At 39.9% G+C, this 57,671-nt stretch carries 58 protein-coding genes and 1 riboswitch (2 of these 59 cut by a window edge); of the genes, 18 read left to right on the forward strand and 40 right to left on the reverse strand.

What is annotated here, in order from left to right; all coding sequences use genetic code 11:
* From recJ to PYV58_RS21350, 10 genes are all read right to left on the reverse strand, one after another.
* On the reverse strand, nt 1-571 hold the 5' portion of the coding sequence (gene recJ, locus PYV58_RS21305; RefSeq protein WP_034611280.1) for a single-stranded-DNA-specific exonuclease RecJ. 1,133 nt of this gene lie to the left of the window's left edge; the window shows 571 of its 1,704 coding nt (coding positions 1-571); the start codon lies at nt 569-571; the stop codon falls past the left edge of the window.
* Nucleotides 572-1,228: a pyridoxamine 5'-phosphate oxidase gene (gene pdxH, locus PYV58_RS21310; RefSeq protein WP_034611277.1), complete on the reverse strand. Its 657-nt coding sequence runs from the start codon at nt 1,226-1,228 to the stop codon at nt 572-574.
* Between the two features lie 32 nt (nt 1,229-1,260).
* On the reverse strand, nt 1,261-2,592 hold the full coding sequence (gene glmM / locus PYV58_RS21315; RefSeq protein ID WP_004818404.1) for a phosphoglucosamine mutase: 1,332 nt from the start codon (nt 2,590-2,592) through the stop codon (nt 1,261-1,263).
* 118 nt (nt 2,593-2,710) lie between these two features.
* Entirely contained in the window at nt 2,711-4,177 is a 1,467-nt protein-coding gene (guaB, locus tag PYV58_RS21320; protein ID WP_004718605.1) for an IMP dehydrogenase, read from the reverse strand.
* A 223-nt stretch (nt 4,178-4,400) separates the two neighbouring features.
* A complete protein-coding gene (locus PYV58_RS21325; protein ID WP_081407361.1) occupies nt 4,401-4,766 on the reverse strand; it encodes a YkgJ family cysteine cluster protein in 366 nt (121 codons plus the stop codon).
* A gap of 89 nt (nt 4,767-4,855) precedes the next feature.
* Entirely contained in the window at nt 4,856-5,653 is a 798-nt protein-coding gene (locus tag PYV58_RS21330) for an MBL fold metallo-hydrolase (RefSeq protein WP_004718609.1), read from the reverse strand.
* Between the two features lie 213 nt (nt 5,654-5,866).
* Nucleotides 5,867-6,445 carry a TMEM165/GDT1 family protein gene (locus PYV58_RS21335; protein WP_004818402.1) on the reverse strand — a complete coding sequence of 193 codons (579 nt, stop codon included), beginning with the start codon at nt 6,443-6,445 and terminating at the stop codon, nt 5,867-5,869.
* Nucleotides 6,446-6,534: 89 nt separating this feature from the next.
* Nucleotides 6,535-6,691: riboswitch (yybP-ykoY riboswitch) on the reverse strand.
* 362 nt (nt 6,692-7,053) lie between these two features.
* Nucleotides 7,054-9,039, reverse strand: a complete 1,986-nt coding sequence (locus PYV58_RS21340) for a 2-oxo acid dehydrogenase subunit E2 (RefSeq protein WP_171077749.1) — start codon at nt 9,037-9,039, stop codon at nt 7,054-7,056.
* Nucleotides 9,040-9,041: 2 nt separating this feature from the next.
* Nucleotides 9,042-11,750, reverse strand: coding sequence for a pyruvate dehydrogenase (acetyl-transferring), homodimeric type (aceE, locus tag PYV58_RS21345; RefSeq protein ID WP_004818397.1), 2,709 nt, complete (start codon nt 11,748-11,750; stop codon nt 9,042-9,044).
* 288 nt (nt 11,751-12,038) lie between these two features.
* Nucleotides 12,039-12,716, reverse strand: coding sequence for a M23 family metallopeptidase (locus tag PYV58_RS21350; protein WP_004718614.1), 678 nt, complete (start codon nt 12,714-12,716; stop codon nt 12,039-12,041).
* Nucleotides 12,717-12,821: 105 nt separating this feature from the next.
* Between PYV58_RS21350 and PYV58_RS21355 the strand changes: the two genes are divergently transcribed.
* Nucleotides 12,822-13,271, forward strand: a complete 450-nt coding sequence (locus PYV58_RS21355) for a hypothetical protein (RefSeq protein ID WP_034611264.1) — start codon at nt 12,822-12,824, stop codon at nt 13,269-13,271.
* Between the two features lie 97 nt (nt 13,272-13,368).
* Here PYV58_RS21355 and lpxC read toward each other — a convergent pair whose 3' ends face one another.
* From lpxC to gshB, 8 genes are all read right to left on the reverse strand, one after another.
* Nucleotides 13,369-14,271, reverse strand: a complete 903-nt coding sequence (lpxC, locus tag PYV58_RS21360; RefSeq protein WP_016539103.1) for a UDP-3-O-acyl-N-acetylglucosamine deacetylase — start codon at nt 14,269-14,271, stop codon at nt 13,369-13,371.
* Nucleotides 14,272-14,396: 125 nt separating this feature from the next.
* Complete coding sequence (gene ftsZ, locus PYV58_RS21365; RefSeq protein ID WP_004718620.1) at nt 14,397-15,590, reverse strand: cell division protein FtsZ; 1,194 nt, start codon at nt 15,588-15,590, stop codon at nt 14,397-14,399.
* Nucleotides 15,591-15,753: 163 nt separating this feature from the next.
* Nucleotides 15,754-17,016, reverse strand: coding sequence for a cell division protein FtsA (ftsA, locus tag PYV58_RS21370; RefSeq protein WP_004718623.1), 1,263 nt, complete (start codon nt 17,014-17,016; stop codon nt 15,754-15,756).
* A 63-nt stretch (nt 17,017-17,079) separates the two neighbouring features.
* Nucleotides 17,080-17,934: a cell division protein FtsQ/DivIB gene (locus PYV58_RS21375; RefSeq protein WP_034611259.1), complete on the reverse strand. Its 855-nt coding sequence runs from the start codon at nt 17,932-17,934 to the stop codon at nt 17,080-17,082.
* Between the two features lie 4 nt (nt 17,935-17,938).
* Complete coding sequence (locus PYV58_RS21380; RefSeq protein ID WP_004818390.1) at nt 17,939-18,868, reverse strand: D-alanine--D-alanine ligase; 930 nt, start codon at nt 18,866-18,868, stop codon at nt 17,939-17,941.
* Nucleotides 18,869-18,949: 81 nt separating this feature from the next.
* Nucleotides 18,950-20,398 carry a UDP-N-acetylmuramate--L-alanine ligase gene (gene murC / locus PYV58_RS21385; protein ID WP_004818388.1) on the reverse strand — a complete coding sequence of 483 codons (1,449 nt, stop codon included), beginning with the start codon at nt 20,396-20,398 and terminating at the stop codon, nt 18,950-18,952.
* Nucleotides 20,399-20,411: 13 nt separating this feature from the next.
* Entirely contained in the window at nt 20,412-21,509 is a 1,098-nt protein-coding gene (gene murG / locus PYV58_RS21390) for an undecaprenyldiphospho-muramoylpentapeptide beta-N-acetylglucosaminyltransferase (protein ID WP_034611255.1), read from the reverse strand.
* Nucleotides 21,510-21,813: 304 nt separating this feature from the next.
* A complete protein-coding gene (gene gshB, locus PYV58_RS21395) occupies nt 21,814-22,758 on the reverse strand; it encodes a glutathione synthase (protein WP_034611251.1) in 945 nt (314 codons plus the stop codon).
* A 110-nt stretch (nt 22,759-22,868) separates the two neighbouring features.
* On the opposite strand from gshB, the gene PYV58_RS21400 reads away from it, so the two are divergent.
* The 4 genes from PYV58_RS21400 (at nt 22,869) to PYV58_RS21415 (ending at nt 25,055) form a co-directional block, all read left to right on the forward strand.
* Complete coding sequence (locus PYV58_RS21400; RefSeq protein WP_034611335.1) at nt 22,869-23,063, forward strand: DUF3565 domain-containing protein; 195 nt, start codon at nt 22,869-22,871, stop codon at nt 23,061-23,063.
* Nucleotides 23,064-23,146: 83 nt separating this feature from the next.
* Nucleotides 23,147-23,557, forward strand: a complete 411-nt coding sequence (locus tag PYV58_RS21405) for a hypothetical protein (protein WP_051670976.1) — start codon at nt 23,147-23,149, stop codon at nt 23,555-23,557.
* Between the two features lie 66 nt (nt 23,558-23,623).
* Complete coding sequence (locus PYV58_RS21410; protein ID WP_034611247.1) at nt 23,624-24,328, forward strand: class I SAM-dependent methyltransferase; 705 nt, start codon at nt 23,624-23,626, stop codon at nt 24,326-24,328.
* 16 nt (nt 24,329-24,344) lie between these two features.
* Nucleotides 24,345-25,055 (forward strand): VanW family protein, encoded by a 711-nt coding sequence (locus PYV58_RS21415; RefSeq protein ID WP_034611244.1) that lies wholly within the window; start codon nt 24,345-24,347, stop codon nt 25,053-25,055.
* A 2-nt stretch (nt 25,056-25,057) separates the two neighbouring features.
* On the opposite strand, the gene PYV58_RS21420 is transcribed toward PYV58_RS21415, so the two are convergent.
* Nucleotides 25,058-25,591 carry a hypothetical protein gene (locus tag PYV58_RS21420; RefSeq protein WP_034611241.1) on the reverse strand — a complete coding sequence of 178 codons (534 nt, stop codon included), beginning with the start codon at nt 25,589-25,591 and terminating at the stop codon, nt 25,058-25,060.
* A 75-nt stretch (nt 25,592-25,666) separates the two neighbouring features.
* On the reverse strand, nt 25,667-26,317 hold the full coding sequence (gene pyrE, locus PYV58_RS21425; protein WP_034611239.1) for an orotate phosphoribosyltransferase: 651 nt from the start codon (nt 26,315-26,317) through the stop codon (nt 25,667-25,669).
* 40 nt (nt 26,318-26,357) lie between these two features.
* On the opposite strand from pyrE, the gene PYV58_RS21430 reads away from it, so the two are divergent.
* Nucleotides 26,358-27,176: an exodeoxyribonuclease III gene (locus tag PYV58_RS21430; RefSeq protein ID WP_004818376.1), complete on the forward strand. Its 819-nt coding sequence runs from the start codon at nt 26,358-26,360 to the stop codon at nt 27,174-27,176.
* 517 nt (nt 27,177-27,693) lie between these two features.
* Entirely contained in the window at nt 27,694-28,050 is a 357-nt protein-coding gene (locus PYV58_RS21435) for a Spx/MgsR family RNA polymerase-binding regulatory protein (RefSeq protein ID WP_034611235.1), read from the forward strand.
* 65 nt (nt 28,051-28,115) lie between these two features.
* Here PYV58_RS21435 and PYV58_RS21440 read toward each other — a convergent pair whose 3' ends face one another.
* Complete coding sequence (locus tag PYV58_RS21440; protein WP_034611232.1) at nt 28,116-28,547, reverse strand: DUF2147 domain-containing protein; 432 nt, start codon at nt 28,545-28,547, stop codon at nt 28,116-28,118.
* 153 nt (nt 28,548-28,700) lie between these two features.
* Here PYV58_RS21440 and PYV58_RS21445 point away from each other — a divergent pair, with 153 nt between their 5' ends.
* The 3 genes from PYV58_RS21445 to PYV58_RS21455 all read left to right on the forward strand — a co-directional run bounded on the left by PYV58_RS21445 (nt 28,701) and on the right by PYV58_RS21455 (nt 31,922).
* Entirely contained in the window at nt 28,701-29,615 is a 915-nt protein-coding gene (locus PYV58_RS21445; RefSeq protein ID WP_004818371.1) for an alpha/beta hydrolase, read from the forward strand.
* A gap of 332 nt (nt 29,616-29,947) precedes the next feature.
* Entirely contained in the window at nt 29,948-30,550 is a 603-nt protein-coding gene (locus PYV58_RS21450; protein ID WP_034611229.1) for a GGDEF domain-containing protein, read from the forward strand.
* Nucleotides 30,551-30,734: 184 nt separating this feature from the next.
* On the forward strand, nt 30,735-31,922 hold the full coding sequence (locus PYV58_RS21455) for a GGDEF domain-containing protein (RefSeq protein ID WP_034611226.1): 1,188 nt from the start codon (nt 30,735-30,737) through the stop codon (nt 31,920-31,922).
* A 15-nt stretch (nt 31,923-31,937) separates the two neighbouring features.
* Here the strand turns inward: PYV58_RS21455 and PYV58_RS21460 are convergent, their stop codons facing one another.
* From PYV58_RS21460 to PYV58_RS21475, 4 genes are all read right to left on the reverse strand, one after another.
* Nucleotides 31,938-32,618, reverse strand: coding sequence for a glutathione S-transferase family protein (locus PYV58_RS21460; protein WP_275059679.1), 681 nt, complete (start codon nt 32,616-32,618; stop codon nt 31,938-31,940).
* 145 nt (nt 32,619-32,763) lie between these two features.
* Nucleotides 32,764-33,531, reverse strand: coding sequence for a transporter (locus tag PYV58_RS21465; RefSeq protein WP_004818363.1), 768 nt, complete (start codon nt 33,529-33,531; stop codon nt 32,764-32,766).
* A 15-nt stretch (nt 33,532-33,546) separates the two neighbouring features.
* Nucleotides 33,547-34,089: an ankyrin repeat domain-containing protein gene (locus PYV58_RS21470; RefSeq protein ID WP_034611217.1), complete on the reverse strand. Its 543-nt coding sequence runs from the start codon at nt 34,087-34,089 to the stop codon at nt 33,547-33,549.
* A 195-nt stretch (nt 34,090-34,284) separates the two neighbouring features.
* On the reverse strand, nt 34,285-34,644 hold the full coding sequence (locus PYV58_RS21475; protein ID WP_034611213.1) for an HPF/RaiA family ribosome-associated protein: 360 nt from the start codon (nt 34,642-34,644) through the stop codon (nt 34,285-34,287).
* A gap of 503 nt (nt 34,645-35,147) precedes the next feature.
* On the opposite strand from PYV58_RS21475, the gene PYV58_RS21480 reads away from it, so the two are divergent.
* From PYV58_RS21480 to PYV58_RS21490, 3 genes are all read left to right on the forward strand, one after another.
* Entirely contained in the window at nt 35,148-35,870 is a 723-nt protein-coding gene (locus tag PYV58_RS21480; protein WP_004718652.1) for an outer membrane protein OmpK, read from the forward strand.
* Nucleotides 35,871-35,983: 113 nt separating this feature from the next.
* Nucleotides 35,984-36,487, forward strand: coding sequence for a GNAT family N-acetyltransferase (locus tag PYV58_RS21485; RefSeq protein WP_034611209.1), 504 nt, complete (start codon nt 35,984-35,986; stop codon nt 36,485-36,487).
* A gap of 106 nt (nt 36,488-36,593) precedes the next feature.
* On the forward strand, nt 36,594-37,334 hold the full coding sequence (locus PYV58_RS21490; protein ID WP_034611205.1) for a hypothetical protein: 741 nt from the start codon (nt 36,594-36,596) through the stop codon (nt 37,332-37,334).
* Between the two features lie 62 nt (nt 37,335-37,396).
* Here the strand turns inward: PYV58_RS21490 and urtE are convergent, their stop codons facing one another.
* The 7 genes from urtE to PYV58_RS21525 all read right to left on the reverse strand — a co-directional run bounded on the left by urtE (nt 37,397) and on the right by PYV58_RS21525 (nt 46,106).
* A complete protein-coding gene (urtE, locus tag PYV58_RS21495; protein ID WP_034611201.1) occupies nt 37,397-38,095 on the reverse strand; it encodes an urea ABC transporter ATP-binding subunit UrtE in 699 nt (232 codons plus the stop codon).
* A gap of 10 nt (nt 38,096-38,105) precedes the next feature.
* A complete protein-coding gene (urtD, locus tag PYV58_RS21500) occupies nt 38,106-38,930 on the reverse strand; it encodes an urea ABC transporter ATP-binding protein UrtD (protein WP_171077748.1) in 825 nt (274 codons plus the stop codon).
* Nucleotides 38,931-38,941: 11 nt separating this feature from the next.
* The gene (gene urtC, locus PYV58_RS21505) at nt 38,942-40,012 is read right to left on the reverse strand and encodes an urea ABC transporter permease subunit UrtC (RefSeq protein WP_004718664.1); all 1,071 of its coding nucleotides are present in this window, start codon (nt 40,010-40,012) and stop codon (nt 38,942-38,944) included.
* Nucleotides 40,013-40,016: 4 nt separating this feature from the next.
* A complete protein-coding gene (gene urtB / locus PYV58_RS21510; protein WP_034611193.1) occupies nt 40,017-41,657 on the reverse strand; it encodes an urea ABC transporter permease subunit UrtB in 1,641 nt (546 codons plus the stop codon).
* A 101-nt stretch (nt 41,658-41,758) separates the two neighbouring features.
* Nucleotides 41,759-43,048, reverse strand: a complete 1,290-nt coding sequence (gene urtA / locus PYV58_RS21515) for an urea ABC transporter substrate-binding protein (protein WP_034611328.1) — start codon at nt 43,046-43,048, stop codon at nt 41,759-41,761.
* A gap of 576 nt (nt 43,049-43,624) precedes the next feature.
* A complete protein-coding gene (parE, locus tag PYV58_RS21520) occupies nt 43,625-45,505 on the reverse strand; it encodes a DNA topoisomerase IV subunit B (protein WP_004718669.1) in 1,881 nt (626 codons plus the stop codon).
* Nucleotides 45,506-45,521: 16 nt separating this feature from the next.
* The gene (locus tag PYV58_RS21525; RefSeq protein WP_034611188.1) at nt 45,522-46,106 is read right to left on the reverse strand and encodes a YqiA/YcfP family alpha/beta fold hydrolase; all 585 of its coding nucleotides are present in this window, start codon (nt 46,104-46,106) and stop codon (nt 45,522-45,524) included.
* Nucleotides 46,107-46,349: 243 nt separating this feature from the next.
* Here PYV58_RS21525 and PYV58_RS21530 point away from each other — a divergent pair, with 243 nt between their 5' ends.
* Nucleotides 46,350-47,681, forward strand: a complete 1,332-nt coding sequence (locus tag PYV58_RS21530; protein ID WP_004818342.1) for an alpha/beta hydrolase — start codon at nt 46,350-46,352, stop codon at nt 47,679-47,681.
* Nucleotides 47,682-47,719: 38 nt separating this feature from the next.
* On the opposite strand, the gene PYV58_RS21535 is transcribed toward PYV58_RS21530, so the two are convergent.
* From PYV58_RS21535 to gshA, 3 genes are all read right to left on the reverse strand, one after another.
* Nucleotides 47,720-48,235, reverse strand: coding sequence for a hypothetical protein (locus tag PYV58_RS21535; protein WP_034611183.1), 516 nt, complete (start codon nt 48,233-48,235; stop codon nt 47,720-47,722).
* A 76-nt stretch (nt 48,236-48,311) separates the two neighbouring features.
* Nucleotides 48,312-48,806 carry a disulfide bond formation protein B gene (locus tag PYV58_RS21540; protein ID WP_004818338.1) on the reverse strand — a complete coding sequence of 165 codons (495 nt, stop codon included), beginning with the start codon at nt 48,804-48,806 and terminating at the stop codon, nt 48,312-48,314.
* 28 nt (nt 48,807-48,834) lie between these two features.
* Nucleotides 48,835-50,412, reverse strand: a complete 1,578-nt coding sequence (gene gshA / locus PYV58_RS21545) for a glutamate--cysteine ligase (protein WP_034611179.1) — start codon at nt 50,410-50,412, stop codon at nt 48,835-48,837.
* 210 nt (nt 50,413-50,622) lie between these two features.
* Between gshA and PYV58_RS21550 the strand changes: the two genes are divergently transcribed.
* Nucleotides 50,623-51,162, forward strand: a complete 540-nt coding sequence (locus PYV58_RS21550; RefSeq protein WP_004718682.1) for a DUF924 family protein — start codon at nt 50,623-50,625, stop codon at nt 51,160-51,162.
* 99 nt (nt 51,163-51,261) lie between these two features.
* Here the strand turns inward: PYV58_RS21550 and PYV58_RS21555 are convergent, their stop codons facing one another.
* Nucleotides 51,262-51,789, reverse strand: a complete 528-nt coding sequence (locus PYV58_RS21555) for a dihydrofolate reductase family protein (RefSeq protein ID WP_004718685.1) — start codon at nt 51,787-51,789, stop codon at nt 51,262-51,264.
* A gap of 239 nt (nt 51,790-52,028) precedes the next feature.
* Between PYV58_RS21555 and PYV58_RS21560 the strand changes: the two genes are divergently transcribed.
* Together PYV58_RS21560 and PYV58_RS21565 are read left to right on the forward strand one after the other, a co-directional pair.
* A complete protein-coding gene (locus tag PYV58_RS21560) occupies nt 52,029-52,595 on the forward strand; it encodes a hypothetical protein (RefSeq protein WP_004718687.1) in 567 nt (188 codons plus the stop codon).
* Nucleotides 52,596-52,623: 28 nt separating this feature from the next.
* Entirely contained in the window at nt 52,624-53,943 is a 1,320-nt protein-coding gene (locus tag PYV58_RS21565) for a DUF445 domain-containing protein (protein WP_004718689.1), read from the forward strand.
* A gap of 67 nt (nt 53,944-54,010) precedes the next feature.
* Here PYV58_RS21565 and PYV58_RS21570 read toward each other — a convergent pair whose 3' ends face one another.
* Both PYV58_RS21570 and PYV58_RS21575 read right to left on the reverse strand, forming a co-directional pair.
* Nucleotides 54,011-54,769: an SIMPL domain-containing protein gene (locus tag PYV58_RS21570; RefSeq protein WP_034611176.1), complete on the reverse strand. Its 759-nt coding sequence runs from the start codon at nt 54,767-54,769 to the stop codon at nt 54,011-54,013.
* Between the two features lie 352 nt (nt 54,770-55,121).
* Complete coding sequence (locus PYV58_RS21575; protein ID WP_034611173.1) at nt 55,122-56,063, reverse strand: helix-turn-helix domain-containing protein; 942 nt, start codon at nt 56,061-56,063, stop codon at nt 55,122-55,124.
* A gap of 248 nt (nt 56,064-56,311) precedes the next feature.
* Here PYV58_RS21575 and PYV58_RS21580 point away from each other — a divergent pair, with 248 nt between their 5' ends.
* Nucleotides 56,312-57,331, forward strand: a complete 1,020-nt coding sequence (locus PYV58_RS21580; RefSeq protein WP_034611170.1) for a carbon-nitrogen hydrolase family protein — start codon at nt 56,312-56,314, stop codon at nt 57,329-57,331.
* A 128-nt stretch (nt 57,332-57,459) separates the two neighbouring features.
* Here the strand turns inward: PYV58_RS21580 and PYV58_RS21585 are convergent, their stop codons facing one another.
* Together PYV58_RS21585 and PYV58_RS21590 are read right to left on the reverse strand one after the other, a co-directional pair.
* Nucleotides 57,460-57,636, reverse strand: a complete 177-nt coding sequence (locus tag PYV58_RS21585) for a hypothetical protein (RefSeq protein ID WP_155768672.1) — start codon at nt 57,634-57,636, stop codon at nt 57,460-57,462.
* Nucleotides 57,633-57,671: the 3' portion of a hypothetical protein gene (locus PYV58_RS21590; RefSeq protein WP_004818329.1), read on the reverse strand. Its footprint extends 552 nt past the window's final position; 39 of the gene's 591 nt are visible here — the last part of the coding sequence; its start codon lies off the right edge, out of view; it ends in the stop codon at nt 57,633-57,635. Before PYV58_RS21590 ends, PYV58_RS21585 begins: the two co-directional genes overlap by 4 nt.

Consider the following 57,671-nt stretch of genomic DNA (forward strand, 5'->3'; position numbering starts at 1 on the left):
CGACGCCAGCCAAAGCCTTACTTGGAAATTCGCACCCTAACTGATTTGGGTTAACAACCGCTTCAGCTTGAGGCGTTTCCTTGGTCGTTAAATGGTGATCGGTGATAATCACCTGCATTCCATGTGACTGTGCTTGTGCTACACCTGCATGACTGGAAATTCCATTGTCGACCGTAATTAATAGATCAGGCTGATATTTTTCAAAAGCCAAATCGGCAATTTTAGGGGTTAGGCCATAACCATATTTAAAACGATCTGGAACAAGGTATTCAACATTGGCCCCCATTTCTCGTAAAGCCAGCATCATCAGTGCGGTACTGGTGGCGCCATCTGCATCATAATCACCGACAATCACAATTTTTTTTTCTTGATCTAAAGCTTGATCAATTATTTGAATGGCTTGCTCCAAACCTTTCATTTCTGGTGCAAGTAAATATTTAAGTTTTAAATCTAATTCTTGTTCAGATTGCACACCACGACGGGCTAAAATTTCAGCAATAAAGGGTAACACGCCCTGAAAGTTTTCAGGGCGTGTGATCAAAGGTCGTTGTTTAATTTGTAATTTTTGCATTTATGGCATCAAACGTTGTATTGTCCAAGATTCACCGACTTTTTCATAAGTGAGGCGATCATGTAAGCGATTTGGGCGGCCTTGCCAGAATTCATAATACGTCGGCTCTAAACGATAGCCTCCCCAAAATTCAGGTTTAGCCAATTCATTCTTTTCAGCCACTTGATCATACAACGCTTGAAAACGCTGTTGTAAATGTTCACGACTTTCAATCACGCCACTTTGTGGGGTACTGATATGCGCTGCAATTTGGCTATCACGCGGACGTTTATGATAATAATCAGTAGATTCTTGTTCAGATATTTTCTGAACTTGTCCACCCACACGAACCTGACGTTCTAACTCAGGCCAATAGAATAGCAATTCTGCATAAGGATTTTCAGCTAAATCTAAGCCCTTTTGACTGTCATAATTGGTATAAAAATCATAACCAGCCTCGGTAGCACCACGCAATAACACAGTACGCACATGTGGACGCCCTTGTGCATTTGCGGTTGCCAACGACATTGCATAGGGTTCATGCAGTTTTGCTTCTAAAGCCAAATTAAACCAATTGAGAAACTGCGCATGAGGATGAGCATCCACTTGCTCCTCATGTAGTTCACCTTTTTGATAAGTAAGACGAAGCTCACTTAAGTCTTTAATTACATCACGCATGAAGCAAAACCTTCTACAGACGATACAATATTTTAAGCCGCATTTTGACGAACAGCATCTGCTAAATGATTTGCCAAATCAGTTACTTCTTGCAGATTATCGCCTTCTACCATAACACGGATGATCGGTTCCGTCCCTGACTTACGAATTAAAATTCGCCCACGTCCTTTAAGTGTGGCTTCTACTTTATCAAACTCGGCAACCAATGCTGGCACTGCAAATGGGTCAAACATTTGTTCAAGACGAACATTGACCAAAACATTGGGTAAAGTTTTAAAATCTGCAACCAATTCATCTAAAGATTTATTCTGTTCAACCAATACTGTTAACACTTGCAGGGCTGCAATAATTGCATCACCTGTTGTGCTCTTGTCTAAAGTCAAAATATGACCAGATGGTTCGCCACCAGTCACCCAGTTGTTTTCTTCTAAATTTTGCAATACATAGCGATCACCCACTTTAGCACGCACAAAAGGCACTTTGGCTTTTTCAAGTGCCAATTCTAATGCCATGTTACTCATCACTGTACCGACGATACCCGCCGGTTTTTGAGATGCTTGGGTTGCTAAAATATACAGAATATGGTCGCCATCAATCAATTTACCAAAACGGTCGACCAAAACCACACGATCTGCATCGCCATCAAAAGCAATACCTAAATCTGCTTGATGCTCAATCACGGCTTTTTGTAAATTTTCAGGATGTGTTGAACCACAATCCTTATTGATATTTAAACCATCTGGTTCGTTATAAAGCGCAATAACTTTTGCGCCTAATTCACGAAATACTGCTGGACCTACGCTATACGCTGCACCATTGGCGCAATCCACCACAATTTTTAAATGGCGTAAATTGAAATGATATGGGAATGTCGATTTACAAAACTCGATATAACGACCATTGGCATCTTTAACACGTACACTCTTACCTAAGTTTGCGGTGTCTTCAATAATGATATCGTTCTCAAGCTCTCGATTAATCGCATCTTGAATCGTATCTGGGAGCTTTTTCCCTTCATCTGAAAAGAATTTAATTCCATTATCAAAATAAGGGTTATGCGAAGCAGAAATCACGATCCCTAAGTTGGCATGCAATGCACGGGTTAAATGGGCAATTGCAGGGGTCGGCAGCGGTCCAAGCAAATGTACATAAACACCTGCCGCATTGAGACCCGCCTGTAAAGCTGCTTCAAGAATATAACCCGATAAACGGGTATCTTTACCTAAAACCACAATTGGTTTTGATTTTGGGCTAATTTGCTTTAATACTTTCCCTGCCGCAAATCCGAGTTTAAGTGCAAATTCTGGGGTAATTGGGAGTTCACCAAATTTTCCACGAATCCCGTCTGTTCCAAAATAACTCATCTTTTACCCACTTATTATGTGTTGTATAACAATCAATTTTTAAGGTTTACTACTTTACACCAAAATAAAAAAGCCGTCATAAACTGACGGCTTTTTCCAATCAAAATATTACAAAAGATTAACCTACACGATAGTTCGGTGCTTCTTTGGTAATCGTTACATCATGCACATGTGACTCTTGCATACCTGCAGCGGTGATTTTCACAAATTTTGCATTTTGACGTAAATCTTCAATGGTTGCAGAACCGGTATAGCCCATAGATGAACGTAAACCGCCCATCATTTGATGTACGATATTGCCCATTGGACCTTTGTACGGTACGCGGCCTTCAATCCCTTCTGGAACCAATTTTTCAGCACCTGCTTTCGAGTCTTGGAAATAACGATCGGCAGAACCCGTCGCACCAGCCATTGCACCCAAAGAACCCATACCACGGTATGCTTTGTAATAACGACCTTGGAAGAATTCAACTTCACCAGGCGCTTCTTCAGTACCCGCCATAAGTGAACCCACCATAATCGTGCTTGCACCAGCACCAATCGCTTTTGCCATATCCCCAGAGAAACGGATACCACCATCAGCAATCAATGGAATTTGGTCTTTCAATGCATTGGCAACACTGTCAATTGCAGAGATTTGTGGCATACCAATACCTGCAACGATACGTGTCGTACAGATTGAACCAGGACCAATACCCACTTTCACCGCATCTGCACCCGCATCAAGTAATGCCAAAGCAGCATCACCCGTTGCGATATTACCGCCAATCACTTGAACTTGAGGGAAGTTTGCTTTCACCCAACGGACACGCTCGATCACACCCGCAGAATGACCATGCGCCGTATCCACTACAATCGCATCAACGCCCGCTTCAACCAACGCTTCAACACGACTTGGAGTTTCAGCGCCAGTACCCACTGCAGCACCAACACGTAAACGACCTAATTCATCTTTACAGCTATTTGGATAAGATTCCGCTTTACGGAAATCTGTAACTGTAATTAAGCCTTTTAGTGCATTGCTTTCATCAACCACCAATACTTTTTCAATACGGTGTTTTTGCAATAATGCTTGAATATTTTCTTTCGATTCATTTTCACGAACAGTCACAAGACGATCTTGCCCTGTCATGATATTGCTTACTGGTTGTTCCAAGTTCGTTACAAAACGAGTATCTCGGCCAGTTACAATCCCAACCACTTTGCCATCTTTAACGACAGGTACACCGCTGATGTTGTTGGCTTGTGTAATTGCCATCAAATCACGAATCGTGGTTTCAGGTGTCACGGTAATTGGATCTTTCACCATTCCCGCTTCGAATTTTTTTACACGGCGAACTTCTGCAGCTTGTGCAGAAATATCCATGTTTTTATGTAAAATACCAATACCACCGTTTTGCGCCATTGCAATCGCCATACGTGACTCAGTCACAGTATCCATTGCTGCTGAAACCATAGGGATGTTCAGTTGAATGCCGCGTGTGAGGCGTGTCTTTAGAGAGACATCTTTTGGGAGGATAGTAGAATAGGCAGGGAGTAATAAGACATCATCGAAGGTTAGCGCTTCTTGAACGATGGTCAACATAACAGTCTCGCTGGTAATTTCCGTGAGCTATTATATACAAATTTCCGTTCAATTTTCATTTTTTATTGTGCGGATTTATCTTATTCTCGATCACACTTTATTTTTCAGTATCTTATTGAAATAAAAATGGGCTTTGAATATAAAATTATCGTGGATTTAACACCACAGTAGACTGTCGACTTACAGTCTCTGCCTTAATATCCTAAATTTTCCCAATGAAGCGTTAACACACCTGATCAAAGTCTTCATCATTGCTGGGTGTAGCGACTTCTATTTCGATCAGGGGAATTAAACCATAGCCTTGTCTTGCTTTTGCACATTGTGAATCCCCAGCATGTACCTGTTTGCATGAAGAACTCCGTTGCTCATACATACTACAGCTGACTTGCTGTCCAATCTCACCCTTTAATGCCACACAACGTGGTTGCTTTTGATTGGTGCCCTGCATACAAGAATACACGGCTGTCAAAGGTTCGACATAATCTGGCGGCATGGCTTCTCCTTCTGCCCAATAAAATGAGACTCGGAAAAAGGCGCAACACGCTCCGCAACTTAAGCACGCATCCTGTGCTGAGATTTGTGACAACATTTTTTTAAGATTCTCGTTATCAATTTAAAATTTTGGCAAGAAAATCCTAAAAAAAGTCGCACTCAAACTCAATATCTTTTTTGAATTTTTTATTGCGGACAGGTAAACACGGACTCATCCATCAAATCGACACCACATTGTAAATTTTCGATCCAGTCTAAAAACTGATGAATCATCTCTTTACCAATAAATGGCTTACCATGTTGCGGCACAATCATTTCAATATCCATTTGACGCACCATTTTCACCCATAAACGGATCACCCGATTGGTACACATATAGCGCTGATGAAAACCATGCATGGTTGGAATGTGCATTGCAAAATCTTCAATTGGTTTCGAGGCATCATCAACAATCGATGCACCCATATCACCTGAGAATAAAATTTTTGAAATTGGATCGTAAAACTGGAAATTTCCAACGGAATGTAAGAAATGCGCAGGAACCACGATGATGCGCGTTTCTCCCAATGGAATAGAGCCACCTTGGTCAGGCAATTCGATCAGACGTTCTAACCAGCCCCCTTTCATACGGTCACTCATAAATGCTGAGTTTAAATGAGGTAAAAAGCGTGCCCATAATTTAGATGCGACCACTTTGGCATCGGTATAGACCAACCAACGTGGCATTGAAGTAATGATGTCGGGGTCTTGATGAGATGCCATGACATAGTCTAGATTTTGTAATCGGGTGTATTTATTAAGCTCCATGGTCAGGGGCACATAGGTCAAATCACCACCCGGATCTAATACTGCTGCACGTTCATTATTTAAAATAAGAAACTGATTGGCTTGTACACCTTCACCTTTCACCAAACTAGTAAAACTTATACATTTATGAGTGCCATTATCAAACAAAACTTGCGACGTGGTGCGATCTAAAGCCATACCAGAAACCCCAAAACCTTTTTTAAAATAAATCTTTAGTTATCCCATACAACATATAAGGTTTTCTTCAAAGTTACAATAAATCTACAACCTAAGTTTAAAGATTATTTGTGTCATCATTCTCAGAATAATAAAAAACCCAACATTAAGTTGGGTTTTCAGCTTTAAAAATAGATGACTTTATTGATGTTCAATCAGCTTGGAAAATTGTGCTTAAAAAAAGTAATGCTGAACTAAAGCGGCGACACCAATAATAAAGAAGATTGCAGCTCCAATTTTATGAATCAAAGCAATAGGTAATTTATCTGCCAATTTATTGCCAATAAATACAGCAGGTGCATTGACCAACATAATCCCCAATGTCGTACCTAGAGTTACCCAACCGATGCTGTCAAAGCGTGCAGCAAGTGCCACTGTGGCGATTTGGGTTTTATCCCCAATTTCTGCAAGGAAGAATAATACAAAGGTTGCACCAAAGACCCCATATTTTTGCCATTTATTAATACTTTCAGATTCATCGTCCAATTCATCTGGAATCAACATCCACCCAGCCATACCAATAAAGCCAAGTGACACAATCCAAAGTAATACTGTCGGGCTAAGGACTGTGGTAATCCATTGACCAAGCACAGCCGATACCCCATGATTGACAATAGTTGCTAATAAAATTGCAAATAAAATCGGAATAGGTTTACGAAAACGTGCAGCAAGAAGTAATGCGAGCAGTTGTGTTTTATCGCCCATTTCGGATAAAGCGACAACCACTAAAGAGATGAGGAAGGCATTTAACATTTCAAAGTCTCTGGCTAGCAATATTTACCGATGACTTACCCCTCCTGCTAGCCAATATGAATAGTCGCCTATTCAACGCGGAGTGATAAATCAAAGGTCTTGCCAACAAAAGATAGCTGAGTAAATACCTTCAGCTAAATTGGTTCTTTGCTATGATGACCATACTCTGTTGAGTAATTATGTTGATCATCACCCATTTATCATCTCGCAGATGACAAACAGCGGCTACTCCCCAATGAAGTACAGCTATTCTACAACGCTTTATCAGTCATTTTCAATTTTTAAAAATTAAAAAATTTAAAGCTCAGATAAACTTCAAAAAATATCGTGCCGAAGCATTTTTTATGCCCGCAGAGGATGAATCCAATTTCGTTTCTTCACTAATTTTGAACTCTAGAGGGTTATCCTATCGTGGAGCGACAGGGATGTCGCCGATTGATTTAATTAAAAATATTAATTAAGAGAAATTATATTCTTGTGCCTGAGTTTTTTGACAGATTGACTATATTGAATAATGACTTTAAAGCAGGTTTGAAAATTATTGATAAAACAAAATCAGATCCATATAAAAAACCTCGCCTAAAGCGAGGTCTTCTATAATTTAAAACTTAAAGCAAGATGTTACGAATATCTGATAACAACTTGGTCAATTTATTGGTAAATCGCGCAGCATCCGCACCATTAATCACACGATGGTCATAAGACAATGACAATGGCAACATCAGTTTTGGATCAAAGCCTGAGCCATTCCATACTGGTTGCATCGTTGCAGGTGAGATACCCAAAATCGCAACTTGCGGCCAGTTCACCAATGGCGTAAATGCAGTACCACCAATTGAACCTAGGCTAGTAATAGTAAAGTTTGCACCTTGTAAGTCTTTCGGAGAAAGTTTCTTATCACGTGCTTTTTTACTTAACTCACCCAATTCAATGGCAATTTGCTTAATCGATTTTTGATCAGGATTACGCAATACTGGAACAGTTAAACCATCTGGTGTCGCCACAGCGATTCCCATATGGATTTCTTTACGCAACAGCACAGACTTTTGATCATCTGCCAAGTGACCTGCAAAATAAGGCTCTTCTTTGAGTAAAAACGCCACCGCTTTTGCAATAAAGGCAAGGATCGTTAAGCTAATACCATCTTGCTTAAATTTCCCTTTTAACTCACCGCGCCAAGCTTCTAGTTCAGTAATATCTGCTAAATCAAATTGTGTCACTTGCGGAATAAAATTGTTTAATGACAATTGCGGTACAGACACTTGCTGTAAACGCGTCATTGGTGCAATTTCACTACCACCAAATGCACTGAAATCTGGTAATGCAGGCAAACCTGAAGCGACTGGCGCAGCAGTTGTTTGAGCTGCTGCTTGCGGTGCAGTCAATTTGGCTTTAACAAAAGCAAAAACATCATCCTTCATCACACGTGCATGAGGGCCAGAGGCCTCGACTTGTGATAAAACCACACCCAGTTCACGCGCAAGCTTACGCACGGCTGGACCAGCATAAACTTTAGCATTTTCAGCTTGTTGTGCTTTAGATAACTTTTCAGTACCCGCTTGAGCAACGGCCACTTCAGCTTTTGGCGTTGAAGCTGTCGTTTTCGCGGCTGGTGCTGATGCAGCTTGTGATGCTGGAGCGGCTGGTTTTTCTTGCGGTGCTGATGCAGTCTGACCTTGTGCTTCAATCGTTACCAAAGCAGTGCCCTGACTTACAGACTGATTCAATTCCACATGGATCGCCGTCACCGTACCAGCAACCGTACTTGGTACTTCTACAGAGGCTTTATCCGACTCAGCAACGCAAAGGCTTTGGTCTTTTTCAACTTGATCGCCTACGCTCACCAAAATTTCAGAAATTGTTGCTTTATCTACACCCAGATCAGGAACAGCAACTTCAACTTTACCCGATTGGGCTGGCGCTGATGCTTCTGGTGCAGCAGCTTGAGTTGGTGTTGCTGACGTTTGTTGAGGCGCTTCAGCAGGTGCTGCCGCCGAAGTCGTTGCAGCCCCTACAGTTTTCACTGTAATCAGTACCACACCTTCTTTAACATTATCGCCTTCTTTGACCACAACACTTTCAACCGTGCCAGCAACTGTACTTGGAACTTCAACCGTTGCTTTATCCGATTCCACTACAACGATGCTGTCATCTACCGCAATTTCGTCGCCCACTTTAACCAGAACTTCGCCGACCAAAGCTTTTTCAACACCAATATCTGGCACTTGAACTTCAACTGTTTGAGATGAAGCTGTCGTAGATGCAGAAGGTGCAACAGACGCCACAGGTTCAGCTTTAGTTTTTACAGCAGGTTCAGTTTTTGCAGCTTCTTGAGCAGGTTGTGCTGGTGATTCTGTCTCTGTTGCATCCGCAGATTCAACTTCGATCAACACAGCACCTTCTGAAACTTCATCGCCTTCCGTAACAGCAATACTTTTAACCACACCTGCTGAAGTGCTTGGCACTTCAACAGAGGCTTTGTCTGACTCAAGTAGAATGATACTGTCATCAACAGCGATGGTATCCCCGACTTTCACCAAGATTTCTGCAACAGTGGCCTTATCAACGCCAATATCAGGAGTTTTAACTTGCATCATTATTTCTCCTCTGTCACTTCAGTATAAGCAGCAACTTCTTGTACAGATGGGTGCGCTTGCGGTAACCATGCAACTGGACGATCAACATCAAGTTCAAATGAAGAGATTGCATCTTTCACCAAACGCGGATCAACTTCACCTTCATCAGCAAGTTTTTTCAATGTTGCAACCACAATATGTGCCGCATCTACACCAAAGTAACTACGCAAATTACTGCGTGTATCTGAACGACCATAACCATCTGTACCCAATGTTACATATGGACGGCTATCTGGAAGATAAGCACGGATCTGTTCGCTATAGGCACGCATATGATCTGTTGCTGAAACAACAATACCATCCGTGTCACGTAATTGCTGAGAAACCCAAGACTCTTTACCGTCTTCAAGTGGATGTAGGCGATTGTATTCTTCAACAGCCATACCATCACGTGCCAATTCATTGAAGCTTGTTACACTCCATACATTGGAATGGATTTGGTATTCATCACGTAAAATTTGCCCAGCTTTAATCACTTCACGCAGAATCACGCCTGAACCCAATAACTGAACTGTGGCTTTTTCATCTTTATTGAACAAATACATACCACGTTTGATGCCTTCTTCAGCACCTTCAGGCAATGCAGGTTGGTCATAGTTTTCATTCATGAGCGTCAAGTAATAGAACACACGTTCCTGATTCACATACATACGTTGTAAACCATCATGCACAATCACAGCTAACTCATAACCAAAGCAAGGATCATACGCTACACAGTTTGGAATCGTTCCTGCCAAGATATGAGAATGACCATCTTGGTGTTGTAAACCTTCACCATTTAATGTTGTACGACCAGCTGTTGCACCACACAAGAAGCCTTGTGCCTGAGAGTCACCCGCTGCCCATGCAATATCCCCAATACGTTGGAAACCAAACATTGAGTAATACATATACATCGGAATCATTGGTAAGTTATTGGTTGAATAACTGGTACCCAATGCTGACCAAGCGCTCATTGCACCTGCTTCATTGATCCCTTCTTGCAACATGTGACCATCTTTCGCTTCACGATAGTTCATGAGCTGTTCTTGGTCTTCTGGGGTATAGTTTTGTCCATGCGCAGCATAGATCCCCAACTGACGGAACATGCCTTCTAAACCGAAGGTACGCGCTTCATCAGGTACGATAGGCACAACACGGTCTTTAATGGCTTTTTCTTTTAACAATGCTGCAATCAAACGCACCATAACCATCGTGGTTGATTGTTCTTTACCACCACTACCTTTAAGCACGCCATCAAATACTGAAATCTCTGGAATCGCCAATACTTCACTGTCTTTACGACGTGCAGGTAAATAACCACCTAAAGCTTCACGACGTGCTTTCATATATTTCAATTCAGGTGAGTTTTCACCTGGACGATAGAATGGAAGCTCTTCAAGTTGCTCATCAGAGAATGGTAAATTGAAACGGTCACGTACATATTTCAATGAATCGTGTTGCATTTTCTTGATTTGGTGGGTTTTGTTGACAGCTTCAATTTCGTCAGACAAACCATACCCTTTCACTGTTTTTGCCAAGATTACAGTCGGTTGACCATTGCTGGTCATTGCTGCAGCATACGCGGCATACACTTTGTATGGGTCATGACCACCGCGATTCAGATTATCAATATCTTCATCACTTAAGCCTTTTACCAACTCCGCAGCTTCAGGGTATTTACCAAAGAATTTTTCACGGGTATAAGCGCCACCTTTTACTTGGTAGCGTTGGTATTCACCATCTAGCGTTTCATCCATACGGGCTTTTAAAGCACCTGAGGTGTCTTTGTCCAATAAAGGATCCCAATGACGACCCCAGACCACCTTAATCACACGCCAGCCTGCACCACGGAACAGTGACTCTAGCTCTTGAATGATTTTACCGTTACCACGTACAGGACCATCTAGACGCTGTAAGTTACAGTTAACCACCCAGATTAAGTTGTCTAATTTTTCGCGACCCGCAAGCGAGATTGCACCTAAGCTTTCTGGCTCATCCATTTCACCATCGCCAAGATACGCCCAAACCTTACGGTTTTCTTCTTTGATCAAACCACGATTCATCAAGTACTTTTGAATATGCGCTTGATAAATTGACATGATTGGACCAAGGCCCATCGAAACAGTTGGGAACTGCCAGTAATCTGGCATTAAGTAAGGATGAGGATAACTTGAAAGCCCTTGACCACCCACTTCACGACGGAAATTGCTCAATTGATCTTCGGTCAAACGACCTTCTAAAAATGAACGTGCGTAAATACCTGGGGCGCAGTGACCTTGGTAATAGATCATGTCGCCACCAAAGCTATCGCTATTGGCACGGAAGAAATGGTTAAAGCCGACATCATATAGGGTTGCTGAAGACGCGAAACTTGCCAAGTGACCACCTAAGTCATCACCTGTTTTATTGGCACGTAGAACCATTGCCAAAGCATTCCAACGAATTAATGCTCGAATACGACGCTCCATATCTTGGTCGCCTGGCATCGCTGGAGATTCTTCAACTGGAATGGTATTTAAATAAGGGGTATTTAGACGCTGAATAGGTACATGCTTCGAAATTGCTTGTTGATATAATTTTTCTAATAAAAACGCAGCACGATCCGTACCCATATGCTGGAGCACTGAATCAAAGGCATCTTGCCATTCTTGTGTTTCCTGAGCGTCGCTATCACCATAATACGCCATTTCCCACTTACTCCTTGAATAGTTTTCTATATATTATATGTATCATGTTTTAGGCCTGTTAAGTTATCGTTACAGCCAAATGCAGATTGTAAGGATTATTTAGCAACTAAATAGTTGTTGACTAATTAACACTTAAAATAACAAAAAACCGCCAATAAAGGCGGTTTTTTATACAAAATAATTTTTTATTTGATGATAGTCTGAATACAGTATTTAATTCATCGCGACTACGAATTCAACCATGCATACAGAGCATCAATCATAAGCTCAACAATTAAATGTTTAGCGTTATGGCAACATGGCTAAGTAAGAAGATGGATTTTTACGTTGACCATCTTTCACTACTTCGTAATGCAAATGTGGACCTGTGCAACGACCAGTACAACCCACGTTGGCAATATGTTCACCAGCCTTCACCTGATCACCCACACGGGCAATTAGACGTGAAGCATGCGCATAACGTGTGATATAGCCATTGCCATGGTTAATTTCTACATATTGACCATAACCAGTGCCCCAACCAGACTTGGTTACGATACCAGGACCTGTTGCATAAATTGGTGTACCACTTGGTGCTGAAAGATCTAAACCAGAATGATGTTCGGCACGACCACCCATTGTACGACCACCAAAATCAGAGCTTACGCGCTTCATGTCTGGAAGAGGATGAGTGACTAACCAAGAATATGGAGAGTTTGCAGTATAACGAGAAGCAGAGTTTGCGCTAGAACCGTATTTTTTAGCGATACTTGCATTGTTTAACTCGATTGGCGCATCCTGGCTACGTAAAGTAATATTCATCTTTGCTGAAGCAGGAAGATCTAAATCATCTGGATTATAAGAGCCTTGAGATAGAGTCTTGGATAATTGTTCTAAACGATCTGGTGATTGAACCAAGTCTGCAAATGCAGCGGTTGCAGCGGAAGCTGCTAAAGTAAAAGCCAATAAAATACGTCGCGTATGCATAAAAACCTCTTTAACTGTTCTTAGTCAAGTTTCTTGAGTGATCTCATCCTTGATATCTATCGAAATGAGCGCTTAAGATAGGACATAAATATGTAGGAACCATGTATGTCTGAACCAAAAAACGTCTTTCAACCAACAAGACAACACTTAAAAACAGGAAACTTATCGTTTCTTACAAAGCAAGTTGCCGAATGGCAAAAACTTACTAAATTAATTCAACCGCTACTTCCTCAACCTGAGAATTGGCGAGTTGTCTGTTATCAATACGGTATTTTGACCATCACCGGTGAAAATCAAGCCATGATTAGTCAACTCGGTTATCTTCAAAAACAGTATATTTCTCAATTATCACAAATCAACGAACTTCGTGATTTACAAAAACTGCAAGTTCGTTTACGTATTCAAAACAGCAATACTGAAACACCCCCACAACGCCATAAAACTGTAAAAAGCATACAACCTGCAACATCTGAAATGTTACAAAATGCCGCTAGTTTTGTGAGCGACCCTAAGCTTAGCCAAGCTTTACTACGTTTGGCAAGCAATAAAAAGTAAACTGATTAGATTAAATTAAGATTAAAACTGATCAAAATATGACAGATATCACACTTTTTATTGTTACACTATAACACAATGCCTAAAAGACAAAGACTTATGTCACGTTGACAAAATGAATTGGGCACAGCTTCTCGTCATCAAATGTTACAATTTCATAGCTGCTTGGATCACTTTTAACATTGCGTAAAAGTTGATTGTTCAGTGCATGTCCCGATTTATAACCATCGAATTTGGCAATAATTTGATGTCCAAGTAGGTATAAGTCACCAACTGCATCCAAAATTTTATGCCGAACAAACTCATCTGCAAAGCGTAGACCTTCTTCATTGACCACGCCGGTATCATCTAAACCAACAGCATTATCTAAGCTCGCACCCAAGGCTAAATTATTGGCTTTTAAATAATCGAGATCTTTCATAAAACCAAAAGTACGTGCGCCGCTGACTTCATAGACAAACGTTTCTGTTGAAAAATCAATGGTCGCCGATTGGTATTCTTTTGCAAAAGCAGGATGATCAAAGTCGATGGTGAAGTTGATTTGAAAACCATCGTGAGGGGTAAAAATTGCGCGCTTATCTTCTATGAGTGCTTCAACAGGTTTGAGAATCCGAATAAATTTTTTCGGTGCGTCTTGTTCTACTAATTCGCCCTGCATGAGTAAGTATATAAATGGACCTGCACTACCATCCATAATTGGTATTTCAGAAGCAGACACTTCTATAATCAGGTTATCTATACCCAAGCCAGCGATTGCACTGGTGACATGTTCAATGGTGCCAACCTTGGTTTCATGACTGACCAAATTGGAACACATGAATGCTTCTTGAATCAGCATGGCATCTGCTGGCAGATCGACAGGTGGATTTAAATCGATACGGCGAAATACAATACCCCCGTCCGCCACATGTGGCAAAAAGTTAATCATGACTTTTTGTCCGCTATGTAGTCCGATGCCACTCGCTTTAACGACTCGCTTCAGGGTACGTTGTTTCAACATGCTAATTCGGTCTTCATTCTCAAATCCGCTATACGTTAGCACATTTAGCCATTGATAAAAAACAAAAAAGGTAATGAATCTCACTACCTTTTTCGTTGATATTAATTATTTTTAATAATTATCAATCATTTACGCTGTTGATTTTTCAAATAATCTTGAATACTCATTGGCGTAGAACGACCGCTTGAACTTGGTGCTGCAACAGGTGCACCATCTTCTTGACGTTTATTGATCGCTGGAACATCATCTTCATCAACCACAGTGTTGTGGCTGGCTTGCTGGCTATATGATTGCGCAACATTGCTGATATGGGTTCTGCGTTTTGCTTCAGTTGCATCACTGGCATTACGTGTTAAACCTGTAGCAATCACAGTGACACGAATTTCATCACGTGCGTCTGGATCAAATACAGTACCAAAGAATACTTCACCTTCTTCAAGGTCAACAATCTGGTTCACAACATCTGTAATCACTTCAGTTTCACGTAAAGTCACATCAGCACCGCCCGTGATGTTAATCAACACCCCTTTGGCATTCATGATATTTACATTATCCAATAACGGACTACGGATCGCCAAACGTGCAGCTTCTTCAGCACGGTCTGGACCGCTACTCTTTCCTTCACCCATCATTGCATAACCACGTGTACTCATCGCAGTTTTCAAGTCAGCAAAGTCAAGGTTAATATGACCCGGACGAACAACCAGATCAAAAATACTCCGTACCGCATTCAGCAACACGTCATCTGCTTTACGGTAAGCATCTTGCATAGAGATGTCGCCATAAACGCTGAGTAAACGTTGGTTCGGTATAATAATTAAAGAATCAACATGTTGTTCTAATGCTTCAATCCCTTTTTCAGCCGAACGTTGACGACGACGACCTTCAAAGTTAAATGGTGTTGTCACTACACCTACAGTAAGAATACCCATTTCTTGAGCAATCTCAGCAACAACGGGTGCAGCACCTGTACCTGTACCACCGCCCATTCCAGCAGTCACAAATACCATATCCGCACCTTCAAGATGTTGACGGATTTGCTCACGGCTTTCTTCAGCAGCAATTTGACCTACATCTGGATTAGCACCGGCACCCAAACCACGTGTGCTTTGCTCACCAAGTTGCATTTTAAAAGGCGCATTCATACGATCAAGGGCTTGCTTGTCTGTATTTGCACAAACAAATTTCACACCCTTAATGTCAGATTGCACCATGTGTTGTACGGCATTACCACCGCCGCCACCAACACCAAACACAGTAAAACGGGCTTGACCGTTGTTATCGGTTTGTCCATCGTCTAAAAATTCAAATGAGGCCATGACCTTTAGATTTCCTAATATAATTTGGCAGTCACTTAAGCCCGTATACTGCCTTGATCTTCAATAATAAAAATTGTTTTTAGGATGCTGTTCATTGCAGAGCTTGTCAAGTATTGGACAGAACACTTACAACTTCCTAACAATATTCCCCAAAAAACCACACCTAAAAAATACCTTTTAATTTGTTATTTAAGGCATTCCAACCATTCACAATCCGATCAAAGAATGGTCTTCCACCTTGAACTTCAGGTTCTTCAATCGCCTCTTGCATGTCACTTTGACTAAACAAAAGTAACCCTGCTGCTGTAGCATACATTGAACGACGTAAAGATGGTAAATTCTGATCATCGGTCACCACTTGTAACGGTGGATTGCCTAAGTGTGCAGAGATACCCAACATACGACGAGCCAATGTCACCATGCCTTCAATCTGGCAAACATCACCTGTCAGTACTACACCATGATACAAACTTTGTAGTGCACTACGTTGTTCTAATTCGTATCGTACTTTACCTAAGATATCTTCATAACGTGCGATAATAATTTCAGTCAACTCAATACGACTAATGGTTTGTGGGCCATCAATTGCCTCAAACTGAATCATATGATCCGGTTTAACTTGGTGAATGTCGACACAACCATGCAGTAACTTAATCCGTTCAGCTTCTTCGGTTGTGGTTTGCAATACAGTGGCAATATCACGGGTGACATTTTCACCACCACATTGAATGGTATGGGCTAATGCCAAATGCCCTTCAATATAGACTGCAATATTGGTCGTTCCAGCACCGATATCGAGTAAACAAACGCCATATTCTTTTTCATCTTTCAGCAAACTGCCTTCTGCAGTTGCTAAACAAGACACCACCATTTTTTCAACCGAAATATTGGCGCCTTTCATTGCACGATCCAAGTTCTGCATAGTGCTGATTGGCATCATCATCAATTGATAATGGGCTGTCATACTATTGGCAGATAAATTGATTGGGTTCTGTACCCACTCACTTGAATCATCCAGCTCAAAACCTAAAGGCACTGCACTTGCTAAGTAATGATCGGCTGTCATATGACTGGCTTTAGCAAGCTCTAATGCACGCACAACTTCAGTTGTCGTAATGGTATGTTCTGAATTTGAAATCGGTGTACGACCAATCGCATAATGGCTTTGTAATTCGGTGCTTGGAATTGAAACCCAAGCTGAATGAATACGACACTCAGCCATATCTTCAGCTTCTTGAACGGCTTGTTTAATTGCATTTGTGACTTTATCAAGGCTCACAATTTTGCCTTTATTCATTCCTTTATTGCGTGCGCTTGCCATGCCAATAACCTGAATATTATCAGGGGCATGTACTTTACCAATCAGTACTGAAACTTTATGTGTCCCAATGTCAATTGCAACAACTGAGGGAACAGCTTCATTCATCACTTTGCTACCATTATCTTCATTGTTTATGTTTGGCTATATGCCTCTTTTTCAAGCCACGTATTATGGCTGTGCAACCATCCCACCTGCAACGCTTATGTCATTACTGGTTACAACAAACTGACCATTCACAATCTTTGGTGAAATAGAATTTCTCCATTGAATTGCCAAACCATTTCGGTAGCGCAAATCAATGGCGGAAATATTCGACCAAGCGGGTTTCAAATCAGTTTGAGCCAGGTGACTTAAACGTTGTAGCTTACTCATGGTTTGATCTTGATCTACGATCACCCGTAGTCCCGAATCAAACTGCATAAACCAAGTCATACGTTCAGTGAGATAAAGCTCTTTTAAACGTAAGTTGACTGGGTGAAATAATTGATTAATTTCATTATAGCGACGCATCATCACTTTGGATTGGCTGAGCGGCCCATGAAGCAATGGCAAGTTTGAATAATTCTTCGCCACCGCTTCTGTATAGACATCTCCAGCATCACTCAGTAATCGCCCGGTTCCCCAACGCGCGATTGCATGACGCGGCATAATCCGCACGCGAATACCATTTGGCCATGCCCGTGAAACCACAACACGATCCACCCATGATACTTCTAGTGCTTTATCTCGAATCTGTTCTAAATCCGAGGTGAAATAATTATTTTTAACAACAGGCGCCAAATGTTGTGTAATCGCTTGTGACTCTACCGGTGAGGTGGTACCTACCACTTGAAGTGTGGCCACCCGAGCATCGGTAATCACTTTATACAGACCATAGATTCCTGCAAATAGCACAGCAATAGCAATGACCATAAGCAACCAGCTTCCCACGTTGAGAAGCTTTTCCTGACGTGTTGGCGGCTTATCGTGTATTGATGTAATTGCCGCACGTTTGCGACGCATCGAAGCAGGAAGTTGAGCCATAAACTTAGTGTGCTTGTTCCGTGAGCGTTTGCGCTAAAATCGCAACACACAACTCATCAAAGCTATAACCTACAGCTTTTGCAGCTTTAGGCACAAGCGAGTGACTGGTCATGCCAGGTACTGTATTCACTTCCAACAACCAGAAATGACCTTGTTCATCTAACATCGCATCAATCCGTCCCCAACCACTGGCACCGACGGCTTGGAAAGCCCGTAAACACAATTCTTGTAAGTTCTTTTCTTCTGACTCGCTTAAACCACATGGAATACCATATTCCACGTCATTACGGTTATATTTTGCCTCATAGTCATAGAATGCAACATCAGCAGGCGGTTGCAAACGAATCACGGGTAATGGCAAACCATTGAGGAAAGAAATGGTATATTCACGCCCCGTGATCCATTTTTCAGCCATCACCACAGCATCATGTACTGTGGCTTTTTCAATTGCAGCAGCAAGGTCTTCCGCTTTTTCAACCTTGCTCATCCCAACACTAGAACCTTCATGTACAGGCTTAATGATTAATGGTAAGCCAAGGCTTTCAATCACTTCAGTTAAATCAGAATCTTTGGAAATAATACGATACGGTGCTGTCGGTAAATCTGAACCTTGCCAGATTTGTTTGGTTTTAACTTTGTCCATACCAATCGCTGAACCCTGAACACCTGTACCTGTATACGGTACATTCATCCATTCTAGTGCGCCTTGGATTTGACCGTCTTCGCCACCACGACCATGCAATACAATAAATGCGCGATCATAACCCACAAGTTCCGTCACACTACGTTCTTGTGGATCGAAGCCTTCCGCATTCACACCCGAACGTAATAATGCTTCTAAAACAGCTTTACCACTATCTAATGACACCTCACGCTCAGCAGATTTCCCACCAAGCAACACCGCTACTTTGCCGAATTTAGAAGCATTTGACACGTTTAAATCCTTAAACTTATAAGTTAGTCAATTTAATTTCGAGGCTTTATTCAAATCCAAATTTAAACAAAGCCAAATCAATTATTTTAAATACAGTTGGTTTTGAGCCAATTCTACAGAAATTGCTCCCACGTTACCCGCACCTTGTGTTAATAACAAGTCATTCGCTTGTAACACTTTTTGTATCGCGTTCTGCAAATTGCCTTCCACTGGGTCAATCAAGATCGGCTCAACTTCACCACGCAGGCGAATACTCCGAGCTAATGAACGACTATCTGCACCAACAATCGGTTTCTCACCTGCAGGATATACTTCTAACAACAACAATTGATCGACTTGTGACAACACATCTACAAAATCATCAAAACAATCACGAGTACGACTATAACGATGTGGCTGGAACATCATCACCAAACGACGATCTGGATGGCTGGCACGTGCAGCTTTAATGGTCGCTTCAACTTCTTTCGGGTGATGCCCATAATCATCTACAAGTTTTACTGTACCTTCATCCAATTCAAACTCACCTTGAACTTGGAAACGGCGACCTACACCACTAAAGCTTTCTAAGGCACGTGCAATCGCAGCATCAGACACACCTTCATCCGTTGCAATACCAATCGCAGCCAGTGCGTTTAGAATATTATGCAAACCAGGAAGATTAATGGTTAAACGTAATGGCTCACGACCTTTTCGTAATACCGTAAAGCTTGACTGCATACCGACTTGTTCAACATCAATTGCTCGAATGTCATTGTCTTCATTAAAACCATAGGTCAATACTGGACGACCAATACGTGGCATGATTTCACGAATATTGGCATCATCACCACACACTACAGCCAAGCCATAGAACGGCATTTTCTGTAAGAATTTGATAAAGGTGTCTTTAAGTACATCAAAACTACCGCCATAGGTATCCATATGATCTGCATCAATATTGGTAACAATGGCCGCCATAGGCTCAAGATGTAAAAATGATGCATCTGATTCGTCTGCTTCTGCGACAATAAAACGACTAGCACCCAACGCAGCATTAACACCGGTACGGTTTAACAGACCACCGATCACATAAGTTGGATCCATGTTTTCTTCTGCCAACATGCAGGTCACTAAACTGGTTGTGGTGGTTTTACCATGGGTTCCTGCAACCGCAATACCATGACGATAACGCATCAATTCACCCAACATTTCTGCACGGCGGACTACGGGTATACGGTTTTCAATTGCTGCTTTTACTTCTAAATTTTCAGGGTCAATTGCAGTAGAAACAACCAGTACATTTGCACCTTTGATATTGTCTGCCGTATGTCCAATAAAAACTTTAATGCCGTTTTCTTCAAGTTGAACTGTTGTTTTTGATGCCTTAATGTCAGAACCAGAAACCTTATAGCCTTGGTTTTTCAATACTTCTGCAATACCACACATCCCAGCGCCACCGATACCCACAAAATGGATATGTTTAATACGGCGCATCTCTGGAATTTTAATTAGGTTTTTTGCTTTATCAGCAGGGCTTGTTGGAGACATAATCAACTCTAACTTACAAATCTTGAATTAAACCAACCACACGTTGTGTTGCATCTGGTTGAGCTTGTTGACGAGCTTTTACCGCCATTTCCATCAGTAATTGGCGGTTCATCAACGGTGTTAGTAAATCCTTTAACGAATCTGGAGTCATGCTCTGCTGCGGACAGATTTTCGCAGCACCTGTTTTCTCCAAAAATCGTGCATTGGCAGTTTGGTGATCGTCCACCGCACTTGGTAATGGCACAAATACAGCCGCCACACCAGCCGTCGCCACTTCAGTGACCGTTAAGGCACCTGCACGACAAATAATTAAATCTGCGTTGCTATAGGCCAGTGCCATATCTTCAATAAATTGCTGAACCTCAACCTGTATATTTGCAGGCGCATCCGCATATAAAGCCTGTGTGGTCTCTTGTTTATTTTGCCCACACTGATGAAATACTTTTAATGGAACATCAAATTGTTTTAAGGCTTGAGGTACACATTCATTCAAGGCTTGTGCACCCAAAGAACCACCAACAATTAAAATATGTAAGGGTTCAGCCGCATTTTCGCGTTCTTTATAACGAAAAGAAGGATTATAAATTGCGGTAATTTCTGACCGTACAGGATTACCTGTCGTCACAATTTTTTCACTTTTCGGAAAAGTATCTGGAAATGCTTCGCAGACTTTTTTAGCAATTCTTGAAAGCTGGGTATTGGTAAAGCCTGCCACTGCATTTTGTTCGTGAATAATCACAGGAATACCCAACAGACGTGCAGCCAAACCACCCGGACCCGCAACATAACCGCCAAAACCAGCCACTGCATCGACATTGAGCTGTTTCATATAGCGCATTGCGCTCAAGGTTGCTTTTAAAATTTTAAACGGTGCAGCTAATTTACGTACAATACCGTTGCCACGTACACCTTGAATGTCAATGTGATAGATTGGAATATCATGTTGTTTTAAAAGTCGATTTTCCATACCTGTCGGAGTCGCCAACCAAGACACTTGGCTGCCTTGTTGTTGCAATTCTTTTGCAACTGCCAGTGCAGGGAATACATGTCCACCTGTACCTGCCGCCATCATCATGATGTGTTTCGGTGTGCTTTGCTGGGGTTCGGTCACGGTCTAATTCTTCAATGCAAAAATAAATATTTAACGAATATCTTAAACAACCAATTGTAATCACAATCCGCTATGGGGAAAAGTTTATTTACTTTTTTTCACCAAGCCTTTCATTGTTTTTTTCTACTGATTTGAAAGTTTAAACTACTTTTATCATTAATCCGTTAAAAAAAGTGGAATTAAACGTTATTTTTTTATATTTCTCGATGATTTATCATTTTTATAGCCAATCGACAGCAAAAAATAGAGCCGCGAAAGACTCTATTTTTTAGTTGAGATTTAGAATGCAGTATCCCAGCTTAAATTAAACTGACTGACCTGCTTCTAGTACATTAAACAAATCATCTGCAATTGAAGTACCAAATTGATCATCAATTTCACGAATACAGGTTGGACTGGTGACATTGATTTCAGTGACATAATTTCCAATCACATCTAATCCGACAAAAACCAAGCCTTTGGCTTTTAAGAATGGTCCAACTTTGGCTGCGATGGCTTTGTCATTTTCAGTCAATGGACGAGCTTCACCCAAACCGCCTGCTGCCAAATTCCCACGCACCTCACCATTTTGAGGAATACGAGCCAAGCAATAAGGTACAGGCTCACCATTAATCAGCAAAATACGTTTATCACCATCCACAATTTCAGGGATATAACGTTGTGCCATAATCGGTTGTGTGCCATTTTCAGTTAAAATTTCAATGGTTGAACCAATATTGACCCCATCTTGATATAAACGGAAGATCCCCATTCCACCCATACCATCCAGTGGCTTAACAATAACGTCACCATGTTCTTTTAAGAATTCACGAATCAAACTTTGTTGCGAAGTCACTAAAGTGGGTACTTGTAGATCTGGAAATTGGGTCGCAAACAATTTTTCATTACAGTCACGCAAACTTTGTGGTTTGTTAATAATCCACGCCCCTTCACGCTCTGCCTGTTCCAAAATATAAGTGGTATAAACAAAATTCATGTCAAAAGGCGGATCTTTACGCATCAACACCACATCATACGTTGCAAGCGACTCTTTGGCTTTTTCACCTAACTCATAATAGTGATCATAATCTTCAAAAACCTGAAGCGGTGAAATCAAACCAAATGCTTTGCCTTGGTCAATATATAAATCTTGTTGTAATGCATAGCCTAACTCATGCCCTCGACGTGCAGCCGCCCATAACATTGCCATTGTTGAGTCTTTTTTCAGGTTTACACTTTCGATGGGATCCATCACAACAAGTACGCGCATATTGATGCTCTTATAAAATTTTGGATTGAATGCAGTATAGCGGAGAATCTGGTGTACTTTTTCGAAATTTCGCTAAACTCTTAGCAATTATTGTGAATATGATGATCGAAATGCAACAAGCCATTGTGGGATTTCATTTGGATGAGGAGCAACATTATGTTGCTGAACTTGCCTGTGGGCATCAACAACATGTACGTCATCTTCCGCCTTGGCAGAATCGTCCGTGGGTGTTGACAGAACAAGGACGGCAGGAAAAAATAGGCATGCTGTTAGAGTGTAAGGCTTGTGAAATAACCCAGAAATAAGCCTTCAAATAAAATAATATTCGGAGTAGGATTGACTCTAAATCAATATTTTCGACGAATAAAACAATAGTGGGATATATAACATGTTGAAAAAAAATATTTATATTGCGTGTTCTATTTTATTTATTACATCAAATACATTTGCGCAAAAAAATGATTTATTACAAGGTTATTGGGCGATGTTGCCTTTGAACAATGGGATTGCCAATGTCGCTTATTTAGATGGCAAAGACACCGCTACCTTATATCCTTTTGAGTGTGACTTTAAAAATAAAACCGTCAGCTCGCCAGAACCACCTGAGGTTTCAAAATACAAAATTAAAAATAACAGCCTCTATTTGCTTTACCCAGATGAAGCAGCAAACCAAACGCTCGTCATCAAAGCATTAAAAAAAGATCAGTTGGTATTAGAACAGACCTTTCTTGAAAATTATGCCTTAACCTATACCTATCAAAAAGTAGAAGGTATAAAAAATTTATGCCCTACCGCATAGATCTAACATCAGCCCAGTAAGTACAAGCACATCAATGGCAAAACAGATAATTAATGCGTGATCACTATGCTAGATCAAAACGACTCATCAGAGATTAAAAATTACTATAACAAACTTGCGCACGACTACGATAACAACCGTTTTAACAACAGTTATGGGCAATATTTAGACCAACAAGAGCGTGCTTTTCTCAAGCGTATTCTCGGTAAAACAGCACCTACACATTGTATGGATATCGGTTGTGGTACAGGTCGTTTACTCGATTATGCCGATTATGGTGTGGATTTCAGCCCTGAAATGCTGAAAGCCGCTAGAGAAAAATATCCACATAAAATTTTGCTTGAAGGCTCTCTGACTGAAATTCCAATCAAAAATCATCAGCTTGAGGTGATTTATAGCTTTCATGTGATCATGCATCAAGACCATGCAACCACAGAACAGTTTCTAAATCAGGCGCAGCAAAAATTAAAAACCAATGGCAAGCTTATTTTTGATTTCCCCTCCGCCAAACGTCGACAAGCTGTAAAGCATCAACAACAAAGCTGGCATGCTGCTCATCAAATGACATTGGCAGAGATTGAAAAGCTGCTTGGCACTCAATGGAAGCTGGTTGAAAGTCAGGGCTTTTTATTTTTCCCTATCCATCGTATTCCAACGATTTTACGCCCACTGTTTAGAAGCCTAGACAGCTTGATGTGCCGTTCATTTTTAAAAGAATATGCATCATACTTGGTTGTGGTTTTAGAAAAACAACCGTCAGTAAACGATTAGAATAAGCAGGTGGAATATGCGGCAATATTTACCCAAATCATCGAAACTGTTTTATCAGTTATTACGCAGGTATTGTCGTGAACACCTTTTCTCGAAGCTACAGTTTGCCTTAAGACATCAAGCACTGTGGCAAGCAGACCAGCAAATTTCAACCCAACAAAACATCAAGATAGATCATTATTTTGAAAATAAAACCCATAACATTGATCTTGCGATTGAGGCCTTAAACGGTTTGGTCATTGAGCCAAATCAAATCTTTTCATTTTGGCATTTGGTAACAGCCCCAACGTTAAACAATGGCTATAAAACAGGACGTAATCTGGTCAATGGAAAAGTTTCAGAAGATCTGGGTGGTGGGATCTGTCAAATTTCTTTTTTGCTCTATATCAATGCGTTAAAAGCGGGTTTAACCATCATAGAACGACATTCACATTCGATTGATATTTACCAAGAACATGAACGCTTTACCCCCTTAGGCAGTGATGCAACTGTGGTGTATGGCTATAAGGACTTACAGTTTCAAAATTGTTTAGATCAGGCACTACAAATTCAAATTTTTAGACAGCATGACCAACTGGTCGCCACGTTGGTCGCTCAACAGCATTTAAAGGAATATACACTCAAATTTATTGTTAAAGATTCTAAAACCCATCGAATTGTCCGCACCTTGCAAGATCAAAAACAGATTGAGCAAAGTATCTACTTGCTCAATTCACCTGCTGATTAAGCTTATTTTTCTTGAAATTGTTGTTGGCTATTTTCTATCAGGTATTGATGTGCAGTCCGTGGATCACGCGGTAAGGCCAGTTTGACACGACAGCCCAACTCGATATCATCTTTTTCAAACACAATGATTTCAGCATCCAGCTCTATTGGACGACCAATTTCAAAATCGGTTTGATCTAAACTTTCTCCCAATAAGTCTGCATATTTCTTTTCTAAGTGACCAATGGTTAAATCTTGAATCATGACTTTAATCGAGTATTGTTGTCTCGAACATTCAGGTTCACGTTGAATACGTGATTTCTTGATATAACTGTTCTCAGATGCTCTTAACATCAATTCATTGATTAATTTTTTCTGGGCGTGCACGTTGATATTTAAAACCAGCTCAAACTGCTCTAAACCTTGCCATTGAAATGGATATTGCCGAAAAAACATATCCCGCTCAAATTGGTAACGTTGCCAACGTCGTTGGTCGATATGTTTGACCAACATAATGCCAAGTACAGCAACCACGACGATTATCAATAGAATGAACATTAAAAATGGCACCTAATCCTTTATAGTCCATAAAAATAAGGAGCTTATGCTCCTTATCTTATCCTTTTTTTTAACTTATATACCATATTTCACACGGTAAGCTTCCATTTTTGCTAAAGCATCTTGCTCACCTTTAGCATCAAGATAATCCATTAAGTCTTTCATGTTAATTAAAGCGTGCACTGGAATCTCAAGTTCTTGTTGAACTTCTTGGATGGCAGACAATTGACCTTGCCCTTTTTCTTGACGATCTAGCGCAACCAATACGCCTGCAATTGTCGCACCTGCATTTTTAAGAATTGTGACAACTTCACGAATTGCGGTACCCGCTGTAATCACATCATCAATAATCCAGACTTTTTTGCCTTCTACTGAAGCACCGACCAATACACCGCCTTCACCATGGTCTTTGGCTTCTTTACGGTTAAAGCCCCAAGGCACACTGACATCATGTACTTGTGACAAAGCCACAGCTGTTGCGGCAACAAAAGGAATTCCTTTGTATGCAGGCCCAAAGATCACTTCAACGTTGTTACATTGTGTTAATTTATCTGCATAACCTTGAGCTAAAAGCGATAATGCTTCACCATCGTTGAGTAAACCTGCATTAAAAAAATAAGGGCTCACACGGCCTGATTTTAAAGTAAACTCACCAAATTTAAGCACACCACGTGATAATGCGAGTTCGATAAAAGCTTGCGGGTTAAACTGAGCTGGCGTTGACATGAGGTGCTCCAAAATTCATACATTGAGGTTATGACTGCGCATGATACCAAAGAGTAGCTATCCAAGTGATCAAAAAATTTTAAGAGTTGTCTCAATTAACGTAAATGGCTTACGTTCATCCGTCACTAAAGGCCTACTTGAATGGATGGAAAAGTCAGATGCAGACGTGATCTGTATCCAAGAAAGCCGTATTACGCATGAACAGTGGACCGATAAATTTAAACCCGAAGGTTGGTTTACCCATTTGTTCCCTGCGGAAAAATCAGGCTATGCAGGTACAGCGATTTACAGTCGCTTGCCGTTTAAATCGATCCAGAATGGTTTGGGTTTTGAACTTGCCGATAGTCAAGGTCGTTTTATTAGCGCGGAATTTGATGTCGGTTTAGCCAAACCTGTGCATATCTGCTCGCTGTATTTACCTTCAGGTTCATCAGGTGATGAAGCACAAGCTCGTAAAGATCACTTCTTAGAAGAATATCGAAAAATTTTAAAACAATGGCGTGATGAAGATAAGTCAATCATTGTTTGTGGCGATTACAACATCGTGCATAAACGAATCGATATTAAAAACTGGTCAGGTAACCAAAAATCGTCAGGTTGCTTACCGCATGAACGTGCCTGGTTAGATCATATTTATGATGAACTAGGCTATGTCGATACATTTCGTGAAGTTCGTAAAGAAGCAGAACTGTATTCTTGGTGGTCCAATCGTGGACAAGCGCGTGCGAAAAATGTCGGTTGGCGTATTGATTATCAAGCATGCTCACCTGACTGGAAAGATCGCACAGTCAATGCTTGGGTCTATAAAGATGAATGGTATAGCGACCATGCCCCTGTGATTATTGATTATCAAATTTAAACAGCCCAATGCTCAATTTTTAAATAAAAATTGAGCATTTTTGTGAACAAGTGTTCACTGATTATAAGGCAATAACTTACAAATTTTGTCGTGTTATCTTATATTTTCTTCATATCAACAAGCGCATTATACACGCACGGCACAGGGACATTGTCAGGATGACAGCAAAAGGATAGGACGCCGTAGGAAGAAAAGGAAATAAGTATTTTGAATATTTATTTTTCAAGGATGTGACATTGGACGTTGTAATGAGACCCGCATAATCAGGATGATTAGATGCGGGTTTTCTCTTTTTTTAATTTCAATTTTCTTTAGTTTCAATTTTTTTATTTTTTAGATTCAAATCATTTAATCAGCCAGTCTACTGCTCGCTTCAATAAAATATTAAGCGCAAATTGTTAAATTCTGATGACAGCAATCACGCCTTTTAAAATATTTTATCTATTCTTATACTGTACATATTGGCAATTTTGCTACTCTTTCTGTCAAATCAAACAATTGAATATTAGGTTAAGACATGTTGAAAATTTATGGAATCAAAAATTGTAACTCCATGAAAAAAGCTTTTGATTTACTGACTGAACTTGGCTTGAGTTATGAATTTCATGATTATAAAAAACAAGGCATAGATGCAGAGACGGTTAAACAATGGCTCGATCATATTGGGCAAGATCTTGTACTCAATAAAAAAGGTACAACGTGGAAAAAGCTCAGTGAACAAGAACAACAACTGGCTTTGTCGAGTGAACAAGCACTGATTCAAGCACTTACCACACACACCAGTTTAATCAAGCGCCCTGTGATTGATCAAAATGGCCAGTATGTAATTGGTTTTGATGAAGATAAAATTAAAGCTTTAAAACTTACAGCATAAAAATCATCGAGCAACAAAAAGCCTGATCAATAGATCAGGCTTTTTGTTGTGGTGAATCAATCTGCTTAGTTTGCACGCACCCAAGTTTGGTTGCGACCTAAAGCAGAAATACCCATATAACCACGTAACTTTAACTGGTTACCAGCAAGTTCACCTTTGAGCTTATAGGTCTTGCCATTTTTAGGATCTAGAATCGTACCATTGTCATAGTTTTTACCACCAACATTTTTTAGACCATTGACAATCGTCACACCTTTCAATGATTTATTGTGGTAAGCACCTTCACATTTGGTACAAGAGTTTTCTTCACCTGGCGTTAAAATACTTTGAATCGTTGCCGTCAATGTTCCATTTTTTTGTTCAGTGAATTTCACAATTGCTTTGGGCTGTTTCGTTGTGTCATCAATTGTTTTCCAAACTGTTCCATTGAGTGGATCCGCAGCATTTGCAAGAACTGTTGCTGATAATAAGCCTAATGCAAGTACAATTTTTTTCATTGTTTTGTTTTCCCTAGTCTAATTGACGCTTTATAGTATCAAAAATTTACGTCGAATTAGCAATTCTTGAATGTGACTATATAGTGTACCCTTGTAACAAATGTTGATAAATCAACAAAAATAAAGTCAAAAGTTTAACAATATGGAAGGAACATGAAGATTAACTCAGCTCTGAAACAATATCTTACAGAATCTATTCTTAAATCTAGCTTCAAATTTCCAAGTCGTTTCAATCTTCCCCCAGCAACTGCACGTTTTGGAATAGAACAACTTGCACGTGTTTTTCCACAACGTAAAGATGTACAGATTCGTTCTTTGCGCATTGCGGGGATTCGGGCAGAAGAAATTAAACCGCAAGCGCATGCGACTCAAATGATTTTTCATATTCATGGTGGAGCATTTTTTGTCGGTTCAATCAAAACCCATCGTGCGTTTTTATCTGAAGTTGCTGCACGTACGCAAATGCAAGTTTTACATGTAGATTATCCGCTCGCACCTGAAAGCAAATTTCCTGAAGCAGGTGATGCGATTTATGATATTTATCAGCAACTTTTAGATCAAGGTGTGCAAGCGAAAGACATTATTGTTTCTGGTGATTCCTGTGGTGCAAATCTGGCTTTGGCACTCGCTCTACGCATCAAACAAGAAAATAAACAACAACTCCCAAGCGCCTTAATCCTGATGTCACCTTTCTTAGACCTGACTTTAACAGGTGAATCTCTACGCTATAATCAGAAGCATGATGCTTTACTGTCAATCGAAGCGCTTGAATCTGGTATTGATTTTTACGTACCAAAAAACATGGATCGTTCTTTACCCCCACTTTCGCCTATATTTGGAGATTTTGCAGGGCTGCCACCGACTTTAGTTCAAATTGGCTCTAAAGAGATTCTGTTGTCAGATGCGCAACGTTTCGAAGAAAAAGCCAAAGCTGCAGGCGTGCAAGTCAATTACAAGCTGTATACGGGAATGTGGCATAATTTCCAAATGTTTAGCCCGTGGTTTGATGAAGCAAAACAATCTTTAGCAGATATTGCTGAATTCGCTCATAAAATTGATAAAGATTAATCCCAATATTGACCAAATGGTGAACAACAAGCGCTTTAAAAGCCAAACTGTTGTTCACCTTTAAAAATAAAATCATCCATTTAAACAAAATGAGCATTCACTAGAATAATAATTATACAATTCATTGGAACTATATTTCTTGTCAGATTTATTTTTAGGGGATTTTCCCAGTCCGAATAGACTCTTAACCTATACTACAAAGTTAATCACACTTTTTAAAATTATGTATATATCCTTCAAGTATTTACTTCAACTTTAGTTTGAGTTTAAGCCAATAAGTTGCTACATTCTAAGTATCAACAATAAAAATCCAAGTGTGGATGGATTAGATTATGCGTAATAAAATTTATTCAGAAAAACGACGTAAAATTCATTCCTTATTCAATCAAGTATTGAAACATTCTTTTATTGCCAAATTAATCCATAAAAACCAACTCAGTAATAATCTGGAAATCGACCCACATACAGGTATTTATAATCAGTTTGCAATTAATACCTATTTAAAAGAGTTACATCCTCAGACTGAATCAAATTTTGGTATCGTTTTACTCAGTGTGGATAACTGGTGTGAAATCAAGAATAAATACACTCTAAAAATCGCACATAAGGCTTTAGCCGCAATCGCCCAAGAGTTATTGCAAAATATCCGTGAAACAGATCTTGTTGGTCGTTATAGCGAATCTGAATTTATTTTAATTCTCAGTGATGTTACTCAAGATCAAGCTCATCATATCGCAAATCGTCTATCACTTTTAATGAATCATTATGATTTAAAGATCAATAACAAAGTCATTCCACTTCAAACAAGTTGTGGTGCATCTGTTTCTAAACATGACAGCATGAGTAATGCGGTATTGCAGCAAGCAGACCAAGCGTTATATATTGCGAAAACCAATCGCAAAGCTTGTTATACGGGTACAGGTGTTTTATCTTAAAACAGCTATATATTTAAAAATTAATTACACCACTATTTATTTTATATTAATAATAAAATATTCTTTTATTAACAAATAAATGATAACAATTCTTTGTTTTAATAAATTTTAATCACTATAATTTAAAAAATTATTAATCAGTACTTAATGAATAGCAAACTGAAAAAACCTGGAATAATTATGAATGAAGGTATCGAATATAGGACTTAATCATTACTGGCAAAAGCTGAAACAACAATTAGATTCAAATATCATTATGAATTGGAGCAGTTTACATAAATGTATCTTGATTCTGTTCCTGACTGTTGCCCTTCATTTATCATGGATTGCGTGGAAAGTTTTTATTTTATTCAATCCAGAAACTTGGCAATGGGTCAATATCTCCTTGATTCGTTCACAACTTATGGTCAATGCTGGCTCCACCCTACTGCTTTTTTTCCTGATCGCATTTTGTTATTTCTTTCAGAATAAAAAATGGGCAAATACCATCCTCCCCCATATCGTCATCAGTATTTTTATTATCTTAATGCTTGCTGATGGCTTTCTTGTCGGTATCTATAGTCCAGCCACTGTTTTTGCATTCGTGTGTATTTCTGGTGTGGGTTTAATCTTATTCAATAGAAAAATTATTTATCTGCAAATTAGTACCGCCCTGCTGTTCTATATTGCAATGATGTTCTGTACCTATTGGCGCATCATTCCGTACGCTCCAATTTTTAATGAACATCTGTTGGAAAATAATCGGCATGACAATACCTTCTGGGTGGGAACGATGTTGTATTTTATAGTCCCTATTTTAATTGTATGTTTGATTTTATGTGAAATTTTGCTGTCTCAGTGGCGCTATAGAGAATCATTAATTAAAAAACTCAGTGAAACGGATCCACTGACCAATTTATATAATCGTCGTTTTTTTAATGAAAAGCTTGATGATATCCAAAATAAGCAAACCCACTACGCCATTATCTTGATTGATATTGATCATTTCAAAGAAATCAATGATTTATATGGGCATCATTTTGGTGATGAAGCATTGTGTCAGGTTGCCAAATTATTATCATCTCACATTCGTCAGTCAGATATTGTGGCTCGTTATGGCGGTGAAGAATTTATTATTGCCATGCCTGAAACTTCTTTAAACATTGCTCAAGCACTTGCTGAACGCTGCCGATTGGCGATTCAAAACCAAGTGCTTGAATCGCTTGATCATCATTATGTTCAGCTGACCGCCAGTTTTGGTATTGCCACCTCGAATGATGATGACAATATCAGCAAAATTATTCATCTCGCAGACAAAGCGCTATATCGGGCCAAACAATCCGGGCGCAATCAAGTCCAGCTCTATCATGCTCAAATCAATGAAATAGCTTAAGCGGTATTCACTAGATTAAACTTGGCTACGATATTGCTCTTCACACGCTACAAATCGAAATTCTACATGGGCTTCTGCTATCCATTGTTGTACAGCAGGGACCGCTAATATCTTGTCGATATAACGCTGACTGTTCGCTGATACGGCAATGCCATAACCGATGAAACGCATCACAACTGGCGCATAAAAAGCATCGACAATCGTAAATTCATCAGCACATAAAAAACTGTCAGGATGTGGTCGCTCCGACCATAATTGTTCAATCCGTTTTACATCGTGCTGTAGTTTTAAATTTTCCTGCCAAAGCTGTGCCCCAATATGCTTTAAATCAACATCTAAATTCATATCACAACAACTACGCAAAGCCATTAAACTACTGTGCATTTCAGCGGACATCGATCTTGCGCGCGCACGTTGTTTTACATCTTGAGGCCACAAGTGTTTTTCAGGAAACTTTTCTGCCAGATATTCACAAATCGCCAACGAATCCCAAATTAAAAAGCCATCGTCCACTAAGGCTGGGACTTTGCCAGTTGGGTTTATTTTTAAAATACTTTGTTTAAATTGGCTATCGACATCAAAGTGATCGAAAGCAATAAGATGCTCTGTAAATGGAATGTTGAAATGCTGAATTACTAACCAAGGTCGCATCGACCACGTCGAATAATTTTTATCACCAATAAACAGTTCTAACATTCTAATACTCCTGTATTTATTGCTTATTTTGAACTCAGCATACACAAGATAAGACTGTTCTAAAAGCATTTCAAAAAATGTTCGCTTTTAAAACAAATCAAGGAGTAGATCAACTACTCCTTGACGATGTATCAGACTGAATTGATTAGAATAAGAATGCCACACCTAAACCAGCTTTATAACTACGATCTCGCCCTTCCAAATCGACACCAACACTTCCATCAAGTTGGGTACGTTCATTGACTGCATAGATCAAACCAGAGCCTAGACCATACTTATAGTCTTGGCTTTCTGTTTTTGAATAAACAAACTCAGAGAACCCTGAAAGATTACCTGCAATTTTATAACCAACAGTAGGTACAGCGGTCACTGACCAATGCCCATCTTGCACAGCATAGTTCATGGTGATTCCAGTATTGACCAAATCGTTATACTGATAAGCTAATGATGTGCCGATGCTATAAATATCATCTTCTTCACTAAAACCATCATTGCCCGTTGCAATCAAGGCTTGAGCCAAAATCGCCATAGATAATTTATCATCTTTTAAGTCGATGGCTTTTTTAATCCCAATAGAAACATCACCTAAGCCAGAGTCATCCTCTTTCATGCCTTTGTATTTGGTTTGTGTCCAAGCTGGACCCTGCCAGCCTAACTGTAATTCCATACTTGAGGTTAAACCAGTACGGAGCAGCATATCGCCATTGAGGGTTACAGTTTTTGCTTTTGCGCCATCTACTTTAGTTTCTGTATAGGTCGCACTTGGAAGACCTTGCTCCCAAGCCAATTGACCCACTGGCGTGATTCCTGTTCCGAAACCTGTTCCAGGACGATCAAAAGAAAATTCTGCTGCCATTGCGCTTATACTTAGACTCGAAGCAAGGGCTAATGTGATTCTATTTAAAATTGCCATATCAAGACTCAAAATTTACGATAATTCTTTGGACATTTTCGCACCGCGACTACGTAGTAACTCTAAAGATTCTTTCTCTTCAGGTAAAGCCTGAGACCAATCTATTTGATCAAATTCACAATCAAAGAACAAATCACTGATCGAAGATAAAATGGTTTTACCTTCTTCATCTTTGGTATTCGGATCAACCTTATGATCTAAAAGCTTGTCAATTGCAGGTACACAGGCTGCGCTTGCAGCATCCCACAATGGACCATAGCACTCTTCAGCATCCCACAAATAAAAATTTGCTTTGGCATTTATTAGAGCATCCAAGATATCTAAATGTGGTTGTAAATCTTGCGCTTTTTGTTCTGCTGTTAAAGGATCACCTGCTTCATAGGCATCACAAATTTTTTCCCACCATTTAAACAATCCATCTGACCAAATTGAAACAGCTGGCCCTTTTTCAGGCTCCATAAAGTTAGGATCAAATCCATCTGCAAGCAAACGTTTGACTTGAGCAAGGTCTAAATCTTCTAAAGCCTGTATAAAGACTTGTTGTTGTGCTGATAACATGTTGATCTCACTATTCTATTCCTATACAGCATTATGACGAATATTTTTAAAATAGCTTTGAAAAATTTTAATCGTGTCGCTTTTATTTTATAAATGGCATTTATTGTTCATTTATGACAAAGAAGACAATCCCTAACTCTTTTAGAACAATAAAATTGAAGACCATAAAAAAGCCCCGAAGGGCTTTTTATCAGATCATGCTTCATCTGCATCAGCATCAGCAAGTTCTAGTTTTCCACCACGTGGATTTTCAATTTTTTCTAATACGTGCTCTAGGCTACGCTTTACGCGATCTATCGCACCGTGTAATGAAAGATCAATGTTTTTCGCTCGATGTTTTACCACGACTGGCTTCAAACCCGCTGCTTTGACCTCAATCATACACTGGATATCATCCGCCCCACCTTTGTCACCGTTCTCATCACTGATATGAACTGAAAACTGGGTAATTCGTTCGCTATGACGTTGGAATTCTTGATTTAGCTCATCGCGTACGTAAGTAATTAAACGATCACTATTTCTAATATTTTTATCTGTACGGATTTCTATATTCATAAAAAACATCCTCTTTCTAATCAAAAAACGAGTGCAAAACTTATATTTACGGCACACTTTGCGCCTGCTGTATAAGACAGCTTTTCACCTACAATAAATTGGAACCGTAACTCCTCTATTGCAAAGATGAACACTTTTAACGATCTGCAGATAGGTGTTCTTATACATTCAATATCAGGCCATATTGGAAAATATGCAAGTAGATTTTTAACTTTTTTATGAAAAGAATATGAAAAATGACATCTTGTTACGTTACTTTATAATTAAATGATTTAATTGATTTTTTAATGGCTAATTCCAACTAAAAACATCAACTATGTTTAATTCTTAAGCTTTTAATGGATATAAATTTTAAATCTTTGCTTTAAATATGCGACTCACGTTTTAAAACATTTCACCTCTTGATGTTTACATATTTATTTTCATTCCATCTAATTTTCGCTTTATTTTTATTTAAGAATCTGTATTCTTGAAGCGCTTTTCTTGGGGGAAAGGAAGAATTCATGAAACTTACACAAATTGCGGCTATCTGCGCAATCGCTTCAACTGCAACTTTGGCTCAAGCTGCGCCTGTTTGGCAAGATTTTAGTATTACTGGTCTTTATGGTGAAAACTATGAATTAACACCAGATGAGAAACAATCTACCATCACTTTTGAGTATGCTGCAAAACTTAAATACGGTGATTTCTTTGCTTTTGCTGACCGTACCAACAGTGATGGTCAGTCGGATACTTATTTTGAGGTTTCCCCACGTCTTAGCTTAGGTGCTGTTTCTGGGAAAAAACTTGAATTAGGCCCAATTAAAGACGTATTAATCGCGACCACTTGGGAAGGTGGTAAAGACATGAACAACTACCTATACGGTGTTGGTGTTGATTTAGCCATTCCTTATTTTCAATATGCGCAATTAAATTTCTACCGTGCCAATAATGAAATCCAAGAAGATGACTATCAATTGACATTTACTTATGGAATTCCATTTAAAATTGCATCTGAAGAATTTCTTGTGGACGGTTTCCTTGATTGGTCAACTGCAGAAAAAGATCAAGTCGCTCACTCAAGCGAGTTGAACTGGACGACACAATGGAAATGGAATGCGGGTAAACACATTTCTCCAGATACGCGTCTATATCTTGGTGTTGAACACTCTGTATGGCACAACAAATATGGTGTTCCAGGCAAAGACGAAAATAATGTCAGTGCTTTAATCAAGTATCATTTCTAAGACTGAGCTAAATCCATTGATCAGAAAGCAAAACTTCGGTTTTGCTTTTTTTATTGCCCTTAAAAATAATTCTTTTTAGAATACCCCTATCAATTTTCCATTGACCTGTATCCATGAATTTTCAGATCCGCCCCGCTCAAGCTTCTGACCTAACTGAGATTATGCGTATTTATAATCATGAAATTGCAACAGGTTTAGCAACATGGAACAGCCAATTAAAGACTTTCGCAGATTACCAGCAGTGGTTTCTAGAATTACAACAACAGCAATTTCCACTTTTTGTTGCTGAAGAAACAGCGACTCATGCCATTGCAGGCTATGCCGATTATGCAAGCTTTAGAGCAATCAACGGTTATCTATATACAGTTGAGCACTCTGTTTATATCGACCCAAAATTTACTCGACAAGGGCTCGGTAAACGCTTAATGCTGAAATTGATTGAACATGCTCAACAGCACAATATCCACGTTATGGTTGCTGCAATTGACCACGAAAATACTGGTTCGATTTATCTCCACCAACAACTCGGATTTAAACAAACAGGTTATATGCCACAAGTCGGACAAAAATTTGGGAAGTGGCGTGATTTGGTGTTGATGCAATTAAATTTTGATTAAAATAGAGCAGTATTTATACAGCATCCGTCGTAAAATTTTTTTGTCGCTTTTTCAAAATCTGTTGTATAACCATAAACAATATTGCTGAACTTCAGAGCGAATATCGATGAATAAAATGATAATCAGTCTATTGGCACCATTTGCATTGATACTTAATACAGCAAGCCATGCTGCTGACTACGATGAACAAAATATAAAACAGGGTTGTGCCAAACTCAGTCAATATCGTAAATTGGGACAAAAATTTTACGACCAGAGAAACTATAAAAAAGCGCTTGATCAGTTTCAAAGACAAGCATCTTGGAGTGCTTTTTGTCAGTCTGTGGGTGAAGAAGACACTGGCATTCGGGTTTCAGATAATGACATCGACATTGCCAATAATAATGTGGGTTTAACGTATAGCAAACTCAATCAACCCTTATGGGCAAGAGCGTGGTTTCAAATTAAACCCACAAAAACCAGTCAATTTAATTTAAAAAAGTTAGTAACACCAAAACCAAACAATGACTTAACAGGAGAATATGCCAGTTATGCAGGTTTTGGCGAATGGAACAATATCACCATTAAAAAACGTGATCAGAAATATCTCATTCAATTCACTGGTCTATGGATGGGTGCTCGAAGCCTAATTTATGGTCCAAATATTGGCGAGTTTGAAACAGAAATGCCTCTTCATGCCAAGAAAGCAAGCTATCATTTTGAAAATTGTCAAATTGACATTAATTTCACTTATAACACCTCTTTAGGCAATTTTATTGAAGTGGAAGAATTAAATGAACAAGCCGATTGTGGTTTTGGTATGAATGTTTCATCAACGGGCTCTTATCAGAAAGTTGAGCCTCAATAATATAGGGTTTCACCACACCTCCCTTGACTCAGGGAGGTGAACAAAATGTTTTTACGATTCTGTTATATCGCCACTAAATCACGGATCCCCTTTTCAGGCATTTCTTCACCGATGCCTTGAGCCACCACTTGTCCACGTGCCATGACGGTATAGTTATCTGCCAATTCCTCAGCAAAATCATAAAATTGCTCGACCAGTACAATCGCCATTTCGCCACCATCAGCCAATTTGCGAATCACTCGACCAATGTCTTTGATAATCGAAGGCTGAATTCCTTCGGTCGGTTCATCTAAAATCAAAACTTTCGGTTCGGAGGCTAAAGCACGTGCAATGGCTAATTGCTGTTGCTGCCCACCCGATAAATCACCGCCACGGCGATGTTTCATTTCATCTAAGACAGGAAAAATTTCATATAAGTCCTCAGGAACTTTACGGGTTTTTTCACCTGAAAATTTTGCCATGCCGATCAAAATATTTTCCTCTACTGTGAGTGTAGAAAAAATATCACGCCCTTGAGGAACATAAGCCAAACCCGCGCGTACACGCTGTTCAGGGCTCATTTTAGCAATGTCTTTGCCATCCAATAAGATTTGCCCAGACTTAATTGGTAAAATTCCCATCAAACATTTTAATAAGGTGGTTTTACCCACACCATTCCGTCCTAAAACTACGGAACACTCTCCAATCGGCGCAGTTAAAGTCACATCACGGAGAATGTGACTGCCCCCATAAAATTGATTGACGTCTTTTATTTCTAGCATATTGCTCCCCTTAACGTCCTAAATACTTTTCAATCACATCTTCATTGGCTTGTACTTCCGCCAAGGTTCCTTCTGCAAGAATGGCGCCTTGTGCCAGAACCGTAACTTTCTCACTGATGGTGTCGATAAAGCTCATATCATGCTCGACCACAATCAAGGTATGATTCTTTTTTAATTCCAAACATAACTCTGCTGTGCGTTCAGTTTCAGCATCGGTCATTCCCGCTACAGGCTCATCCAATAAGATCAGTTTAGGTCGTTGCATCAACAGCATGCCAATTTCAAGCCACTGCTTTTGTCCATGTGATAACAACCCCGCAGGCTTTTGAATAAACTCTTGTAAACGAATCTGTTGCAACGACTCATCCAAAGCCAACTGTGCATCGGGACTTAGCTTGCTAAAAAAACTTTTTTTCACGGTTTTGTCTTTTGGTGCAGCAAGGAGCAGATTTTCCATCACTGTAAAATTTTCAAATACAGTCGGTTTCTGAAACTTACGACCAATACCCGCTTCTGCAATTTGTTCAGTACTCATTTTGGCAAGATCATAGTTTTGACCAAAAAAAGCAGAACCTTCGGTAGGACGTGTTTTACCAGTGATCACATCCATCAATGTGGTTTTTCCCGCACCATTTGGCCCAATAATGCAGCGCAACTCCCCTTCTTCAATGTAAAGAGACAAATCATTTAAAGCGCGGAAAGAATCAAACCATACACTGACTTTCTCTAAGTAAAGCGCAATACCATGACTGAAATCAGCACCTTCAGCTTTAGGACGACCATAACCCTCACCGATTTGACCGCCATGTTGCGAATTTAAGCCCAAATCTGACAATAGCTCTGACATTAGTGATCCTCCTTTTTAAAGCGCTCAAGCAATCCAATCACCCCTTTAGGGAGGAAGATGGTTACAACGATAAATAATGCACCAAGGATCAATAACCATATTTCAGGATATGCAACGGTAAAATAGGTTTTAACTCCATTGATCAGACCTGCACCTAGAATTGGGCCAATCAATGTGCCACGACCACCTGCTGCAACCCAAACCGCCATTTCAATCGAATTCACAGGATTCATTTCGCTTGGGTTAATGATGCCTGCTTGTGGGACATACAAGGCACCTGCAATTCCGGCAATCACCGCTGAAAGGACCCATGCCGAGAGTTTGTACCACAAGGTACGATAGCCTAAATATTGCAACCGGTTTTCACTATCACGGATTGCCCCCAATACTCGACCATAAGGCTTATTCATTAAACTACGTAAGCCGATAAAGCTGAGTAACAACACTAAGGCCGTAAGGAAACATAATGTTGCTCGCATAGAAGCAGAGGTAATATCCATCCCAAGAATAGTTTTAAATCCAGTAAAGCCATTGTTCCCGCCAAAACCTGTTTCATTGCGGAAGAACAACAGTGCAGCAGCAAAAGTCATGGCTTGGGTGATAATCGAAAAATACACACCTTTAATTTTGGAACGAAATGCAAAGAATCCAAAGATAAAGGCAATCACGCCTGGTACCAAAATCACCAAAGCCAAAGCCCATAAGAAATGCTGGGTTCCGACCCAATACCAAGGCAGCTCAGTCCAACTGAGAAAGCGCATAAAGTCAGGTAATTGCTCGCCTGCTGACTCTCGCATCAGGTACATACCAAAAGCATAACCACCCAAAGCAAAATATAACCCATGCCCCAGACTTAGAATGCCGGCATAACCCCAGACCAGATCCAAAGCCAGTGCAACCAAGGCGAGACACATGATTTTACCAATCAAAGTCACCCAATATGCTGAGAGGTGTAAGGCTGAATCTTGTGGTAACACATGAAACCACGGCAGAATCAGCATCACAGCGAAACATACAGCAATGGCGATTGCACTATAGGGTTTATCTGAAAGTAATGATGTGATTTTCATAGGCTTACTCCACAAAACGACCTTTGATAGCGAATAAACCTTGTGGGCGTTTTTGAATAAACAGAATCACAAGAACCAAGAGAATAATTTTGGCGAGCACTGCGCCCATACCAATTTCGAGAATTGTTCCACTCACACCTAAACCTAATGCGGCAAGCACAGCACCCCAAACCTGACCAACGCCACCCACTACAACCACAAGGAAAGCATCAATAATATAGTTTTGTCCTAAGTCAGGTCCGACATTGCCGACTTGTGCCAAGGCACAGCCTGCCAGCCCTGCAAGCCCTGAACCCAATCCAAAGGCCATCATATCGATTCGGGCAGAACGGATACCGACAGCACGTGCCATCTGACGGTTTTGCGTGACTGCACGGACGAATAGACCAAATCGGGTTTTATTGAGCAGGTAAACCAGTAAAAGTAATACAGCGATGGTGAAGACGATGATCGCGATACGGTTATACGGCAGCATCAAACTAGGTGTAAGCGAAATCCCGCCTGACAGCCATGAAATATTTGATACTTCAACATTCTGCGCACCAAAAATCATCCGGACCAATTGCATCAAAATAAGGCTGACACCAAAGGTCGCCAACAGGGTTTCTAACTGACGGCCATACAACGGGCGAATCACGGTTCGTTCTATCAACATGCCAATCAAAGCACTGACTAAAAATGCTGCTGGAATTGCTGCAATCAGGTACCAATCCACATAAGCACCCAAATGGATTTTAAAGAAACTTTGCACCACATAAGTGGTATAAGCACCGATCATGATCAACTCGCCATGCGCCATATTGATCACACCGAGTAAGCCATAAGTAATCGCAAGTCCTAATGCTGCGAGCAATAAAATACTTGCGGTACTGAGGCCTGAAAAAACATGTCCTGTCCATTCACTGGCTTGAATGCGGGTTTTAATACTACTTTGCGCACTGACCAATGCAGCCTTTAATTCTGGATTTAAATTTGGCTGTGTTAGCGCTTGTTCGATGATCGCCAAAACATCAGGACGACTAGAATCTTTTAGTGTTTTAACCGCCTGAATTTTGGTAAGCGTATCTGGACTATTAAAATCAATTCGTGCTTTTAACTGGGCTAAACGTGCCTTCACTTTATTATTTTTTTCATTGAGATAAAGTTGGTTGATGACCTTGATATCCAGTTCATCTAAATTATTCTCCAAGATATCAATCGCAGCCAATCGCTGTGATGCGTCTGGGGACTGTAACTTGATCTTCGCCTGACCAAAGCTCAAGGCTTTATGCAAAGTGTTGACCAGCGTCACTTGATTTAAATCACCTGGCCAATCAGTAATTGCCTGTTCATCTGGATAACTGAACAGTTTATCGCCAGCTTTCATGATGTAGGTATTGCCCGAACTGTCGGTATAAAGCTCGTCGTTTTCGACATAGGCCACCAGCTTATCAAGCTCGTCTATACTTGCTGGCCATTGATTCAGCATCGCTCGACGCTTTGCAAAATCTGCACGTACAAATTTTTGAATGACATCATCATGACTTGCCGTTGGCTGAGCGGATGACGATTGCACACTATGCACAGATTCAGCAAAAATCTGTTGAATAAGAAATAATTGAGAGATCGTAAAAAAAAGTGCTGCAAGTTTCAGTCTAAGTGACATGTGCAACTCCCCCTATTTTTGTTTAAATACAATGACCTTTAAAGTTGAGTCATCAGTTAAGCCCACTATGCATATAGCGGGCTTTTGGGGTCGTAAAGTCTTTATTTAGGAATGTACGGGCTCCATGGTTCCGCTTTGATCGGTTGCGGGCTCTTGTAAACCACATCAAATTGCCCATCACCACGAATTTGTCCAATCATCACTGGCTTATGTAAGTGATGATTAGTAGCATCCATACTTAAGGTATAGCCTGACGGAGCTTTAAAACTTTGACCCGCCATCGCTTCACGGACTTTGTCCACATCCGTTGTTCCCGCTTTTTCAACGGCTTGTTTCCACATATTGATGCCAACATAGGTGGCTTCCATTGGGTCATTGGTCACCAATTTACTGGCATTGGGTAGCTTATATTCCACTGCATATTGCTTCATCTTATTGACGAATTCGGTATTCACTGGATTTTTCACAGACATGAAGTAGTTCCAAGATGCCAAATGCCCGACCAGTGGTTTGGTGTCGATCCCGCGTAATTCTTCTTCACCGACTGAAAAAGCCATCACAGGAATATCCGAAGCTTTTATGCCTTGGTTACCCAATTCACGATAGAACGGTACGTTAGAATCGCCATTGATGGTGGAAATAACCGCAGTCTTTTTACCTGCGGCGAATTTCTTAATATTGCCGACGATGGTTTGATAATTACTGTGTCCAAATGGTGTGTATTCTTCCATGATGTCTGCATCGGCAACACCTTTAGACTTTAAGAATGCACGTAAAATTTTGTTGGTGGTTCGCGGGTAGACGTAGTCAGTACCTAATAAGACAAAACGTTGTGCCTTACCTCCCTCTTCACCCATCAAGTATTCAACAGCAGGAATCGCTTGTTGGTTAGGTGCTGCGCCTGTATAAAAAATATTTTTAGACTGTTCTTGGCCTTCGTATTGCACTGGATAGAACAACAGACCATTGAGCTCCTCTACAACTGGTAACACTGATTTACGAGAAACTGAAGTCCAGCAGCCAAAAATGACAGCGACTTTGTCCTGAGTTATTAACTGGCGGGCTTTTTCAGCAAATAATGGCCAGTCTGATGCAGGATCGACGACAACGGGCTCAAGCTTTTTCCCCATCACCCCACCTTTGGCATTAATTTCATTGATTGCCATCAGTGCCGTATCTTTAAGCGACGTTTCAGAGATTGCCATGGTTCCAGACAATGAATGCAAGATGCCTACTTTAATTGTGTCACCGCCTGTAGCAGTTGCCGATTTATTTTCTGCTGCGGGTTTCGCTTCCGTTTTATCTGCGGGTTTTGAGCAAGCCGTCAGCGCAATGCTCCCCATCATTGCCACAGCGAGAAGTGTTTTTGAAAACATTTTTTGTTGGAACATCATCTTTTTCTCTCCAAACCTTTTGGTGCATTTTTGAATGCGCGATTTTGCTTTTACCTGACAGGCTTAATTCAATTTTTATGCCAAGTGGAGAATTTGTGATTTTATCGTTGAATATTTTTCCTGATAAAAAATAATAAAATCAAAATATTAACTGCTATTATTTTTATATAAGGTGAAGATACATTAATAGGCATTAAATGCCTTTCCATCACTGGATATAGCCAGCACTTAGCAAGTGAAAATGCGAGATTAAAAGCCACACTGGTCAAATTAAGTGCGATTTTTTTTGTTTAAAATGAGCGATGAGAGTGCAAAAAATTTACCCAAAATTAAATTTTTAGGGCTTTCGGGATAAATTCTGCTTTAAAGCACCAAACGCTTTTGGCAGGATGATCCAATCCCTAAGATGGATGGAGCAGAAGTAAAAGAATAGGAGAAAAAATAGAAAGGCAATACAAAAATAATTTGTATTACGATCAATATAATTCTGTTTGCATCAATGCGATATTTAAGAGGTACCAAAAAAAATGATGCACTGGGGCATCATTTTTTAAATATGCATAAGTTCAGCAATCAAACACTCAAATCAGCTAAATTACCTTTTTGCTCTAACCAGTCTTTACGATCACCTGACCTTTTTTTGGCAAGTAATTTATCCAGTAAGCCTGTTGTGTGATGCGTGTCATCCAAATCCAACTGCACTAAACGGCGTGTATTTGGATCTAAGGTGGTTTCACGCAATTGACTGGCGTTCATTTCACCCAAACCTTTAAATCGAGTAATTTGCGGGTTTTTAGATTTAACTCTCTTTAAGATAGCTTCTAACTCTTCGTTATCAAGCGCGTAATAAACATCTTTGGCATCATCGATACGAAACAGTGGTGGCATTGCAACATATAGGTGCCCAGCATCGACCATTGCAGGGAAATGCTTGACGAAGAGTGCACAAAGCAAGGTCGCGATATGTAAACCATCTGAATCGGCATCGGCAAGGATACAAATTTTGCCATAACGTAATTCGGAAAGATCATCACTGCCCGGATCTACACCGATCGCAATCGCAATATTATGCACTTCTTGAGAGGCCAACACCTCGTCAGAAGACACTTCCCAAGTATTTAAAATTTTCCCACGAATCGGCATGATCGCTTGGAAGTTTTTATCACGGGCTTGTTTTGCGGAACCACCGGCAGAGTCACCTTCGACGATAAACAGTTCAGATTCTTCAAGGGTATGACCCACACAATCTGATAGTTTTCCGGGCAAGGTAGGACCGGCAACAATCTTTTTACGTTCAACTTTTTTGGCTGCTTTTAAACGGCGACCCGCTTTCGCAATCACAATCTCAGCCAATTGCATGGCCACTTCAGAGTTTTGATTTAACCAGAGTGCAAAAGCATCTTTGGCAATATTTAAAACAATGTTGGATGCTTCTCGGCTTGAAAGACGTTCTTTGGTTTGCCCTGAGAATTGTGGCTCTTGGAATTTAAGCGACAGAATATAATTGACCCCGTCCCAAACATCTTCAGCAGATAATTTCAGATTACGTGGCAACAAGTTACGTAACTCACAAAACTCACGCATCGCATCGGTAACACCTGAGCGTAACCCGTTTACATGGGTTCCCCCTTGTGCCGTTGGGATCAAATTCACATAACTTTCCTGAATTTGTTCGCCACCCTCAGCATTCCAGCAAATTGCAAACTCAGCGCTGGCGCGTTCAGCTTCACCCGTTGCAACAAAGGCAGGATCTGGAATGATTTCACGATCTTGTAATTCATCCATCAAATAGTCGACGAGACCATTTTCAAACTGCCATTCAATTTTTTCGTCATTAATCTGGTCAATATAATTAATTTGTAGACCAGCAGCCAATACTGCTTTGGCTTTGAGATTATGTTTTAACGCTTTTAAAGCAAATTTAGGTGAGTCAAAATATTTCGCTTCTGGCCAAAAATGTACTGTTGTCCCCGTAGCACGTTTTGGCGCTTTGCCTTCTAAAACCTCTAAAGGCGCAACAGGTTCACCATGTTCAAACGCCATTTTATAAAGATTGCCGTGGCGTTGAACTTCAACCTCAACACGATCAGACAAGGCATTGACCACGGAAATCCCTACACCATGCAAACCGCCCGAAAACTGATAGTTATCGGTGCTAAATTTACCGCCTGCATGTAGTTTCGTTAGGATAATTTCAATCCCGCTTTGTCCGTATTCAGGGTGAATATCGACTGGCATACCACGCCCATTGTCTTCGACCGACAACGAACCATCTTTATATACTGTGACAGTAATTTTATTGGCATGTCCTGCAAGTGCCTCATCGACAGCATTATCAATTACTTCTTGCGCCAAATGGTTTGGCCGAGTGGTATCGGTATACATACCTGGACGGCGACGTACAGGATCTAGACCAGATAATACTTCAAGTGATTGGGCCGTATATTGAGACACGTTGAGTTTTTTCCTTTTATTTTACGGAGTATGATAAAAATTCCAGAATCATGGGTATTTTATCTGCAAAATCTTCCATCGCATGATTACCATGCATTTCTGTCATGATCAATGATGTGTGTGGAGCTGCACTATAATACCGTTCAGCGTCACGATAATCTAAAACTTCATCACCTTGTTGCAATAAGACCAATATTTTGTCTGCATCTTGTACAAATGGCACGGCAATCGCTTCCAAGTAGTCAAGTTGTAAACGATCTAAAGTCCATTGTTCATTGATCTTATAGGGAATCAGTTCAATTCCAAATAGGTTACTGAACAATTGCCATGGTCGCATAGCTGGATTAATTAAAACAGCAGGCACACCATATTTTGCGACCAATTGTGTCGCATAAAAGCCACCAAAGCTACTCCCCACCAGTGCAACATCAGGCAATTTTTCAATGAGCACTGAAATTTGATCTAAAACCAGTTGCGGATGTTGGTTTAAATCAGGCAAATGTACACTATGCGATGAATAGCATCGACAATAATCATCTAGTTGTTGCCCTTTTATTGATAAAGGACTACTTTTAAAACCATGTAAATAAATAATATTCATTGAAAATAGTTTGCTTTTTTACCACCAATGTTTTAATTTTTAATGTGATTCAAATCACATTATTGTTTTAATTTGTATATGTCGGGATATTGTCCGACAAAAAACTAAAACTTAATCGCAATTATCGGTATTTTAAATAGCGTTCAGGATGAACAAGATAAGATGATTGCCTAGGGATTTATACATTGATCTACAGCAAAAATAAAGTCTTTGTTCCAGATCAATATGGATGAGGAAATAACAATGCCAAGCTTAACCCCTTTACACGAAACCTATTGTAAGTGGGATCGTTCGCCTCCAAGTCAGGCCGACGTATTAGAAGGTTTAGCGCAGTTAGTCAGCACGCCACTCAGTGGCATGGTTCAAGACTTCATCCAGTCGATTCAACGTGAAATGTTGCTGAGTATTTTTGGCTTAAGTAAACAAAAAGCCAAACGATTTCAATCCCGTCCAATTGTCGATAAATTCTATCAATTTGGTTATCACGCATTGCAAAATTATGGTAGCCACCTGATTGCCCCAATTTTACGTAAAACCATTGAACGTTTCCCAAATTTACATGATAAGCCATTGACCTCTCACATGACTTTTTTGGTCAGTGTTCTAAATGGGGTATTGGGTGATTATTTATTGGCAACCCATAATCCGCTCGCACTGTCACCTGTGCTCTATGATCATTATGGTTCATTACAGCAAGGTGATTTGGCTGGCCGTGTGGTGATTTTCTCTCACGGTTTATGTATGAATTATCAAGACTGGACCAATCGTAATAATGGCGGTATTGGTGAGAAACTCTTGGCGCAACGTGATCACAACACCATGTTGTATTTTCACTACAATACTGGACGCAGAATTTCAGCCAATGGACGTTCATTGGCAAATCTTTTAGAAGATTTAATCAAACGTAACCCTCGCATTACCAGTATTGATTTAATTGGCCACAGTATGGGTGGCTTGGTTTCTCGCAGTGCGCTGTTCTATGGCAAACAAAACATGCATCAGTGGTTCCACATGGTTGAGAATCTGGTTTGTATTGGTTCTCCGCATCATGGTGCGTTATTAGAGCGTTTTGGATTTGCCATGCAAGAGAAAGTGGGTAATTTCCCGATTGTTAAAATGATCAGCCATATCGTCAATATCCGCAGTAATGGCATCTTAGACTTGCGTTATGGAAGTGTCCGAGATGATGACTGGGAGCATAACAATGCTCGTATTGGTTTGATGGATGACAACCGTAAACCAGCTCCGCTACCGTCGCATATCAATACCTTTTTAATTGCAGGTACCTTGGAGTTTGAAAACCGCAAAAACCGCACCTTAAAAGTGATTGGCGACTATCTGGTCAGTGTTAAAAGCGCCTTGGGTGAACACCCAAACCCACGTTTCCAGTTGAAATTACCTGAATCGCATAAAGCTGTGTTTTATGGCTTAAACCATCTTGAGATTCAATATCATCCTTTGGTTTCGGAACAAATTGCCAAATGGTTTTATCCGCACCATGATGAATTGGCAGAAGAACAAATTCGCAAATATTTGATTAAATTAGAAAGTATGCAAGGGATTGTTGAGACCTAATTGTAAAAAAAAAGCTGATCTTCAATCAGCCTTTTTTGCTATTTCACTTCAATTTGATAAGACTTGTTCTGCTGAGGATCAATCATGTCACCATATTCATCAAAGTTTGATTTTTCTGCACATTGGGTATCGATCAATAAGCGTTGATTTTTTACAATAAAACCTTGTTTTAATTCACAAGTCCAAGCTTTATTATAAAATTTTTGGCTAAGCTTTTTGCCTGTCAAATCAAATTGCGTCACCTCAATCAGCGACTGAGCAAGCGTTCTTGCTGGATGGCTCTGCGACACAGACAATACGTAGTATCTGCCACCATGTAATTGACAGTCTTCGATTCGACTTGAAAAATAATCTGGATTGACAATAAATTTTTTAAATGGCTGAGCACCCAATTTGATATAGGAAACATCGGCTGGAATGGTGTCATCAAATTCAGATTTAAACTGACAAGACACATCTTTACTGACCACTTTGCGGGCTGGTTTTGCAGAGACTTGTGCTGTAGCCAAACAGACCAGTATGCCGATCCCGGCTAAATTTATTATATGTTTCATGATTTTGCTTGATTTATAAATAATTGAAGTTTATATGAAAAAGAGCCAGTTTAGACTGGCTCTTAATGTTTTTAAATTAGTACTTTCTAAACAACTGCCATAGACTGATCAATGCCAATACACTGAAAAACAGTAATGACCAAACAGGTAAAGACTGTCCTAAGAAAGTCCAATCGACCATGGCACATTCGCCAGAACCTTTAAGCACATTTTCAAACACAGCCTTTAAAGGCAAAGTGTTGACCCAATAGTCCAGACCGGGACCACAACTCGGGACCTGATCTTTGGGTAGGTTCTGTAGCCACACATGACGAGCAGCAACACCAACTGACCAAGAAATCGCAGCTAAACCCAAAACGCTATAAATGCGTTTAAATACATTTGTTTTTGGGTTATGCAAAAAGGCAATCAATGAAATTAGCCCTAGACCAATCAATCCAATACGTTGAAATACACATAGTGGACATGGCTCAAGCCCTTGTACATGCTCTAAATAGAGCGCAAATGACATACCAATCACACTTGCCAAAAATAAAAGACCACTTACGAAGCGATAACTACGCCATTGCATGGAACTTCCTCATTATCTAATCAATGCTTTATCTAAATTTACTCAGATAATCCTCGAAACTTATACTTGTATTTTGTTCAAGTTGCTGTTGTTCTGCGAGAGATGTTCGAGTAAGTCCCTCAAAATACGCTAAAGTTTCCGGACTTAATACATGTTGTTCGTAACTTTGGATATGTTGATTGGCCATATAGCCACCAAAATTCCATGTACCACCTTGCTCTACAGTATCGGCAATCACATGCGCTGATAGTGTTTCGTCCACATCATCAATACGTGTTTGCATCACCATCAATGCTTGACGATATAAATCTGTTGCATAGGATTGGTTGAGTAGATCTGCAAGTGGTTGCATGGCGGTGATATGCTGTTGAATCCACTCAAGTAATGGATATTCAACACCCGCTTCAATGATTTTCGCATTTGGCGCACGACCACGATTGACCACTTCAGCCTGATTTTGCTCAATAATATCTTGTTCTTCATCCCATAAATCTGGGCTTTCTTTAAGCAAGCAATACAACGCAACCACTTCCAAGAAGCCTGCTGTATCCTCATCGATGCCAATCGCACTGTATGGATTTACATCTACCGCGCGTAATTCAACATAGCCAATCCCACGATTTGACAAGGCCTGAGAAGGCGTTTCCCCTGCTTGTGGCACTTGTTTTGGACGGACTAAGCTGTAGTATTCATTTTCAATTTGTAAGACGTGATCATTAATTTGAATCGGCTGACCATTGGCATCGTTTAAACCTAAATGACTAAACTGCGCATAAGGTGAATTGACCGCTTTTTGTAATTCAGCCACATAACTTTCTAAATTGTTGTAATGAATACCCAATTGTTTTTGTGCAGAATTTTGATAACCAAAACGCCCCATGCGCAATGCTGTGGCATAAGGTAGAAATAATGTGCCTTTGATTAAAGGCAACAACTGATGTTCACGGCCTGTCATAAAACATTTACAGACTGAAGGGCTGGCACCTACCAAATACATCACGAGAGGAGTTAAACGAATAAAGTTACGGATCAACCCAAGATAACGATGACTGCGATAGTCTTGCAGGCTTAAGGCTTTAAGCGCTTCATTGCTTTCATGTTGTTGTAATTGTTCAAATAACGCATCTGGGAAAGACACATTATAGTGCACACCCGAAATCGTCTGCATACGGCGCCCATAACGAATGCCTAGGCCATGACGGTATAAGGTTTTAAATTGACCAATATTGGATGTGCCATATTGCGCCAAACGGATATTTTCTTCTTTGTCATCCAGCATACATGGCATGGACAAAGTCCACAGCTTTTCACCATTTTCTAAATGACGATGCACAACAGCATGTACATCGGTTAAAAAGCTTAATGCTTCAGGAATGCTTTCTTTGGGAGGTGTAATAAACTCCATCAAAGCTTCTGAATAATCTGTGGTGATATGCGGATGTGTTAGGGCTGAGCCTAAAGACTGAGGATGATCAGCCTGTGATAAAAAGCCATTACTTTGCATACGCAGGCTTTCACGTTCGATGCCACGTAACATGCCTCTGAATAAGGTAGAATCCACCCAATTTGGTACTAAAGATTGGGAAATCGTTTCGGGTTGACTCATACTTACTCGCTTATCTTAAAGAATTTTTTAAAATAAAATGTTTTGATGCGCGCAGTATAACGTTATTTATCGATATACACGTATAAGCATCGTTGTTTTAAATGAATTATTCACTTTATTTCGGAAAAGTTTTTAACACAAACTACCTCTACAAGACATCTAAAATTTGTGATTTTATAGAAAAATTACCACTAAAGAATTGTAACTACTATGAATTATCAAGAAATTATCGATTTTTGGTTTAGTGAAGAAACTCAACCATTTTGGTTCGCAAAAAGTGACGCATTCGATCAAACTTTGCACCAAAGATTTGCACATACCTTGGATCAAGCCAAACATTGTGAGCTATGGACTTGGCGTGCCACAGCAGAAGGTCGCTTGGCTGAAATTATTGTTTTAGATCAATTCTCGCGTAATTTGTATCGAGATCATGCTGAATCTTTTGCACAAGATGCCTTGGCACTTGCGCTAGCACAAGAAGCAATTCAGCTGAATTTAGATCAACAATTAAGCCCCGAACAGCGTTCATTCCTGTATATGCCATTTATGCATAGTGAATCAAAAATTATCCATATCCAAGCTTTACAACTTTTTGAAGAGCTGGGCAATCCACTCAATTTAGATTTTGAGAAAAAGCATAAAGTGATTATTGATCGTTTTGGGCGTTATCCTCACCGTAATCAAATTTTAGGGCGAAGCTCAACGGCAGAAGAAATTGAATTTTTAAAACAGCCGAATAGTCATTTTTAATCCTATTTATTTTTATCTAAACAGCTTATGCAGAAACATTTTGCATAAGCTGTTTGACCAGCGCATCAAAGCATGCTGATCCATCAGAAACAACAAGCGTTAGAAAACATAGCTGTGTTTAATAATGGTATTTTCAATCATTTCTGCATGTATGGACTTTAACTGCTGTTCATGCGAGTCAAAACTTGGAAATAGCGGTATGCCCTTTCCAAGAAGAACAGGCATGATAAAAACTTCTAAAGTATTGAGCAGCTTCTGTTCAATAAAGGTATTCTGCAATTGTGTTCCACCGACAATCCAGACATTGCCGTTATAATTCTGTTTAAGGTGCTCAACAAGTTCATCCACAGCTAAGTTCCAGCGCGAAAGCGAGGCATGAGTTAAAGCTAAATCAGGATTAGAAGTGACGATAAATCCTTTCTGGTTTGGATAAGGCCACGCCTCAGCAAAAGAACAAATCACTTCATAGGTTTTACGCCCCATAATCACAATATCGATATCTTGGATAAAATCATCATATCCACAGTCAATACTTTGAAATGGTGCTAAAAAGGCTACAGAACCATCTGGTGTTGCGATATAGCCATCTGCGCTTGTTGCAATATAACCTTTGATTTGAATACTCATTTAACCCTCTCTCAACAGCCTTCACTCTTAACAGTCTTTATTTTTTATCATGGATCAAATACGCATAATACCGTGCTTATTGTTTAAATTTTACGTGAACAGTCATTTATCTTGCTGGGTATCATCCTGAATTAACAAAATTCTTCTTGAAATTCATTGTCAGTCCATCAATTTAGAACAATATACTGAGGATTATAAATTCATCAAATTCCATCCAGAAGAATGGAAAGGAGAGACACATGAACAAAGTACTCATTGGTCTAACTATTGCAGCGGCGCTCACCATCACAGGTTGTGCGACAACACCAAGCAAACCACGTACCTTTGACCAACTTGGGCAATACACTACGGTTCCACTTAACGATCATAGCTATCGCATCAGCTTCCAAGGCAATAGCAATATGAGTTTTGGGACAGCTGAAGAAATTAATCTTGTTAAAGCCGCACAAACCACGCTTTTAAATGGATTTACGTACTTCAAGGTTTTAGATGACCCAAGTAATCGCACTCAGCAACCGCCTCGTAAAGCGGTAGTTTACCCATCATCAAACTACTATCCATATGGCTGGGGCTATCGTCGTCATCCAGTGTTCTGGAATGACCCATTTTATGATATGCCACAAGTGGTGACCATTGACCCTGTGCAAATTTCCTATACGATAGAATGTTATAAAGATAAAAAATCATCACCGAATGATGCATTTGACGCTCGTCTGATTTTGCAATCTTTAGGACAAAAATATGGTGTTAGTCCGACAGGACAAGTACTGCAACCACAGCCTGATGCGGTAACATCAACGAAATAAAAATGCAGAAATCGATTTAGGAAAATGAATGAGCGGAATTGAACAAAGTGAAGTTCTCAATGAAATTCCAAACTTAGATCGAAGCAAACGCTTTGCGACCATCGCCTTGGTGGTGGCTGTTGTCGCATGGTTTGCTTTGATCATTTCCGCCAAACTGATGCCTGAGTATGCTTGGTTTATTCATATTCTCATGCTGGGTGCTGAAGCTGGCGTGGTCGGTGGCTTAGCCGATTGGTATGCGATTACCGTGTTGTTTCGTAATCCCTTTGGGAAAATTCCCATTCCTAAATTCCTCAAAGATCACACCGAAATCATTCCACGTAATAAAGCACGTATTGCGGAATCGATGGGTAAATTTGTCCAAGAAAATTTTCTCTCCCCACAAATTGTTGAACGTAGTTTAAAAAGTATTGATCTTAGTTTTGCTGTGGGTCAATGGCTGGCCAATCCTAAAAATAACGGTCAAGTGGTGGATGTGATTCAGCAAACGGTTCCAAAAATTTTCGAATTTGTCGGGCAAGACCAAATTGGACGCTTTATTCAAAACAACAGTGTGCAATGGGTTCGAAATACTCGAATGAACCAATTGGCAAGTGAAATGCTGCGTGCAGTTTTAGAAAATGATTTCCATCAAGATGTATTACAACGTGGACTGGATATTGCCCATGAATGGATGATGACCCATCCTGAAAAAACCCGTGAAATCACTCAAACCATGTTTAAAGAGCTTGGTGTTTCACGCCTTGCCAAAGGTGCCAGCTGGATTGGGATTGATGTTGAGCAACGGACCATTGATTCAGTGATTGAAAAAGTGGAATCCATGCTTGCTGATCAGGAGCATCCTATTCGTCAAAAAATTGAAGAAGCTGCACATGAACTTATGCTGCAATTGGCAGATAACAACAGTCATGCCAGCATAAGCTTAAATGAAACCAAGAATGCCCTTTTAGACAGTGAACCGGTACTCAACTTTATTACTGGTGCTGTGGTGATTTTATGTGATGCGGTTAAATCTGACTTACTTAAAGCAGACTCGGGTATTGCCATGAATTTACGTATCGCCATTCAACAGCTTGGTGAAAACTTGATGCAAAATCAGTCTGTACGAGAATTGCTGAATGATCGAATCAGCGGAATTGCCATCAATTTAAGTGACCAATATAGTGAGAAAGTGATTAAGTTTATTAGTCAACGTATCCATGAATGGGACTCTACCGAAATGATCGCCAAGATTGAAAATGAGGTAGGCGGTGATTTACATATGATTCGTGTTAATGGTGTTGTGGTGGGCGCATTTATTGGTCTAAGTTTAGGTGTGATTCGTGCTGTGATTGATTTTGCGATTTAAGAATATAAAAAATGGGAGTCTAGCTCCCATTTTTTAGCACTGCACTTTTATCAATTTAAATGCTGTATCAATCAATCGCATAATTGATGGTCACCACAACCCGCGCAATTTTATTAATGGTGGCTTTGTCGTAAGCACCACCATAATCGCTATCATCATCAGAACCACTTTCAGGTAAAATATAAAACGCACCCTGACTTGCAGAACGCATTGCACCGACTTTTACCCCACCAACTTTTGCAAACTCATTGGCACGGCTATGCGCATTTTTAGTTGCATTGGCGATCAATGACATTTTTATTTCTTCTAGATTCGACACCAAATACTGCGGTTTTTGCTCGATGGAGATGCCTTTTTCATCTAATAAATACGCATCTTTTGCGGCTTTCTCAATCTTTTGAATATCACGACTATTTATCACTAGCGATTGCATCGCAGTATAGCCTCTAAACTCGCGGGTAAATTTTCCCTCACCTTGATTCACTTCTTCATAATAGGGTTGAGAGCTTTTATTACCCAGTTTCATTTCTGTTGCTTTAAATCCATGCTCAATAAAGAAATCTTGTAGTGCTTTTATTTCTTGATCCAACAATTGATAGGCGGCTGAAACACTGTCTGAAGCACGACTGGTTTGCAGATGAATTTCCCAGCGCGCTAGATCTGCTTGTATGGGTTTTTCAGCCAACCCTTTGACCACTATTGAATTTTTTTCACCATTAAACTGCTTAAGTGCATAGCCCATGACACTTGCTGAGATAATGAATCCTAAACTTAGAATGAGTGCAAAGACCCATAAAGTTTTATATGTGATTGATTTATTTTCCATTATTTTAGTATCGCTAAAATTATTATAAATAAGTTATAGTAAGGATCCTACAACAAGTCAACCCACTTTGCCCCTATAAACAATATTGCTTTATGGTTTGCATTGCTGATAAAGATTAATAACGCCTTATAAAAATCAAAATAATTCATCTAATCATTATATGAAATTTACATGATCTGATTCAGCGCTTAAAATCACTGCTAAAGTGCGTTTAAGCCATCTAAAATTGCTCTGAAACGCATGAATGAAATTTCAGTTTTGACCTTATGGCCTTAAACTTGTGGGCTTAAAAATGAAAAATTTAGCATTCATCTTATCGGTAATTTTACTTCTCACTATTTTGTAGTTCTATTTAGTTAATCTTACGCATCATACTCGGCGATATACCATAATGTTTTCTAAATTCACGTGAGAATTTCGACATATCATCAAATCCACATTGATAGGCAATTTGATTAATTTTATGCGTATGTTCATTGGTCTGTATCAACATCTTCTTGGCTAATTGCAGACGACTTTGCATCACATAACGGCCAAATGTGGTTTCGTTCTGTTGAAAAAGTTTACTGATATATCGCGAACTAATACGAAGATCTTGAGCAATATCATGAATACTCAGCCCACTATTGTTTAAGTGCTCCAGAATTAAATGCTTGACCTGTACGAGCATGCTGTGGCTACTTGATCGAGGCGTTTTGTCTTTGATCTGATCAAGAACCACATAACGGAGTAAATCAAAAAATTTATGCAGTACCACCTGCTGAAGTTCTGTTGAAGCCTGCTCAGGGAACCAAAATAAATCATGTGCGTAATTTAATAATAAAATTTTCAGTGGATGCCCATCACCAAAAGCATGACCGCACAACTGGTCAGGTCGCCCAAAATACTGTTGAAATTGTTCACGAGGGAACATGAGAACCAGTTGATTGAATTGTCCATTCAAATACAAATCATACGGCTGCTGGGTATCATGAAAAATAAATTGCCCTTTGCTGAGGCATTGTTCACGACCATGATACTGAACACCCATTTGGCCTTCTATCAGGAAGATAAATAAAATCTCATCATGATGACTATGTCTAATATTGGAGGCATGCCGTTCAACATGTTGACCATAGCCTTTGATTTCAACCAGTTGAATATTGCCTATATGTTTTGCAGACAAAGCACCAAAAAAGCCATCCTGTACAGAAACATTACAGGTCAATGGTACAAATACTTGACTAATCGCATCCTGCCAATAGTCACGTTGCAGCTTATTTTTGACACGCCTTGTGTCATAGTTAAACATCATTGTCTCTCTTATTTTTAGACGCTTATACAATAAAGCTAATCCGTTTAGCATAATTTGTAAACCTTCAACTCAACGTCTCCTAACTTTGAGATCAAGCAAAATTTATCTCTTTTACATTTGGAATCATTTTTTGGATTTTTAGTTCCGTATAGATCTATGTTTTGTGCCTGCTCAGCATACCCCCTGATCAATCTTTGGCTTTATAACCAAAAGTGCAATATTGCTTAGTTATTGAGAAAGGATTACTCATGAAAACTTCAATTAAAGTCGCTTGTGTACAAGCGGTTCCTGCATTTCTCGACTTACAAGGAAGCATAGACAAAACCATCAAAATTATTGCCGAAGCAGCAGAAAAAGGGGTTGAACTTATCGCCTTTCCAGAGACTTGGATTCCTGGCTATCCATGGTTTTTATGGTTAGATTCTCCCGCTGCGAATATGCCTTGGGTATATCAATACCATCTCAACTCACTTGAACTTAACAGCGACCAAGCCAAACAAATTGCGGATGCTGCAAAAAAACATAATATGCATGTGGTTTTAGGCTTGAGTGAGCGTGATCATGGCAGTCTGTATATTTCCCAATGGATTATTGATCATCATGGGGAAACCATCGCTGTTCGTCGAAAATTAAAAGCCACTCATGTAGAGCGGACTTTATTTGGTGAAGGTGATGGTAGTTCTCTGCAAGTCTATGACACTGCACTTGGTCGCATTGGGGCGCTGTGCTGCTGGGAACATTTACAACCCTTAAATCGTTATGCAATGTATTCGCAGCACGAACAAATCCATACCGCAGCATGGCCTAGTTTTAGCTTATATACGGATATGACTGCCGCACTCGGCGCAGAAGTTAACAATGCGGCTTCACGTCTGTATGCAGCTGAAGGACAATGTTTTGTGCTTGCATCTTGTGCGATGGTTTCTCAGGAAATGATTGACGCTTTATGTACCGATGACACAAAGAAACAGTTACTAAAAACTGGTGGTGGCGCATCACGAATTTATGGCCCTGATGGTGGTGATCTTGTCACTCCACTTGCCGAAGATGAAGAAGGTCTGTTAATCGCTGACATTGATCTTAATCATATTATTTTTGCCAAAAATGCAGCAGATCCTGTAGGGCATTATTCTCGTCCAGATGTTTTTCAGTTGGTATTTAATGCTCAACATAAACCCAACGTGATTTATTCAGCACCCACCGTACGTTCCACTGTCGAACCAACAAATGTTGATGTGACAGCAGAATTGGAGGTTGAAGGAGAATAAATGAGGATTTGCTATTTTTGGTTGTGAAGGCGAACTCAATCTTGGTTAATTTTTAATTAAAGGAAGGTTCTATAAGGGCCTTTCTTTAATAGAGGCTCTTATGTGAAATGTTTTATGTAATTAAAATCTCAAGCCTCGAATTTTTTCATGCTATGCACTTCTATTAATTTCTTCTTTTCATTCATAGATATATTTTTTAATTTTAAAATATCTTTATTTAATAGCTTATCTGTTTCTAACAACTCTTCAAATGCCATAGATTCTAGGGTCGCAATTGTATCAGGCTCTAATTGAGTTTGTTTCAAATATCTTGCTTAGGAAGAAAAATTCCACGAATACA

The sequence above is a fragment of the Acinetobacter sp. TAC-1 genome, from assembly GCF_029025845.1.
Classification (GTDB): domain Bacteria; phylum Pseudomonadota; class Gammaproteobacteria; order Pseudomonadales; family Moraxellaceae; genus Acinetobacter; species Acinetobacter guillouiae.

Bases quoted from the DNA above. Each gene is read 5' to 3' on its own strand.
- pdxH (WP_034611277.1), bottom strand. From the start codon at position 1,228: ATGCGTGATGTAATTAAAGACTTAAGTGAGCTTCGTCTTACTTATCAA.
- glmM (WP_004818404.1), bottom strand. From the start codon at position 2,592: ATGAGTTATTTTGGAACAGACGGGATTCGTGGAAAATTTGGTGAACTC.
- guaB (WP_004718605.1), bottom strand. From the start codon at position 4,177: ATGTTGACCATCGTTCAAGAAGCGCTAACCTTCGATGATGTCTTATTA.
- PYV58_RS21325 (WP_081407361.1), bottom strand. From the start codon at position 4,766: ATGTTGTCACAAATCTCAGCACAGGATGCGTGCTTAAGTTGCGGAGCG.
- PYV58_RS21330 (WP_004718609.1), bottom strand. From the start codon at position 5,653: ATGGCTTTAGATCGCACCACGTCGCAAGTTTTGTTTGATAATGGCACT.
- PYV58_RS21335 (WP_004818402.1), bottom strand. From the start codon at position 6,445: ATGTTAAATGCCTTCCTCATCTCTTTAGTGGTTGTCGCTTTATCCGAA.
- PYV58_RS21340 (WP_171077749.1), bottom strand. From the start codon at position 9,039: ATGCAAGTTAAAACTCCTGATATTGGCGTTGATAAGGCCACTGTTGCA.
- aceE (WP_004818397.1), bottom strand. From the start codon at position 11,750: ATGGCGTATTATGGTGATAGCGACGCTCAGGAAACACAAGAATGGCAA.
- PYV58_RS21350 (WP_004718614.1), bottom strand. From the start codon at position 12,716: ATGCATACGCGACGTATTTTATTGGCTTTTACTTTAGCAGCTTCCGCT.
- PYV58_RS21355 (WP_034611264.1), top strand. From the start codon at position 12,822: ATGTCTGAACCAAAAAACGTCTTTCAACCAACAAGACAACACTTAAAA.
- lpxC (WP_016539103.1), bottom strand. From the start codon at position 14,271: ATGTTGAAACAACGTACCCTGAAGCGAGTCGTTAAAGCGAGTGGCATC.
- ftsZ (WP_004718620.1), bottom strand. From the start codon at position 15,590: ATGGCCTCATTTGAATTTTTAGACGATGGACAAACCGATAACAACGGT.
- ftsA (WP_004718623.1), bottom strand. From the start codon at position 17,016: ATGAATGAAGCTGTTCCCTCAGTTGTTGCAATTGACATTGGGACACAT.
- PYV58_RS21375 (WP_034611259.1), bottom strand. From the start codon at position 17,934: ATGGCTCAACTTCCTGCTTCGATGCGTCGCAAACGTGCGGCAATTACA.
- murC (WP_004818388.1), bottom strand. From the start codon at position 20,398: ATGTCTCCAACAAGCCCTGCTGATAAAGCAAAAAACCTAATTAAAATT.
- gshB (WP_034611251.1), bottom strand. From the start codon at position 22,758: ATGCGCGTACTTGTTGTGATGGATCCCATCGAAAGTGTAAACCTGAAA.
- PYV58_RS21400 (WP_034611335.1), top strand. From the start codon at position 22,869: ATGCAACAAGCCATTGTGGGATTTCATTTGGATGAGGAGCAACATTAT.
- PYV58_RS21405 (WP_051670976.1), top strand. From the start codon at position 23,147: ATGTTGAAAAAAAATATTTATATTGCGTGTTCTATTTTATTTATTACA.
- PYV58_RS21410 (WP_034611247.1), top strand. From the start codon at position 23,624: ATGCTAGATCAAAACGACTCATCAGAGATTAAAAATTACTATAACAAA.
- PYV58_RS21415 (WP_034611244.1), top strand. From the start codon at position 24,345: ATGCGGCAATATTTACCCAAATCATCGAAACTGTTTTATCAGTTATTA.
- PYV58_RS21420 (WP_034611241.1), bottom strand. From the start codon at position 25,591: ATGTTCATTCTATTGATAATCGTCGTGGTTGCTGTACTTGGCATTATG.
- pyrE (WP_034611239.1), bottom strand. From the start codon at position 26,317: ATGTCAACGCCAGCTCAGTTTAACCCGCAAGCTTTTATCGAACTCGCA.
- PYV58_RS21430 (WP_004818376.1), top strand. From the start codon at position 26,358: ATGATACCAAAGAGTAGCTATCCAAGTGATCAAAAAATTTTAAGAGTT.
- PYV58_RS21435 (WP_034611235.1), top strand. From the start codon at position 27,694: ATGTTGAAAATTTATGGAATCAAAAATTGTAACTCCATGAAAAAAGCT.
- PYV58_RS21440 (WP_034611232.1), bottom strand. From the start codon at position 28,547: ATGAAAAAAATTGTACTTGCATTAGGCTTATTATCAGCAACAGTTCTT.
- PYV58_RS21445 (WP_004818371.1), top strand. From the start codon at position 28,701: ATGAAGATTAACTCAGCTCTGAAACAATATCTTACAGAATCTATTCTT.
- PYV58_RS21450 (WP_034611229.1), top strand. From the start codon at position 29,948: ATGCGTAATAAAATTTATTCAGAAAAACGACGTAAAATTCATTCCTTA.
- PYV58_RS21455 (WP_034611226.1), top strand. From the start codon at position 30,735: ATGAAGGTATCGAATATAGGACTTAATCATTACTGGCAAAAGCTGAAA.
- PYV58_RS21460 (WP_275059679.1), bottom strand. From the start codon at position 32,618: ATGTTAGAACTGTTTATTGGTGATAAAAATTATTCGACGTGGTCGATG.
- PYV58_RS21465 (WP_004818363.1), bottom strand. From the start codon at position 33,531: ATGGCAATTTTAAATAGAATCACATTAGCCCTTGCTTCGAGTCTAAGT.
- PYV58_RS21470 (WP_034611217.1), bottom strand. From the start codon at position 34,089: ATGTTATCAGCACAACAACAAGTCTTTATACAGGCTTTAGAAGATTTA.
- PYV58_RS21475 (WP_034611213.1), bottom strand. From the start codon at position 34,644: ATGAATATAGAAATCCGTACAGATAAAAATATTAGAAATAGTGATCGT.
- PYV58_RS21480 (WP_004718652.1), top strand. From the start codon at position 35,148: ATGAAACTTACACAAATTGCGGCTATCTGCGCAATCGCTTCAACTGCA.
- PYV58_RS21485 (WP_034611209.1), top strand. From the start codon at position 35,984: ATGAATTTTCAGATCCGCCCCGCTCAAGCTTCTGACCTAACTGAGATT.
- PYV58_RS21490 (WP_034611205.1), top strand. From the start codon at position 36,594: ATGAATAAAATGATAATCAGTCTATTGGCACCATTTGCATTGATACTT.
- urtE (WP_034611201.1), bottom strand. From the start codon at position 38,095: ATGCTAGAAATAAAAGACGTCAATCAATTTTATGGGGGCAGTCACATT.
- urtC (WP_004718664.1), bottom strand. From the start codon at position 40,012: ATGAAAATCACATCATTACTTTCAGATAAACCCTATAGTGCAATCGCC.
- urtB (WP_034611193.1), bottom strand. From the start codon at position 41,657: ATGTCACTTAGACTGAAACTTGCAGCACTTTTTTTTACGATCTCTCAA.
- urtA (WP_034611328.1), bottom strand. From the start codon at position 43,048: ATGTTCCAACAAAAAATGTTTTCAAAAACACTTCTCGCTGTGGCAATG.
- PYV58_RS21525 (WP_034611188.1), bottom strand. From the start codon at position 46,106: ATGAATATTATTTATTTACATGGTTTTAAAAGTAGTCCTTTATCAATA.
- PYV58_RS21530 (WP_004818342.1), top strand. From the start codon at position 46,350: ATGCCAAGCTTAACCCCTTTACACGAAACCTATTGTAAGTGGGATCGT.
- PYV58_RS21535 (WP_034611183.1), bottom strand. From the start codon at position 48,235: ATGAAACATATAATAAATTTAGCCGGGATCGGCATACTGGTCTGTTTG.
- PYV58_RS21540 (WP_004818338.1), bottom strand. From the start codon at position 48,806: ATGCAATGGCGTAGTTATCGCTTCGTAAGTGGTCTTTTATTTTTGGCA.
- gshA (WP_034611179.1), bottom strand. From the start codon at position 50,412: ATGAGTCAACCCGAAACGATTTCCCAATCTTTAGTACCAAATTGGGTG.
- PYV58_RS21550 (WP_004718682.1), top strand. From the start codon at position 50,623: ATGAATTATCAAGAAATTATCGATTTTTGGTTTAGTGAAGAAACTCAA.
- PYV58_RS21555 (WP_004718685.1), bottom strand. From the start codon at position 51,789: ATGAGTATTCAAATCAAAGGTTATATTGCAACAAGCGCAGATGGCTAT.
- PYV58_RS21560 (WP_004718687.1), top strand. From the start codon at position 52,029: ATGAACAAAGTACTCATTGGTCTAACTATTGCAGCGGCGCTCACCATC.
- PYV58_RS21565 (WP_004718689.1), top strand. From the start codon at position 52,624: ATGAGCGGAATTGAACAAAGTGAAGTTCTCAATGAAATTCCAAACTTA.
- PYV58_RS21570 (WP_034611176.1), bottom strand. From the start codon at position 54,769: ATGGAAAATAAATCAATCACATATAAAACTTTATGGGTCTTTGCACTC.
- PYV58_RS21575 (WP_034611173.1), bottom strand. From the start codon at position 56,063: ATGATGTTTAACTATGACACAAGGCGTGTCAAAAATAAGCTGCAACGT.
- PYV58_RS21580 (WP_034611170.1), top strand. From the start codon at position 56,312: ATGAAAACTTCAATTAAAGTCGCTTGTGTACAAGCGGTTCCTGCATTT.